This is a genomic window from Synechococcus sp. UW179B, from assembly GCF_900474245.1.
Classification (GTDB): Bacteria; Cyanobacteriota; Cyanobacteriia; order PCC-6307; family Cyanobiaceae; genus Synechococcus_C.
Genome location: NZ_UCNZ01000022.1, coordinates 1 through 54,430 on the forward strand (window position 1 = coordinate 1; position 54,430 = coordinate 54,430).

General features: G+C 55.6%; 67 protein-coding genes and 1 tRNA gene (1 of these 68 cut by a window edge). 30 read left to right on the forward strand and 38 right to left on the reverse strand.

The window, feature by feature from the left end:
* Positions 1 to 203 precede the first annotated feature (203 nt).
* The 4 genes from DXY38_RS13720 (at position 204) to DXY38_RS09350 (ending at position 1,646) form a co-directional block, all read left to right on the forward strand.
* Positions 204 to 371 (forward strand): hypothetical protein, encoded by a 168-nt coding sequence (locus DXY38_RS13720; protein WP_170952909.1) that lies wholly within the window; start codon positions 204 to 206, stop codon positions 369 to 371.
* Positions 372 to 403: 32 nt separating this feature from the next.
* The gene (locus tag DXY38_RS09340; protein WP_115071426.1) at positions 404 to 754 is read left to right on the forward strand and encodes a hypothetical protein; all 351 of its coding nucleotides are present in this window, start codon (positions 404 to 406) and stop codon (positions 752 to 754) included.
* An 89-nt stretch (positions 755 to 843) separates the two neighbouring features.
* On the forward strand, positions 844 to 1,212 hold the full coding sequence (locus DXY38_RS09345) for a hypothetical protein (protein ID WP_115071427.1): 369 nt from the start codon (positions 844 to 846) through the stop codon (positions 1,210 to 1,212).
* 65 nt (positions 1,213 to 1,277) lie between these two features.
* The gene (locus DXY38_RS09350; protein WP_115071428.1) at positions 1,278 to 1,646 is read left to right on the forward strand and encodes a hypothetical protein; all 369 of its coding nucleotides are present in this window, start codon (positions 1,278 to 1,280) and stop codon (positions 1,644 to 1,646) included.
* On the opposite strand, the gene DXY38_RS09355 is transcribed toward DXY38_RS09350, so the two are convergent.
* The gene (locus DXY38_RS09355; protein WP_115071429.1) at positions 1,635 to 2,573 is read right to left on the reverse strand and encodes an aspartoacylase; all 939 of its coding nucleotides are present in this window, start codon (positions 2,571 to 2,573) and stop codon (positions 1,635 to 1,637) included. The genes DXY38_RS09350 and DXY38_RS09355 overlap by 12 nt on opposite strands.
* Before the next feature lie 55 nt (positions 2,574 to 2,628).
* On the opposite strand from DXY38_RS09355, the gene DXY38_RS09360 reads away from it, so the two are divergent.
* The 4 genes from DXY38_RS09360 (at position 2,629) to DXY38_RS09375 (ending at position 6,561) form a co-directional block, all read left to right on the forward strand.
* The gene (locus DXY38_RS09360; protein WP_115071430.1) at positions 2,629 to 3,621 is read left to right on the forward strand and encodes a glutathione S-transferase C-terminal domain-containing protein; all 993 of its coding nucleotides are present in this window, start codon (positions 2,629 to 2,631) and stop codon (positions 3,619 to 3,621) included.
* Entirely contained in the window at positions 3,618 to 4,280 is a 663-nt protein-coding gene (locus DXY38_RS09365) for a DUF2301 domain-containing membrane protein (RefSeq protein ID WP_115071431.1), read from the forward strand. Before DXY38_RS09360 ends, DXY38_RS09365 begins: the two co-directional genes overlap by 4 nt.
* Complete coding sequence (locus DXY38_RS09370; protein WP_115071432.1) at positions 4,277 to 6,196, forward strand: ATP-binding cassette domain-containing protein; 1,920 nt, start codon at positions 4,277 to 4,279, stop codon at positions 6,194 to 6,196. The genes DXY38_RS09365 and DXY38_RS09370 overlap by 4 nt, the downstream gene beginning before the upstream one ends.
* A 146-nt stretch (positions 6,197 to 6,342) precedes the next feature.
* Complete coding sequence (locus DXY38_RS09375) at positions 6,343 to 6,561, forward strand: CP12 domain-containing protein (RefSeq protein WP_115071433.1); 219 nt, start codon at positions 6,343 to 6,345, stop codon at positions 6,559 to 6,561.
* A gap of 77 nt (positions 6,562 to 6,638) precedes the next feature.
* Here the strand turns inward: DXY38_RS09375 and cgtA are convergent, their stop codons facing one another.
* Positions 6,639 to 7,628: an Obg family GTPase CgtA gene (cgtA, locus tag DXY38_RS09380; protein ID WP_038014476.1), complete on the reverse strand. Its 990-nt coding sequence runs from the start codon at positions 7,626 to 7,628 to the stop codon at positions 6,639 to 6,641.
* 60 nt (positions 7,629 to 7,688) lie between these two features.
* On the opposite strand from cgtA, the gene DXY38_RS09385 reads away from it, so the two are divergent.
* Positions 7,689 to 8,921 carry an ABC transporter ATP-binding protein gene (locus DXY38_RS09385; protein WP_115071483.1) on the forward strand — a complete coding sequence of 411 codons (1,233 nt, stop codon included), beginning with the start codon at positions 7,689 to 7,691 and terminating at the stop codon, positions 8,919 to 8,921.
* 9 nt (positions 8,922 to 8,930) lie between these two features.
* Here DXY38_RS09385 and DXY38_RS09390 read toward each other — a convergent pair whose 3' ends face one another.
* The 4 genes from DXY38_RS09390 to DXY38_RS09405 all read right to left on the reverse strand — a co-directional run bounded on the left by DXY38_RS09390 (position 8,931) and on the right by DXY38_RS09405 (position 13,896).
* Positions 8,931 to 11,348 (reverse strand): endonuclease MutS2, encoded by a 2,418-nt coding sequence (locus DXY38_RS09390; protein WP_115071434.1) that lies wholly within the window; start codon positions 11,346 to 11,348, stop codon positions 8,931 to 8,933.
* Entirely contained in the window at positions 11,348 to 11,749 is a 402-nt protein-coding gene (locus DXY38_RS09395) for a VOC family protein (RefSeq protein WP_115071435.1), read from the reverse strand. The genes DXY38_RS09390 and DXY38_RS09395 overlap by 1 nt, the downstream gene beginning before the upstream one ends.
* A gap of 122 nt (positions 11,750 to 11,871) precedes the next feature.
* A complete protein-coding gene (hemB, locus tag DXY38_RS09400) occupies positions 11,872 to 12,873 on the reverse strand; it encodes a porphobilinogen synthase (RefSeq protein WP_115071436.1) in 1,002 nt (333 codons plus the stop codon).
* Positions 12,874 to 12,915: 42 nt separating this feature from the next.
* Entirely contained in the window at positions 12,916 to 13,896 is a 981-nt protein-coding gene (locus tag DXY38_RS09405) for a DnaJ C-terminal domain-containing protein (protein WP_115071437.1), read from the reverse strand.
* Positions 13,897 to 14,011: 115 nt separating this feature from the next.
* On the opposite strand from DXY38_RS09405, the gene DXY38_RS09410 reads away from it, so the two are divergent.
* Together DXY38_RS09410 and DXY38_RS09415 are read left to right on the forward strand one after the other, a co-directional pair.
* Entirely contained in the window at positions 14,012 to 14,380 is a 369-nt protein-coding gene (locus DXY38_RS09410; protein ID WP_115071438.1) for a hypothetical protein, read from the forward strand.
* A 3-nt stretch (positions 14,381 to 14,383) separates the two neighbouring features.
* Positions 14,384 to 16,030, forward strand: a complete 1,647-nt coding sequence (locus DXY38_RS09415) for a SulP family inorganic anion transporter (protein ID WP_115071439.1) — start codon at positions 14,384 to 14,386, stop codon at positions 16,028 to 16,030.
* 456 nt (positions 16,031 to 16,486) lie between these two features.
* On the opposite strand, the gene DXY38_RS09420 is transcribed toward DXY38_RS09415, so the two are convergent.
* From DXY38_RS09420 to DXY38_RS09440, 5 genes are all read right to left on the reverse strand, one after another.
* Positions 16,487 to 16,669: a hypothetical protein gene (locus tag DXY38_RS09420; protein ID WP_115071440.1), complete on the reverse strand. Its 183-nt coding sequence runs from the start codon at positions 16,667 to 16,669 to the stop codon at positions 16,487 to 16,489.
* A gap of 200 nt (positions 16,670 to 16,869) precedes the next feature.
* A complete protein-coding gene (locus DXY38_RS09425) occupies positions 16,870 to 17,142 on the reverse strand; it encodes a DUF1651 domain-containing protein (protein ID WP_006854405.1) in 273 nt (90 codons plus the stop codon).
* A 137-nt stretch (positions 17,143 to 17,279) separates the two neighbouring features.
* A complete protein-coding gene (locus DXY38_RS09430; RefSeq protein WP_115071441.1) occupies positions 17,280 to 17,768 on the reverse strand; it encodes a L,D-transpeptidase in 489 nt (162 codons plus the stop codon).
* 88 nt (positions 17,769 to 17,856) lie between these two features.
* Positions 17,857 to 18,081 carry a hypothetical protein gene (locus DXY38_RS09435; RefSeq protein ID WP_136988100.1) on the reverse strand — a complete coding sequence of 75 codons (225 nt, stop codon included), beginning with the start codon at positions 18,079 to 18,081 and terminating at the stop codon, positions 17,857 to 17,859.
* A gap of 579 nt (positions 18,082 to 18,660) precedes the next feature.
* Positions 18,661 to 19,071 (reverse strand): hypothetical protein, encoded by a 411-nt coding sequence (locus DXY38_RS09440; RefSeq protein ID WP_136988102.1) that lies wholly within the window; start codon positions 19,069 to 19,071, stop codon positions 18,661 to 18,663.
* A gap of 23 nt (positions 19,072 to 19,094) precedes the next feature.
* Between DXY38_RS09440 and DXY38_RS09445 the strand changes: the two genes are divergently transcribed.
* A complete protein-coding gene (locus DXY38_RS09445) occupies positions 19,095 to 19,490 on the forward strand; it encodes a hypothetical protein (protein WP_115071484.1) in 396 nt (131 codons plus the stop codon).
* Positions 19,491 to 19,528: 38 nt separating this feature from the next.
* Here DXY38_RS09445 and DXY38_RS09450 read toward each other — a convergent pair whose 3' ends face one another.
* From DXY38_RS09450 to DXY38_RS09460, 3 genes are all read right to left on the reverse strand, one after another.
* Positions 19,529 to 19,852, reverse strand: a complete 324-nt coding sequence (locus DXY38_RS09450; RefSeq protein WP_244279082.1) for a sulfiredoxin — start codon at positions 19,850 to 19,852, stop codon at positions 19,529 to 19,531.
* Positions 19,833 to 20,075, reverse strand: a complete 243-nt coding sequence (locus DXY38_RS09455; protein ID WP_115071443.1) for a hypothetical protein — start codon at positions 20,073 to 20,075, stop codon at positions 19,833 to 19,835. The genes DXY38_RS09450 and DXY38_RS09455 overlap by 20 nt, the downstream gene beginning before the upstream one ends.
* A gap of 193 nt (positions 20,076 to 20,268) precedes the next feature.
* Positions 20,269 to 20,604, reverse strand: a complete 336-nt coding sequence (locus DXY38_RS09460; protein WP_115071444.1) for a hypothetical protein — start codon at positions 20,602 to 20,604, stop codon at positions 20,269 to 20,271.
* A gap of 51 nt (positions 20,605 to 20,655) precedes the next feature.
* On the opposite strand from DXY38_RS09460, the gene DXY38_RS09465 reads away from it, so the two are divergent.
* Entirely contained in the window at positions 20,656 to 20,928 is a 273-nt protein-coding gene (locus tag DXY38_RS09465; protein WP_115071445.1) for a DUF3764 family protein, read from the forward strand.
* Between the two features lie 977 nt (positions 20,929 to 21,905).
* Here DXY38_RS09465 and DXY38_RS09480 read toward each other — a convergent pair.
* Positions 21,906 to 22,229 carry a hypothetical protein gene (locus tag DXY38_RS09480; RefSeq protein ID WP_115071447.1) on the reverse strand — a complete coding sequence of 108 codons (324 nt, stop codon included), beginning with the start codon at positions 22,227 to 22,229 and terminating at the stop codon, positions 21,906 to 21,908.
* Positions 22,230 to 22,323: 94 nt separating this feature from the next.
* Here DXY38_RS09480 and DXY38_RS09485 point away from each other — a divergent pair, with 94 nt between their 5' ends.
* Complete coding sequence (locus DXY38_RS09485) at positions 22,324 to 23,082, forward strand: MauE/DoxX family redox-associated membrane protein (RefSeq protein WP_115071448.1); 759 nt, start codon at positions 22,324 to 22,326, stop codon at positions 23,080 to 23,082.
* 496 nt (positions 23,083 to 23,578) lie between these two features.
* Entirely contained in the window at positions 23,579 to 23,803 is a 225-nt protein-coding gene (locus DXY38_RS09490) for a hypothetical protein (RefSeq protein ID WP_115071486.1), read from the forward strand.
* Between the two features lie 257 nt (positions 23,804 to 24,060).
* On the opposite strand, the gene DXY38_RS14090 is transcribed toward DXY38_RS09490, so the two are convergent.
* The 3 genes from DXY38_RS14090 to DXY38_RS09500 all read right to left on the reverse strand — a co-directional run bounded on the left by DXY38_RS14090 (position 24,061) and on the right by DXY38_RS09500 (position 24,856).
* Positions 24,061 to 24,192, reverse strand: coding sequence for a hypothetical protein (locus DXY38_RS14090; RefSeq protein WP_006854419.1), 132 nt, complete (start codon positions 24,190 to 24,192; stop codon positions 24,061 to 24,063).
* Positions 24,193 to 24,309: 117 nt separating this feature from the next.
* A complete protein-coding gene (locus tag DXY38_RS09495; protein ID WP_136988104.1) occupies positions 24,310 to 24,615 on the reverse strand; it encodes a hypothetical protein in 306 nt (101 codons plus the stop codon).
* Positions 24,587 to 24,856 (reverse strand): hypothetical protein, encoded by a 270-nt coding sequence (locus DXY38_RS09500; protein ID WP_244279083.1) that lies wholly within the window; start codon positions 24,854 to 24,856, stop codon positions 24,587 to 24,589. Before DXY38_RS09500 ends, DXY38_RS09495 begins: the two co-directional genes overlap by 29 nt.
* Before the next feature lie 204 nt (positions 24,857 to 25,060).
* Here DXY38_RS09500 and DXY38_RS09505 point away from each other — a divergent pair, with 204 nt between their 5' ends.
* The 3 genes from DXY38_RS09505 (at position 25,061) to DXY38_RS09515 (ending at position 26,580) form a co-directional block, all read left to right on the forward strand.
* Positions 25,061 to 25,615, forward strand: coding sequence for a hypothetical protein (locus DXY38_RS09505; protein ID WP_115071451.1), 555 nt, complete (start codon positions 25,061 to 25,063; stop codon positions 25,613 to 25,615).
* Between the two features lie 159 nt (positions 25,616 to 25,774).
* Complete coding sequence (locus tag DXY38_RS09510) at positions 25,775 to 26,092, forward strand: DUF3303 domain-containing protein (RefSeq protein ID WP_006854423.1); 318 nt, start codon at positions 25,775 to 25,777, stop codon at positions 26,090 to 26,092.
* Positions 26,093 to 26,190: 98 nt separating this feature from the next.
* On the forward strand, positions 26,191 to 26,580 hold the full coding sequence (locus tag DXY38_RS09515) for a putative quinol monooxygenase (RefSeq protein WP_115071452.1): 390 nt from the start codon (positions 26,191 to 26,193) through the stop codon (positions 26,578 to 26,580).
* A 154-nt stretch (positions 26,581 to 26,734) separates the two neighbouring features.
* Here DXY38_RS09515 and DXY38_RS09520 read toward each other — a convergent pair whose 3' ends face one another.
* Positions 26,735 to 27,094, reverse strand: coding sequence for a 4a-hydroxytetrahydrobiopterin dehydratase (locus DXY38_RS09520; protein ID WP_244279084.1), 360 nt, complete (start codon positions 27,092 to 27,094; stop codon positions 26,735 to 26,737).
* Positions 27,095 to 27,426: 332 nt separating this feature from the next.
* Between DXY38_RS09520 and DXY38_RS09525 the strand changes: the two genes are divergently transcribed.
* Positions 27,427 to 27,819, forward strand: a complete 393-nt coding sequence (locus tag DXY38_RS09525) for a hypothetical protein (protein WP_244279085.1) — start codon at positions 27,427 to 27,429, stop codon at positions 27,817 to 27,819.
* 1,611 nt (positions 27,820 to 29,430) lie between these two features.
* On the opposite strand, the gene DXY38_RS13725 is transcribed toward DXY38_RS09525, so the two are convergent.
* A complete protein-coding gene (locus tag DXY38_RS13725; protein WP_170952911.1) occupies positions 29,431 to 29,703 on the reverse strand; it encodes a hypothetical protein in 273 nt (90 codons plus the stop codon).
* A gap of 157 nt (positions 29,704 to 29,860) precedes the next feature.
* Here DXY38_RS13725 and DXY38_RS09540 point away from each other — a divergent pair, with 157 nt between their 5' ends.
* On the forward strand, positions 29,861 to 30,970 hold the full coding sequence (locus DXY38_RS09540) for a class I SAM-dependent RNA methyltransferase (RefSeq protein ID WP_371411005.1): 1,110 nt from the start codon (positions 29,861 to 29,863) through the stop codon (positions 30,968 to 30,970).
* 10 nt (positions 30,971 to 30,980) lie between these two features.
* On the opposite strand, the gene DXY38_RS09545 is transcribed toward DXY38_RS09540, so the two are convergent.
* A complete protein-coding gene (locus DXY38_RS09545) occupies positions 30,981 to 31,379 on the reverse strand; it encodes a phage holin family protein (RefSeq protein ID WP_115071454.1) in 399 nt (132 codons plus the stop codon).
* A complete protein-coding gene (locus DXY38_RS09550) occupies positions 31,376 to 31,804 on the reverse strand; it encodes a hypothetical protein (RefSeq protein WP_006854461.1) in 429 nt (142 codons plus the stop codon). Before DXY38_RS09550 ends, DXY38_RS09545 begins: the two co-directional genes overlap by 4 nt.
* A 45-nt stretch (positions 31,805 to 31,849) precedes the next feature.
* On the opposite strand from DXY38_RS09550, the gene DXY38_RS09555 reads away from it, so the two are divergent.
* The 3 genes from DXY38_RS09555 (at position 31,850) to DXY38_RS09565 (ending at position 37,164) form a co-directional block, all read left to right on the forward strand.
* Positions 31,850 to 32,272, forward strand: coding sequence for a hypothetical protein (locus DXY38_RS09555; protein ID WP_115071455.1), 423 nt, complete (start codon positions 31,850 to 31,852; stop codon positions 32,270 to 32,272).
* Positions 32,273 to 32,376: 104 nt separating this feature from the next.
* Positions 32,377 to 35,934 carry a chromosome segregation protein SMC gene (gene smc / locus DXY38_RS09560; RefSeq protein ID WP_244279086.1) on the forward strand — a complete coding sequence of 1,186 codons (3,558 nt, stop codon included), beginning with the start codon at positions 32,377 to 32,379 and terminating at the stop codon, positions 35,932 to 35,934.
* A gap of 60 nt (positions 35,935 to 35,994) precedes the next feature.
* The gene (locus tag DXY38_RS09565; protein WP_115071457.1) at positions 35,995 to 37,164 is read left to right on the forward strand and encodes a PRC-barrel domain-containing protein; all 1,170 of its coding nucleotides are present in this window, start codon (positions 35,995 to 35,997) and stop codon (positions 37,162 to 37,164) included.
* A 26-nt stretch (positions 37,165 to 37,190) separates the two neighbouring features.
* Here DXY38_RS09565 and msrB read toward each other — a convergent pair whose 3' ends face one another.
* The 3 genes from msrB to DXY38_RS09580 form a co-directional block, all read right to left on the reverse strand.
* Positions 37,191 to 37,616: a peptide-methionine (R)-S-oxide reductase MsrB gene (gene msrB / locus DXY38_RS09570; RefSeq protein WP_115071458.1), complete on the reverse strand. Its 426-nt coding sequence runs from the start codon at positions 37,614 to 37,616 to the stop codon at positions 37,191 to 37,193.
* Between the two features lie 27 nt (positions 37,617 to 37,643).
* Positions 37,644 to 38,930: a glycosyl transferase gene (locus DXY38_RS09575; protein ID WP_115071459.1), complete on the reverse strand. Its 1,287-nt coding sequence runs from the start codon at positions 38,928 to 38,930 to the stop codon at positions 37,644 to 37,646.
* Positions 38,931 to 38,958: 28 nt separating this feature from the next.
* Positions 38,959 to 39,040: transfer RNA gene (locus tag DXY38_RS09580), tRNA-Leu, on the reverse strand.
* A gap of 101 nt (positions 39,041 to 39,141) precedes the next feature.
* On the opposite strand from DXY38_RS09580, the gene accC reads away from it, so the two are divergent.
* A complete protein-coding gene (gene accC / locus DXY38_RS09585; protein WP_115071460.1) occupies positions 39,142 to 40,485 on the forward strand; it encodes an acetyl-CoA carboxylase biotin carboxylase subunit in 1,344 nt (447 codons plus the stop codon).
* 65 nt (positions 40,486 to 40,550) lie between these two features.
* Here accC and DXY38_RS09590 read toward each other — a convergent pair whose 3' ends face one another.
* Complete coding sequence (locus DXY38_RS09590; protein WP_115071461.1) at positions 40,551 to 40,883, reverse strand: YggT family protein; 333 nt, start codon at positions 40,881 to 40,883, stop codon at positions 40,551 to 40,553.
* A gap of 100 nt (positions 40,884 to 40,983) precedes the next feature.
* Between DXY38_RS09590 and psbX the strand changes: the two genes are divergently transcribed.
* The 4 genes from psbX (at position 40,984) to DXY38_RS09610 (ending at position 43,209) form a co-directional block, all read left to right on the forward strand.
* Positions 40,984 to 41,106, forward strand: a complete 123-nt coding sequence (gene psbX / locus DXY38_RS09595) for a photosystem II reaction center X protein (protein WP_011620364.1) — start codon at positions 40,984 to 40,986, stop codon at positions 41,104 to 41,106.
* Positions 41,107 to 41,186: 80 nt separating this feature from the next.
* Entirely contained in the window at positions 41,187 to 42,176 is a 990-nt protein-coding gene (locus DXY38_RS09600; RefSeq protein ID WP_115071462.1) for a Ycf66 family protein, read from the forward strand.
* A gap of 23 nt (positions 42,177 to 42,199) precedes the next feature.
* The gene (locus tag DXY38_RS09605) at positions 42,200 to 42,727 is read left to right on the forward strand and encodes a Tol biopolymer transporter periplasmic protein (protein WP_115071463.1); all 528 of its coding nucleotides are present in this window, start codon (positions 42,200 to 42,202) and stop codon (positions 42,725 to 42,727) included.
* Positions 42,728 to 42,801: 74 nt separating this feature from the next.
* Positions 42,802 to 43,209: a hypothetical protein gene (locus tag DXY38_RS09610; RefSeq protein ID WP_244279087.1), complete on the forward strand. Its 408-nt coding sequence runs from the start codon at positions 42,802 to 42,804 to the stop codon at positions 43,207 to 43,209.
* Here DXY38_RS09610 and DXY38_RS09615 read toward each other — a convergent pair whose 3' ends face one another.
* The 3 genes from DXY38_RS09615 to DXY38_RS09625 are packed head-to-tail and all read right to left on the reverse strand — an operon-like array spanning position 43,210 to position 45,798.
* Complete coding sequence (locus tag DXY38_RS09615; RefSeq protein ID WP_115071465.1) at positions 43,210 to 43,446, reverse strand: chlorophyll a/b-binding protein; 237 nt, start codon at positions 43,444 to 43,446, stop codon at positions 43,210 to 43,212.
* Entirely contained in the window at positions 43,443 to 45,431 is a 1,989-nt protein-coding gene (locus DXY38_RS09620; protein ID WP_050802747.1) for an ATP-binding cassette domain-containing protein, read from the reverse strand. The genes DXY38_RS09615 and DXY38_RS09620 overlap by 4 nt, the downstream gene beginning before the upstream one ends.
* A 25-nt stretch (positions 45,432 to 45,456) precedes the next feature.
* Positions 45,457 to 45,798: a histidine triad nucleotide-binding protein gene (locus DXY38_RS09625; protein ID WP_115071466.1), complete on the reverse strand. Its 342-nt coding sequence runs from the start codon at positions 45,796 to 45,798 to the stop codon at positions 45,457 to 45,459.
* Positions 45,799 to 45,867: 69 nt separating this feature from the next.
* Here DXY38_RS09625 and DXY38_RS09630 point away from each other — a divergent pair, with 69 nt between their 5' ends.
* Entirely contained in the window at positions 45,868 to 47,439 is a 1,572-nt protein-coding gene (locus DXY38_RS09630) for a YifB family Mg chelatase-like AAA ATPase (RefSeq protein WP_115071467.1), read from the forward strand.
* Between the two features lie 12 nt (positions 47,440 to 47,451).
* Here DXY38_RS09630 and DXY38_RS13730 read toward each other — a convergent pair whose 3' ends face one another.
* From DXY38_RS13730 to def, 5 genes are all read right to left on the reverse strand, one after another.
* A complete protein-coding gene (locus DXY38_RS13730) occupies positions 47,452 to 47,598 on the reverse strand; it encodes a hypothetical protein (protein WP_170952913.1) in 147 nt (48 codons plus the stop codon).
* 137 nt (positions 47,599 to 47,735) lie between these two features.
* A complete protein-coding gene (rpsU, locus tag DXY38_RS09635) occupies positions 47,736 to 47,906 on the reverse strand; it encodes a 30S ribosomal protein S21 (protein WP_006043142.1) in 171 nt (56 codons plus the stop codon).
* A gap of 53 nt (positions 47,907 to 47,959) precedes the next feature.
* Positions 47,960 to 48,538, reverse strand: coding sequence for a DUF3747 domain-containing protein (locus tag DXY38_RS09640; protein ID WP_115071468.1), 579 nt, complete (start codon positions 48,536 to 48,538; stop codon positions 47,960 to 47,962).
* A 59-nt stretch (positions 48,539 to 48,597) separates the two neighbouring features.
* On the reverse strand, positions 48,598 to 48,795 hold the full coding sequence (locus tag DXY38_RS09645) for a hypothetical protein (RefSeq protein ID WP_006854479.1): 198 nt from the start codon (positions 48,793 to 48,795) through the stop codon (positions 48,598 to 48,600).
* Between the two features lie 4 nt (positions 48,796 to 48,799).
* Positions 48,800 to 49,408 (reverse strand): peptide deformylase, encoded by a 609-nt coding sequence (gene def / locus DXY38_RS09650; protein ID WP_115071469.1) that lies wholly within the window; start codon positions 49,406 to 49,408, stop codon positions 48,800 to 48,802.
* Between the two features lie 65 nt (positions 49,409 to 49,473).
* Between def and DXY38_RS09655 the strand changes: the two genes are divergently transcribed.
* Positions 49,474 to 51,387, forward strand: a complete 1,914-nt coding sequence (locus DXY38_RS09655) for a prolyl oligopeptidase family serine peptidase (RefSeq protein ID WP_115071470.1) — start codon at positions 49,474 to 49,476, stop codon at positions 51,385 to 51,387.
* On the opposite strand, the gene DXY38_RS09660 is transcribed toward DXY38_RS09655, so the two are convergent.
* The 4 genes from DXY38_RS09660 to DXY38_RS09675 form a co-directional block, all read right to left on the reverse strand.
* Positions 51,377 to 52,051: a class II aldolase/adducin family protein gene (locus DXY38_RS09660; protein ID WP_115071471.1), complete on the reverse strand. Its 675-nt coding sequence runs from the start codon at positions 52,049 to 52,051 to the stop codon at positions 51,377 to 51,379. The genes DXY38_RS09655 and DXY38_RS09660 overlap by 11 nt on opposite strands.
* Positions 52,052 to 52,064: 13 nt before the next feature.
* Complete coding sequence (gene mtnA / locus DXY38_RS09665) at positions 52,065 to 53,177, reverse strand: S-methyl-5-thioribose-1-phosphate isomerase (RefSeq protein ID WP_006854483.1); 1,113 nt, start codon at positions 53,175 to 53,177, stop codon at positions 52,065 to 52,067.
* A 94-nt stretch (positions 53,178 to 53,271) separates the two neighbouring features.
* Complete coding sequence (locus tag DXY38_RS09670) at positions 53,272 to 53,799, reverse strand: DUF1543 domain-containing protein (RefSeq protein ID WP_115071472.1); 528 nt, start codon at positions 53,797 to 53,799, stop codon at positions 53,272 to 53,274.
* Between the two features lie 19 nt (positions 53,800 to 53,818).
* On the reverse strand, positions 53,819 to 54,430 hold the 3' portion of the coding sequence (locus DXY38_RS09675) for a SufS family cysteine desulfurase (protein WP_115071473.1). It continues 657 nt past the right edge of the window; only the last 612 of its 1,269 coding nucleotides appear in the window; the start codon falls outside the window, past its right edge; it ends in the stop codon at positions 53,819 to 53,821.

Below are 54,430 nucleotides of genomic sequence, written 5' to 3' on the forward strand. Positions count from 1 at the left end.
GCTGCCAGCCGTTAGCGCCGGAGCGCTGCTGGATGGTGGTAGTCATGAGAACGGAAAAGAAGGTCTCGCAAGGAGACGGTTACGGAAGGGCAGGACGCCCTGCCGAAGCAATTGTAAAGCAAGTTTGCGGTTTGTGATCGTCTTTTAAGTGCCCGAATCTTTTTTCGCCCCTCGAGAAGGGCAGCTTCAGGAAGGCTTAAGATTTGGATGAACCCCGTAACGAGAGGCTCATGGTTTTGATCCGATGGCTTCACGCTGGTCAACGCACGGAAGAAACGGTTCCCGTTGCCATGGCACGCCACAGGCGGAATGAGCTTGAAGCACAAGGAGCTGTTGTGTACTGGAGCGAGCGCCTAGGCAACGCCTTCTAGCCATCCACACTGGATTCGTCGCAACAGGAACCATGACAATCAGCTCAAGGGCATTCCGCTTCCGAAGTGGGGTCATCACTGTTGCGTTAGCCAGTTCAGCTGCCGTCGTTCTCAGCGCTTGCGGATCCAAATCAGTTCCTGTCAACACATCACAGGGCGAAGCGATCAATCGCTTGGAAAAGCGCCTGGAGCAGCTGGAACGCCAACTTGCAGAACAGCTTCCAGCGCCTTCAGACAACAGCAATAAGGTTCCTGCAGGCCCCGTCAGTTCCATCACCTTGAGGACAGGAACGGCTGATGACCGGTTGAGGATCTACTGGGCTGATGGCACACGCAGTGATCTTCCCTGCACCCAGGAACAGAACACCTGGGCCTGTGGGTAGAGCTGTCCCTGAGACGCCAGTCACAACCGTTTACACCTGCAGCTCGCTTGAAGCATTGAACAAGCGATTCATCGCGCCAAAATTGCGGCATGAATCAGTTCAAAACAGGCTTGGTGCTGATCAGCGGCCTTTGGCTATTGGCTTCCAATGCTGCAACAGCTCAGGCCACAAGGCCCTTACCACTGGCCCAACCGAAGGCAGCCAATCTCGCGCGCATGCGTGCTGAGTCGCTGAATGGGGGCTTAAGCCAATACAGGGCAGCAAGCTGCATGTACGAAACTGGCGCAGGGTCCTGTCTCGAATCCATCAGCGACGGAGGGTTTCTGTTCCGATTCCAAGGTGGGCTGCCTGGTTGGCAGCAGCAAACCCCTCCCAACCCAACCATCGAGACATCGGTGCTGGTCTCCAGAGACGGTGACCGCATCCTGGAGGTCACGTACAACGGAACGGTCCGGTAAGGGCACGATCCAGTTGACAGATCGGGGCACCATGATTCCGATGTAGGTGCACTATCTGGTTCTGCATGAATCTCCGTACCCTCTCGGCCATGGCCGTCATCACCGGTGCAAGCGTGATGGGCGCAACCCCCGGGCTTGCTAATGACCCCATTCCAGCGTCGCAAGTGAGAGCGATCAACTTGGCCCGCAACACCGCCGTTGCCGAAAATGGTGGTCTCACCGTTTATCGCCCTCAGCCCTGCATGTTTCAAACCAGCACAGGAGGAGGAGATTGCCTGGTCAATCAGGACGCCAACGGATACACCTTTCAATTTCTAGGAGGCGTCCCAGGCTGGCCTGAAAACGGCAGTTCGCCCACCACGGAAACGGAGATCCAGATTGCTCCAGATGGGCGCAGCGTGAACGAAGTTCTCTACAACGGATCACCCCGCTGATAGCTGCGCTTGAAAGGCCTCTGTCCATTTAAAAGACAGAGGCCAGCACTCTCTGTGGGTGAGGCTCAAGGCAATGGCCTTCTCGGCATAGGCCGCCTCATTAATAAAGAGTGGAACCAGTCCATCAGCTCCCTCATAGGGAACACAGCTGCCATCAGCCTTCTGAAAGAGCGGATCGCCGCCACGCATGGGCTGCCAGTCCGAACCTTGTCGCTGAGGGTGGAGGAAGGCGTCTGGGGAACCGGATGGGGAGCGTGGGAGATCAAGACTCCCCAGATGGCGATGCACCACCAATTGCTTGGGATAGCGGGCTCGTCCGGCCAGCGCATCAGAGCAAGCCTCAAAAACGGCCTCGAGAGCCAGGCGCGTTTGCGTCAAGATTTTGTGATGACGCACCATCTGGGGGACGGGCCCCACTTCAATCACCAGGCCACAGGGCCAGCTCTCCACCAGAAATCCCTGCTGAGCCTGGTCTGCTTCATGGAGATACACCGGTAAGCCCAACCGCCCTTGAACAAGGGCGGCCAACGCCAAATCGGCAGGTCGACGCCCATAGACCACCAGAGAGCTTCCCATCGCAGAGGTGGTGCTGTGAAGATCAATCACCAAACCACAGGCCTCGATGCCTTCGAGGCCGTAACGGCTCACCAGGTCAAAGGCACGCTGAACTTCGCGATCCACCTGGGACGGTGGATTCCTCTCTGAGCCAGCCTGCCGAAGAAGATCAGGCTGGAAGGAGCGATTGAGATCACGATCGAGGTAACGACAACCCTTTGCATAAGCATCGGGATTGCCAATCACCGGGAGCACCTCGCATCCATGGGTCTGAATGAACTGGGGCTGCTGCTGCCACTGTTCCAGCAGCCAGGGAGCATTGATTTCATTCCCATGGGTTCCAGCCACGACAAGCACACGAGGGCTTGGCATCAACTCTCAGCAGCCATCAACAATCTGATGGAAGATACGTGCAAATGGAACAAAGATGGCGATCCATCCACTGATTGTGCGCGGCGCTCGCCAAGGATGGCGATGGCAATGGCTTCGCTTGATGGGAGGACTAGGCCCTGCCGATCAAGGTGGACACTATCGGCGCCCTGACAGCACACCGATGCAAACCCTCGTCTTAGAGGAGCAGGAGCTTGAGACGAGAAACAGCAAGACAAAACCCCACCTGATCGTTGGCCGAAGTTGCCCATGGGCCCATCGTGTCTGGCTGGTTTTTCAACTGAGAGGACTCAGCGCAAGCATCAACCTGTTGAAAGCCGATGCCAATCACGACGAAGGACGTTGGCGACTGGAGCCAACCTGGCTCGGCTGCGACAGCCTTCTTGATCTTTACAAGCTGTGCGGAGCACCTCCCAGCTACCGAGCCACGGTGCCAGTCTTGGTGGATCCAGGTGCAAGCCCATCCGATCAGCCCCGATTGCTGGGGAATGACAGCACCCCCTTGAGCGCTGCACTGTGTTCGTGGCCAGCAGAGGCAACGGCACGCGATCTCGCCCCCAGCGAATTGAAACCTGCGATTGCGTCATGGCAGGAATTGATCCAACCCTCGATCAACGACGGCGTCTATCGCTGTGGATTTGCACGAAACCAAGGCGCCTTTGACCATGCCAGCCAAGCCCTGTTCTCAGCTTTGGACCAAGTGGAGAAGAGCTTGCAAACCCAAGGGCCATGGCTCTGCGGCGAGCAAATCACGCTGGCAGATGTGCGTCTTTTTCCCACGTTGATCCGTTGGGAAATGGTCTACGCGCCCCTGTTTGGTTGTAGCGCCAAGCCGCTGTGGATGTTTCCAGCACTTTGGAGTTGGCGTCAACGCTTTTTTGCACTTCCTGGGGTCAGTGAGAGTTGCGACAGCCAAGGGTGGAAGCAGGATTATTTCGGAGCACTGTTTCCCTTAAACCCCAGCGGAATTGTTCCAAATAGCCCTGAGCTGAGCAGACTGATTGGGGCGGGAGTGGCACAACCGGAATGACAACCAACAGCAAGACAAGAGCAGAACAATCGGAACCAAGCTTTGAGGGAATGTATGGCCCCTATTGCATCACCCTTCAGGATCAGCGAGAGGTTCAGCTTTACCGAATCTGCTTGCTGGTGTGTGGATTGAGCTTCAGTGCAGGCCTCGGACAATGGATCCTCGTAGGGCCGCAGCTGGCGCCCCTATGGCTGTTGCCCCTTGCCGTATCACTTGGCCTGGCCTTGCGCTGGATTCACATCTATTTGCGCCCTCTCCACCAAGCCCTTCAATTGTTTTGGGCGGCTGGATGCATCGGCTGGCTGGTCTTAGCCATCCAGGCCGGTCCATCGGACATTTTCAACGCACTCGAAAGCCAGCGTCTTTGGACCCTGGCGATTGGCCCCCTGTTTGCAGCCCTGGCCGGCATCGGCTTCAAGGAGTTCTTTTGCTTCAGACGGCCAGAAGCCATCGGACTCACCCTGCTTCTGCCCGTTGCCCTGCTCGGTCACTTGAGTGGCCTGATTGCAGGGGCAACAGCCATCAGCATGATGGCGATTTCCTCCGCTCTTCTGGTGCTTCTTGCCTTGCGCAAATTTGGAATGGAAGCCGCCGCAGATGTAGGCGATAAGAGCGTATTTGCTTATCTGGAAGATCTGCGTAGGGCCGAGAGCACGTGAGCCTGATCAGTCTGATCGATGCATCCAAAGACTTCGGCATCCGCACGCTGTTTGCTGACCTAACCCTGCACATTCGAGAGGGTGATCGCCTGGGACTGATTGGCCCCAATGGATCAGGGAAGTCGACCTTGCTGAAAGTGCTGGCCGGAGAGGAACCGCTTGGGGGAGGGGAACGACGCTGCTCGTCGCGGTTGAGAGTTGAGCTCGTGGGCCAAGAGAGCACCGTGGACCCAGGCCTCACCGTTCTGGAACAGGTGTTGGCAGGGTGCGGAGAGAAACGAGACTTGCTGCTGCGTTTCAGCGAACTCAGCGAAGCCGTTGCCGACAATCCAGACAACTCCGAGCTCCTAGCCGAGCTGGGGGGCCTGAGTCAAAGGATGGACGAATCCGAGGCGTGGAGCCTCGAACAACAGTGCCAGGAAGTGCTGCAACGGCTTGGGATCGCAGATCTACACAGCCCTGTGGAGGCTCTTTCCGGTGGTTATCGCAAACGCGTTGGACTGGCATCGGCCCTTGTGGCTTGTCCTGATGTCCTGCTTCTCGATGAGCCGACCAACCACCTCGATGCCGCAGCGGTGGAGTGGTTGCAAAGCTGGCTAGATCGCTACCCAGGAGCGGTCGTCCTCGTCACGCACGACCGCTATGTGCTGGATCGAGTGACCCGCAGGATCGTGGAGGTGGAGCTGGGGGAAGCGCGAAGTATTGACGGCAATTACAGCGCTTACTTACAGCGAAAAGCCGAGCAAAATCAGGCCGATGCCGCTGCTGCTGCGAAATTTAAAAGCGTGCTCCGACGCGAATTGGCTTGGTTACGACAGGGACCCAAGGCCCGTAGCACCAAACAAAAAGCGCGGCTGCAGCGGATCGACGAAATGCAGACGTCGCCGACGAAACAGAGCCGCGCTCAGCTGGAAATGGCCAGCGTGAGTCGTCGGATCGGAAAAGTCGCGATCGAGGCGGACCAGCTTTCCGTCTCGGCGGATGGCAGCAAAGACGGGCCGTTTTTGCTCTCAGACTTCAGTTACAGCTTCAGCCCAGAAGATCGTGTCGGAATCATTGGTCCCAACGGCAGTGGCAAATCAACCCTGCTGGACCTCATCGCAGGACGGCGTCAGCCGACCTGCGGGTCCCTTCAGATTGGAGAGACCGTTCATCTTGGCTATCTCGACCAACACACCGATGTCTTGAGCGATGGGAAAGGCTTGGAGCGCAAGGTGATCGACTTTGTTGAAGAAGCAGCCTCAACAATCGACCTTGGCCATGAACAGCTCAGTGCCTCCCAGCTCTTGGAACGGTTCCTCTTTCCACCAGCCCAACAACACAGTCCCCTCAGCAAACTCTCTGGTGGAGAACGACGGCGCTTAAGTCTTTGCCGGATGTTGATTCAGGCACCCAATGTGTTGCTGCTCGACGAGCCAACCAACGACTTGGATGTCCAGACCCTGAGCGTGCTCGAAGACCTCCTCGAAGACTTCCGTGGCTGTGTCGTCGTCGTTTCACACGATCGCTACTTTCTGGACCGCACCGTCGACCGTCTTTTCTGTTTTGAAAACGGGCGCTTGCAGCGTTTTGAAGGGAACTACAGCGAATTTCTTGATCACCGCCGTGATCTGGAGAAAGCGCAAAGCGAAGCTTTGGCAGCACAGGAAACAGCGCAACGCGCAGCAAAATCAACCTCTAAACGGGTCTCTCATCAAGACAACAAGCCGAAACGGCGCAGCTTTAAAGAATCGAAGGAGTTGGAGCGCCTGGACAGCGACCTTCCCGCCCTGGAGAACAGAAAACAGGAGCTGGAGGAGACCATTGCTAGCGGCAGGGGCGATCTCAGCTCTTTGAGCTTGGAGCTGGCCACGTTGTTGGACTCGCTTCATGCCAGTGAGGAGCGCTGGCTGGAGCTCAGTGAACTCGAGCCATAAGCGCCCGCACCAACAAGTCCTTCCTCCATTTGAGGGAGGACAAACGTGTTGTTACGGATACCATTTCGCCTACAGCACTGGTGGATTTAGAGGAAACCGGTCGTAAAATATTTGTATTGCAACTGGCTTCACGAGCAGCCGATTCCATGAAATCCATCGACGAGCACATCAAGAAAGATCAAACAGAAATTGAAGCCGCTCGTGCTTCAGGCGATGAAGCAAAGGTGCGTCACCTGACGACCGAGCTGCAATCTCTTGAGGAATACAAAGAGCACAACCCTGAGGACAAGCACGATCCCACCTCACTTGAGCTTTATTGCGATGCAAACCCAGATGCCGAGGAATGCCGCGTCTACGACGACTGAGTCGAACCTGCGTTCATTGGTCATGAACCTGCCCCCCAGGGCAGGTTTTTTTATGCCTTTCGATCCAGCCGCCAGCCCTAGATCCCCAATTCGCTCCAGACACGATCCAACAGCTGATTCAGTCCGCGACTCATCGCCGCCGAAATCAGCAGCGGTGTGCTCCCGCTGGCATCCGTGAGAGCGGAAACAATCGCATCTAGATCTTCTTCCTGAATCAGTTCCTGCTTATTAATGACCAGGATTCTGGGGCGCTCAACCAACCCATGCCCATAGGCCTCTAGCTCCTTTTCAACAACGCGTAGATCCAACAAAGGATCCTCGGCGCCGCCATCCACCAGGTGAATGAGCAGCCTGGTGCGCTCGATATGACGAAGAAAATCGTGGCCCAACCCCGCGCCCTGCGCAGCACCAGCGATCAAACCCGGAATATCCGCAAACACGGTGCCGTCGCCTGTCGGGCGGCGCACGACCCCAAGATTCGGGATCAACGTTGTGAACGGGTAGTCGGCAATTTTTGGTCGCGCGGCAGATAGAACACTGATCAAGGTGCTTTTCCCCGCATTCGGGAGCCCAATAATCCCCACCTCTGCAAGCAGCTTGAGCTCCAGCTGCAAAGGCCATTCTTCGCCGTCGCGACCCTCCGTACATTTTTCTGGAGCACGGTTGCGATTGCTGAGGTAATGGGCATTGCCCAGTCCTCCCCGCCCACCAAACGCCACGGTGAGACGTTCTCCATGGGTGGTGAGATCCCCAAGCACGATGCCCGTACTGAGATGACGAACTTCGGTGCCACAGGGCACTTTGATCACCAAGGGAGGACCTGAAGCTCCAGTGCAGCGATTGGGGCCTCCCCGTCGCCCATCGATCCCAGCGAACAATCGCTTGTATTTGAAATCCAAAAGGGTTTGCAGGTTGGAATCGGCCTCCAACACCACATCCGAGCCCTGGCCTCCATCACCACCGGAGGGGCCTCCCGCTGGAACATATTTTTCTCGACGGAAGGCCACGATGCCATCGCCACCACGGCCACCCCGCACGGAAATGCGCGCTTGGTCGATGAACTGCACAGCAAGCCTCAGTTGGGGCCAATTCCCAACCCTAGGATCGAAGAGTACGAGGACAAGAGCTTGGCCGGGGTTCGCTTTGAAGCACTCAGCAAGAACTATCCGGCCCGCGGGGGGGGCAAGCCTGTTGAGGTGATTCGCGATCTCTCCCTCAACATCGCTGACGGCGAATTTCTAGTGCTCGTTGGTCCCTCAGGTTGTGGCAAAAGCACGCTTTTGCGACTCATGGCAGGACTGGAATCCCCGAGCTCAGGCGAGATCCTGGTGGGGGACCAACCCGTGTCTGGCCTGAGGCCAGCCAAGCGCAATGTGGCGATGGTGTTCCAAAGCTATGCGCTTTACCCCCATCTGAGCGTCCGCGACAACTTGGCCTTCGGCCTGAGGAGAAGCCAACAGCGCACGAGCTGGCAACAGCTCCAGGACCAACTTCACCGCAACACACGCCGTCTCCCTTCTGCGCTACGAGTCCCTTCGCATCGAGAGCAACAGCTCGAGAAGCGCATCCAGGATGTGGCGCAATCTCTGGAATTGGATCAGCTCCTCGATCGTCGACCGAAAGAACTGTCTGGCGGACAAAAACAACGGGTGGCCCTAGGCAGGGCCATGGCCCGCAAACCAGAGGTCTTCCTGATGGATGAACCACTGAGCAATCTCGACGCCAAATTGCGCGGGAGCACGCGCGCGCGGATCGTTGACCTCCAGCGCCAACTCGGGACCACCACCATTTACGTCACCCATGACCAGGTGGAAGCGATGACGATGGGCCACCGCATCGCCGTGCTCAACCAAGGACATCTGCAGCAATTAGGCACTCCGATGGAGCTGTACCGCTGGCCTTCCAACTTGTTTGTCGCCCAGTTCATCGGCAGCCCGCCGATGAACGTGCTTCCCGTGCATGTTGGCTCTGGCGGCACACTGATGCTCGAGGACAGGCGCCTCAACGTGGAGGGACCGATCAGGACCCTGCTTCAGACCCTCGAAGGCCAACAATTGAGCGGAGGAATTCGTCCAGAACAACTCCATGTCGCACCAGCCACCAACCGAAACCTGCCAGCTGAGGTGAGTCACAGTGAGGTTTTAGGGAACGAACAACTGCTCACCTGCCGGTTGCTGGATGGCGACCACTTGGTGCAAGTCAGAGCCGATCCAAGCCTGAACGTTTCGATTGGAGGGTCCATTCACTTAGAAGCCGATCCGGATGGCTGGCGGTTATTTGATGAGGCTGGGGACGCCATCGCTCTCCCAACCCCACCACCAGCCGATACCGATGAGCCTCAACTCCCCCCGCTGAGCTGAGCTCAGCGATCAGCGCACCCAAACAACGCTGCAACCTGGACCACCATCTCCCTGATCGGCATCACCAACCCGTTCCACATACGGGAGCGAATCAAGCCACTGACGCAAACCGCGTTTGAGGCGACCAGTCCCGATCCCGTGGATCACCCAAACCGGGCCATTCGCCCCACGGAGGAGCTCTTCCACAGCAGCTTCCGCTTCATGCACTCTCTGGCCGCGAACATCCACGGTGTTCCGCGAGGTACGCACCTGAGAGCCGCCGACTCCTCGCCGCGCTTTCACCTGAACCACTGGTTTCTCAGGGGGTGCAGCTCGGCGGCCATCCAAGCTTTCCACCGCTTGAAGATCCACCATGCTGCGCATCACACCACAGCGCACACTCAGCTGCTGACCATCGTCTGACACCTCAAGCACCTCAGCCGCTTTATCGAGGGCAAGCAGGCGAATGCGCTCGCCCACAGACGGGCGCCATTCAGGATGATGGCGACGCTCTGGAACGGAGCGATGATTGGATTCAAGCTTGCGCAGCCGCTGACCGGCGCGGCGAGCGGTTTCACCATCCGCTTTCTGATCCCGCAGCCGACGAATCAGATGACGCACCTCTTTTTGACCATCGCGAATGGAGCTCTCCAAACGCTGACGTCCCAACTCCTGCTGCTGAGCTGAGTTTTTGCGTTGCTGCTCCCAACGCTGAAGGAGCTCCTCATGCAGCAATTCGGTGCGAGCCAAAAGTGCCGCCGCATCTTCAGCCGCGGCCTGTTGGCGTTGCCGCTGCTCTTCTAGGCCGCGAATCACAGCGTTGACATCACCATCGCCACTGGGCTTCAGCAATTGCCTGGCTTGTTCAATCACATCGCTGTCAAACCCGAGACGCGTCGCGATCGCTAAGGCATTGCTGCGTCCTGGAATCCCCCAAAGCAGCTGGTATGTCGGCGAAAGGGTATCGCTATCAAAGGCCACGGAGGCATTTTCAAAGCGTGAATCGCTGTATTTGAGAGCTTTGAGCTCGCCAAAGTGAGTTGTCGCGATGGTGAGCCGGGCGCAATTGGCCAAATTGCGCAGCAACGCAATCGCCAGGGCCGTGCCTTCACTCGGATCCGTGCCGGCTCCCACCTCATCCAGCAGCACCAATGCGGGAGAGGGTCCAGAGGCGATGGCTTGAAGGATGCTGCCGATTCTTTTCACATGACCGCTAAACGTGGACAAACTTTGCTGAAGCGACTGCTCGTCGCCGATGTCGGCAAGAACCTGTGCACACCAAGGCAGCGAGGGACTTCCTTTGCAGGGAATCCACATACCGGCTCTGGCCATCAAGGCCGCCAAGCCAATGCTCTTCAAGGTCACTGTTTTGCCACCGGTGTTGGGTCCCGTGATCGCCACAACACGCAACTGCTCCGACACCTCAACGCTCACGGGCACCACAGGGGCACCCCCCTCTTTGCGCTGCTGCCAAACCAGCAGTGGGTGGCGGAGCTCGAGAATTTGAAAGGGGGCATCAGGTTGAGCTTCAAGCCGGGGTGGGACGGCACCAAGCCACTGTCCATACCGCCCTCTCGCCAAGGCCAGATCGAGCTTCAACAACACGGCCATCAAACGAGCGATCGCATCGTTTTGCTCGGCAACGGCAGCACTGAGCTCCGCCAAGACCCGACGCTCCTCTTCTCTGATCCGACCATCGAGAGCGGCAAGACGATTGCCAAGACCGATCACCGTCTTCGGTTCAACGAAAACAGTGTTTCCAGACGAAGAGCTGTCGTGAACCATTCCTGGACATTGGGAGGCGGCACCAGCCTTCACCGCCAACACCGGTCGACCATGGCGTTCCGCAATGACGGTGTCTTGCAACAGGGATGTCCAGCGCCGCAGAACCGCCTGCAAACGATCACGCCGCTCCTGCCGAGCGACCTGCCATTGGAGGCGCAACTCTTCCAACGATTCACTCGCTCGATTCGCAACGCGCCCACCCTCTTCCAAGGCAAATTTCAACCGCTGCTCAAGCTCCGGAAGCGTCGCCACGTTTTCCAGCAGAGCCGAACAGTCAGGCCTTAAGTCAGGATCATCGATCTGACGGCGAAGACGTCGGGCGGCTGCAAGGGTGTGAGCCACAGATAACAACTCCTCGCCTGACGCTGTTCCGCCTTTGCAGCAGCGAAGCAAGACCATCTCGAGGTCATAAACCCCTTGAAAACTCAATCCGCCATCGAGGAGCCCGTCCAGGCTGGCGAGCTCGATACTTCTGGCTTGATAGGCCAGCGTGGTTTCCAGGTCAGCGGGAAGCTGACCCTTCAAGCAGTGTTGGCGCCCTTGTGGAGTGTTGGCAAACGTTGAAAAGTGCTGGCACAACCTGGGCCACTCCAACAACTCCAGTGTCTCTTCCAAGATCGAGACCGGAGGAGGCAGCGATGTGGTGCGGGGTTCAGATGTCATCAAGAAAGACCCGCCGATGCCTCCACCTGGTTGGAGGGGATGCCACCGGGAGGTTCGTACAGCATCTCGAGCCAGTTCCCATCTGGATCCCGGAAGTAAAACGAAGCCGTTCCATCTCTGTGGTCATGCACAGCGCCAACGCTGACCCCAGACGCTTTTAAGTGGTCGTGGACCACATCAACCTCGGCCCGATCGCGAAAGTGAAAGGCAAAATGCGGCCCTGCAGCTTTGTAGCTGGGTCCAAGGAGGGCTAACCCATCTCGACTGTCTCCCGCCTCGAGATAACACCAGTCATCCGCCTTCCAAACCAAGCGCATGCCGAGATCACTGTAAAAAGCGATCGCACGTGACAGATCCTGCACACGGATAGCAACGTGGCCGAGGCGCTTTACCGCTGGCATAGGTGCAGTGAAAGAAGACGGTCATTCTGGTCTGTCAATCGCCATCTGTGAGGGACGCCATCTGTGAGGGACTCCATCCGTGAGGGACTCCATGACCGAGACCGTCTACGGCTTCGCCATCTTCAGCGCGTCCGAAGCCACTCGGCAGCATCACAGGAGTGATAGGTGAGGATTAAATCGGCACCTGCTCGCTTGAAGCTCAGCAAGGTCTCCAGAACCACAGCACGTTCATCAATCCAGCCACGCTCGGCGGCCGCCTTCACCATCGAGTATTCGCCACTGACGTTGTAAGCCGCGATTGGAAGCTCGGACTCATCCCGAAGACGGCAGATGATGTCTAGATACGCCAAGCCTGGCTTCACCATCATGATGTCGGCACCTTCTTGTTCATCAAGCTGAGCCTCCGTGATGGCCTCGCGCGCATTGGCCGGATCCATCTGATAGGTGTCTTTGTTTTTAGGGATCACCTTTTCAGTGGTCGCGCGAGGAGCCGAATCCAGCGCCTCACGGAAGGGGCCGTAATAGGCGGACGAATACTTCGCGGTGTAGCTGATGATGCCGACGTGCTCGAAACCGGCGTCATCAAGGGCTTCACGAATGGCGCCAACGCGCCCATCCATCATGTCGCTGGGTCCAATCAGGTCGGCCCCGGCCTCCGCCTGCATGACCGCTTGTTTGCACAGCTGGTCAATGGTTTCATCGTTCAGCACGATGCCTTCTGGGCTCACAATCCCGTCGTGGCCATCACAGGAGTAAGGATCGAGGGCCACGTCGGTCATGATCGCCATATCGGGGACATCCCTCTTGAGCTGACGAATCGCCCTGGGGATCAAACCGTTGGCATTGAAACTTTCTGAACCGTCTTCACTTTTCAGGCCTTCCGCCACCTTCGGGAAGAGAACCACACAACGAATCCCCAGATCCCAGGCTCGCTGAACCTCAGCACTCAAACGATCGAGACTCCAGCGATAGGCACCTGGCATCGCACCGATCGGCTCAACTTCCGCCCCTTCATGCACAAACAGCGGATAGATAAAATCAGCTGGAAGCAACTGGTTTTCGCGCACCATGGCCCGTAGGGCCGGAGAGCGACGCAAACGGCGCGGGCGATAGGTGATCTCCATTAATAAGGTCGGACGACAGATGGGGAAATCGTAAATCCCGCCTTAAAGGCTGGCGTTCTGAATCCACTGTTGCCGGAGGTTTCCGTCTCGGCTGCTCTGAAACTGTTCCAGAAGCTGACGCTGTTCGTCTGTCCACTGCTTAGGCCACTGAAGGGAAAGGGTGAGCAACAGATCTCCACGACCAGACTTCCCTGGCCAGCCTTTTCCGCGCAAACGAAGGCTTTTTCCAGGCGCCGTGCCAGGGGGAATGGTGACGTCTGCCTCGCCATCGGGGGTCATGACCTTGACCGTTCCACCAAGGGCGAGTTCATCGAAAGCAACGGGCAATTCAGCGCGCAACTGATCGCCATCCAGCGTCCAGATCGAATGGGGTTGAACCTCAATCACCAAATAGAGATCCCCTCGACGCCCCGTGCCCGGTTGAACATTTCCCTTGCCCTTAAGCCGAAGCTTCGAACCACTTTTCACCCCAGCTGGGATCCGCACCTGAACCCGTTCATCGTTCACAGACAAGGTGCGCTCCCCCCCTCGAAACGCCTCCGAAAAAGTCACCTTGACCGTTGCTTCCGCATCAAGGTTGAGAGCGGCCCTCGATCCACCGCGGGGGAAACCGCCGCCAGGGAAACCACCCCCAGGGAAACCGCCTCCATAACCAGCCGGACCAGAGCCAGCTCCAGCCCCACCACCGAAGCGGCCCAGGAGGTCATTAATGAAGTCGTCAAAGTTGCCGTAGCGTCCAAAGTCAACGTCAACTCCGGCGGGGCCTGAGCCACCACCAGGCATGCCTGCCTGGTTCCAATATTGGCCAAATTGTTCGTAGCGACGACGCTTCTCAGGATCAGAAAGCACCTCATAGGCCTCGCTCACTTCTTTAAAGCGCGCTTCAGCGTCCTGATCATCCGGATTCACATCGGGGTGATGTTGACGAGCCAACTTGCGAAAAGCACGCTTCACCGTATCGGCGTCGGCACTGCGTTCCACACCCAGCACTTTGAAGTAATCGCGGTAGCCACTGCCGGCCATGGAATTCATCAACCCTTGGGGCTGCGCATCAGATCCAATCGCCAGTTTCGTCCGTGGATGCGGACCGGAGCAATGGCGGGATGCCCGAACGGCAGACCTTTCTTAGATTTGGACCATGGTTGAAATCAACAAGCTTTGGCCAGTGATGGCAGCACTGGCAGCGCTCGTTCTGCCAGTTCCAGTGGCAGCGGCTCCCAATCCATCAGAGCTCGCAGAGCATCTCAAAGAAAGTAAGGCGTTGTACTACGGCTCCTGGCGCTGTCCTGCCTGCATCACCCAAAACCAGATGTTCGGCGATGCAGCCGTCAAACTTCCCTATGTGGAATGCGCGAAACCCCAGGAACTTCCGATTCAGGCGGCAGCCTGTCGAACAGCAGAGATTCGTGCCTATCCCACCTGGATTCTTGAAAACGGCGAACGCCGAGAAGGCGTTCAAACCCTGGAGCAACTCAAGGTGTGGTCATCCATGCCAGCCCGTCCGTAATCCATGGCGCGTCCAAAACTGGCCTTAGTTCACGGCTTCAGTTGGAGGCACTGGAGAGGCGACTTACTGGGGGGGCTCACCGCAGCCGTCGTGGCCCTTCCCCTAGCCCTTGCATTTGGAAACGCAGCGCTCGGGCCTGGCGGGGCTATTTACGGGTTGTATGGGGCCATCATTACGGGCTTCTTGGCCGCTCTCTTTGGCGGTACCCCTGCACAAGTTTCAGGTCCAACAGGACCGATGAGCGTCACCGTTGCCGGTGTGATTGGAACACTCGCAGCCGTCGGAATCTCTCGGGAGCTTGGAAGCAATGAGCTACTCCCGCTCGTGATGGGAGCCGTCTTAATCGGCGGGCTCATTCAGATTCTGATGGGGGTTTTGCGCCTTGGTCGCTATATCACCCTGGTTCCTTATTCTGTGGTGTCTGGCTTTATGTCTGGCATTGGGGTCATCATTTTATGCCTACAAATCGGACCCTTATTAGGAATCAAAAGTCAGGGCGGAGTCATTGCATCACTCGGGACAGTCTTTGGCCAATTCACTCCTAACACGGCTGCATTCCTCGTTGGGGTGTTGACACTGGCAGTGGTTTTTTTAACCCCAAAAAGGCTCAGCACCTGGGTTCCCTCACCATTGATTGCATTGGTGGTGATCACGCCTCTGTCCATGCTGCTCTTTCAAGACGGAATCCCCAGAATCGGAACCATCCCAGAAGGTGGATTGAATTTCAGCCTGCCTAACCTAAAAGATCACTTACCCGTCTTATTACGCGCAGGACTTGTGCTGGCAGTTCTCGGTGCCATTGACTCCCTTCTGACATCACTTGTGGCCGATAACATCAGCCAAAGTCGTCACCACTCCAACCGGGAGTTGATAGGTCAAGGCATTGCCAATAGCGTTGCTGGACTGTTCAACGGTCTACCTGGTGCCGGAGCAACGATGCGAACGGTCATTAATATCAAATCAGGGGGTCGAACGCCTATCTCAGGGATGGCGCATTCGATGTTTCTACTTGTGCTTCTACTGGGTGCAGGCCCGTTAGCCGAGAGCATTCCAGAAGCATTATTGGCAGGAATCCTCATCAAAGTAGGCCTAGACATTATTGACTGGGGATTCCTATTAAGGGCCCACCGTCTCTCCATCAAAACAGCACTCGTGATGTGGGGCGTTTTGCTGATGACCGTGTTCTGGGATCTGATTGGAGCGGTCCTTGTTGGAATGTTCGTAGCCAACCTTCTAACCATTGAATCGATAACAACGCATCAACTTGAAAGCATGAATTCAGAGGACAGCTCTCAGCTCGACCAAGAAGAACAGCATCTCCTCAATCGCTGCGGTGACGCACTCATGCTGTTTCGCTTACAAGGACCACTGAGCTTTGGAGCCGCGAAAGGAATTAGCGAACGCATGACCCAAATCCGGCAGTACAAAATCCTTTTGCTGGACGTCACAGATGTTCCGCACCTTGGAATCACGGCCACCTTGGCCATTGAAAGGATGGTGGAGGAAGCGGAGCACCACGAACGCCAAGTGTTAATTGCAGGTGCCAATGCAAAGGTCAAAGCCCGCCTGAAGCAATTCCGCATTCATGAACTCACAGGAAGCAGAAGAGAAGCGCTGGCACACGCAGCTCAGGAACTAGACCCGAACTAAGGGGGCCAAGACATTCAGCAGCGGTCAGTATTTATACTCAACACAGAGACTGTGTAACCGCGAACACACAGCCAGTGGAAATTGCCTGCAGAATATTCATACTTCTTAAATTCCAATGGAAATCCTCACAGCGCTTGCCATCGCTCCATTCCTAGCCGCGCTTGTCCTAGGAGCAAGAGAGGCTGAGCTCGACGAGCAAAGCAACCAGTAAAGGCACACTAAATCATTTACGTGCAGGATTAAGCATCAACCTTTACCCAAATCAATCACAGCAAAACAACACTCATCAATTTAAAACTTTTACATTTTTAGCAGTTACAAGGCTTCGCCATAGTCGACCAAATTATGTATAGTTGATATCAATATTTTTGAAAAGCCTATCAAAAATAATTGAATGTTGAATTAAACTCTCTAGACAACCGAGGCTCTGCGATCACAAATCGGCAGCTCGGAAGATCAAAAGAAGACTTGTCCAGAAATCCAATGGCCGTAGGGTCTCGATGAAGCCTCAGCAAACGCCAAAAACATCGTGACGACAATGCCGAGAAGGGTGATCGAAATGCCACTCATGATGGCGATATCGTACAAAGCGCGTATCTCAGAAGCGCTGCGCCCAGGAAGGGAAGAACGTCGAGCCATTCACCTGAACAACAAACTACAAATTAGTTATGAAGCATCAGAGAGAAGAAAACAGCTTTCATTGATGAAGCTCATCAATTCGTTTCACGGCGCAACATGGCGTGCCCAATGTTTCTGAAAAGGAAAGAGTTAGCGCAAAGGAACCGGCTGTATTACAAACTTGCACACCTGGATTCAGCACAGGCGAATCAAAGTCTCTTTTATCGAACAGGCGGATAGCAGCGCTGCCAACCCGCCTCACGCATGGTGTCCCAGGTGTCGACGGCCTGATGACGAAGCATCCGACGACGCGATAGGGGGACTGGCGGATAGGGCGGTTTCCACTGAAATGTCCTTAACGCGATCAATTCGCCATCAGCAGAGTTGCCAGCAGACTGGAAATGCACAAGCTGCTGTTGAAGCTCGTTAGAGAGCCAACCCTCACCACCAGGGATGTCTGGCAGGCGTTTTGAGTCCGGTCGGAGACGTGGCATAAGTAAATTATGACAGCCTCAAACCAAAATTGTCAGAATTAATGATGAATAACAGATATTTGTTCTGATTCAGGTGCAAACCAACTGAACCACTAGAAGCGTTTACAAACCAAAAGGAATCGGAGTGGCAAGCCAGCTCAGCGAATCACAACGGGTGTCCCCACCTCAACCTGATTGAAAACTTCAATAACGTCACTATTCAACATTCTGATGCAGCCCAAACTTGCAGCAGCCCGAAGGTGGACCCAGCGTGGCCAAGCCGTTCCATGAACGGCGTAAACCTTTCCATCTGAAGCTGCCTTAAGATAAGGCATAAAACGAACACCCACTGGATCATTAGGCCCAGCAGGGAAAACCTTATGATGAGACTTTGAATAATAAGTAGGATCTTGTACTTTTTTCAGAATGCTATAAACACCGGGAATCGTTGGGGTTTCAGGGGCGCCGATCGCAATTGGATATCTCTTGATAACAGTTCCTGAGTCTTTGAGCCAAAGGTAACGCTCTTTAAGGCTCACCTCAATCTCAATCTCAGCTTTTGCTGCCACTGAAGAGATGCCGGTTAGGGCAATGGAGCCCAAAGAAGCAGCCAAAAATACATTTAAAAGAGACCTTGGCGAAAGCATTGGGCCACACAAAAAAGTTCAAGTATTCTACATCAATTAACAGCTCAATACGCAGCAGACAAAGCCATGAAGCATTGAATAACGAGAATTACGATTCAACCGCTTGATCGCCCTCTTCCAAACTCTTAGAATCTTCAATTTCTTTGAGAATTCTTTTATAGATGCTTGCAATCACCACTCCATCAGCATTTCGCAAAACAACAGAGTCGATACCAACAGAGCTTTTGGACAAATCCACCTCATCTTCATGCTTAATTTTCTCTTGAGATATTGCAAATTCGATTGCTGGCTTAAATGAAAATGAACTCGTCATCAAGCAGTTGCGACTGCGACCAAGCTGACAGGCCAACAGAACACTGGCAGCAAATACAGTTTTACTTAAGACAGCAAAGGGCTAGGCCGCCAAGTTAAGCAGCCAAACATCGATCAGAGAGAAGGACAGATGGCCACAGGCTTTTGGTGGATCAAGCTCTCAAGAGATGGCCGTATCAAACCGACTGATTCCAGCTGAATTCCCTGACTCACGGTTGAAGCGTCAAAAATGGGCAGTTATGCCTATCGCCTTAGGGATACTCGGCTCCCTAGAACGATTGAGTGATATTTCCAAGCAATGAAGCTCGATAGTGCAAACGCCCAACCGATGGGAAGCCTGATCCACGATGGAACTCACACACCCTTCCACGCCCTTGCCTGCCCTTTGAATCCCCGCATGGTTCGAATCGGCAAAAAAAGATAATCGGCCGAATCTTGATTGGGGCAATGACTAAAAAAGCAAGACATCAGCATTGCCACCGAACGGCTTGATCGCGCCAGACGCGCTGAGCCAATCAAATCCTCTAAAACAATAAAAAACCCCGTATTAACGGGGTGGATCACAACGATCAGGGCGACGTTAACGCGCCAGAGGAGCAAGCTTCGTAGGCGAAAGATGCGCGGAGGTGTAATCAATGCCCTCTGAATGGGCAGCAAAACAACGCTGAGCATCTTGAAGACGTTGTGCCTTCAGCTCTTTTTCTTTGATCAGGAGGAGGGTGTTCATGGGAACGACCGACAGCGCCTCAAACCCCGTTGCTTGTTTGAGATCGAACTGCGTCCCCTCATGGGGACCAACGTGCTCTGAATATAAGGGAAAAGGCAGGGATAGCAAAGCCATGAACCGAACCTTCAATGGCGTAACAACCGTTCCTTCCTCAAACCCCATAGCTGGGGAGATAAAACCCGACACAGATAGCCACGGGCCCATGCCAAACGCCCCTCCACTCCCATCACCGCTGGGTTGGATTACATCTGTATCCGTGAACACTGAGCAGGCCCCTGAGATACTTGGTGCTGAAGGCGGGAGCAGCTCAAGTGGCAGGAAAGTCTGGCTTCACACAAAGCGAATTTGAAGAAATCAAACGCCTCTACGTGGAAGAGGGAAGAACCTTTTCCCAGATCGCCAAAGTCATCGGCAAAGGTAGCGAAAATTCGGTACGAAATTCTTTGTCAAAGGCACGTGTTAATCGCGCTACAACCGGAGAGAGGAAGCTCGAAAGATTTAAATCTGGACAGAAATATGGAAACATCACTCTGCTCACAAGGCTCGTAAAGTCCAAAAAACTTAGATACCATGTAGTTTGTGATTGTGGCTATGAATTCGACATTGATCCATACTTCCTGACGCTTCCTGATGACCACAAAAACAGCATCTCACAATGTCAGAGATGCCGAGCAGGAAAGTAAAGATATCAATCCCAACAAGGTATTCCAGTGCTGCTGAATCACATCAAATGGAGACGGAACGTAGCCCGATCTACTTGACGAATATTGGCCTCAATCGTTGTCCGGCCGAGACGCTTATGCGCTGTATACCGATGGCAGCCATTAAATCCATAGAACCTACCCTCAAACTCAATGAGATCGATAGGTTCTTGAAGCCCAATCTCCTTGATGCTTCTGATCAGATCATCAACTTTACTTTCATCAATCACACTCTCATGAGGGCGGTTAATGGATTCAATCGGAACGGCTACTCGCTTTTTCATGATGAAGCAGTTGGTGAGAATGAAGCGATCGGTAGCGCTATCACCGCCGAGATCGAACAAAAGCAAACAAGTTGTTGACCTTTTTGAGCAACTGTTGAAGAAGGCCGGGCTGCTGAGATCCGCTTGGTCGTTGCAACACCATGGTCTCCAGCTCTGGACCTTCGGATTGAAACCCATCAAAAGCCATCAAGGCTTCGCCAGCCCCTTCCAGGTCATGCTCAAGAATGCGCTGATTGACCTGAGGGCTGTGGTGCGAGTGCGAGCGGTTGCGAATGGAAGACATTCTCTACTCCTGATCTGACTCCTTTCTGTCTGAAAAGCAAGAGAAAAGCAAGTGTAGCGAGATGCTTCTTTAAGTAATCTTTAATCAGCTCACAGAGGAGCTGGATATCCAAATCAGGAGTGAAACCTATCCCAATGACCGATATGAATCACATGAGAATCATCTGAAGCACATTGATTCATCGATCACCCAATCAAAACTTCCTGGGATAGGGAGTATTACCCGCAAGCTCCACGTTCACTGCCTTGCAAATGTTCATCATTGCCGCAAGCCCAAAATTCACACCCATCGGGCCATCAATGAAATCCTGAAACTGCTCAGAAGTAATGCCCTCACGGACTTCCCAAATACAGACAATGGGACCTTCAGCAGACGTTGGACAAAAGGAATGATTAAAGAATCCAGCCTCTAAGTTTTTGACAACGGCGTCATCCCATCCACCACCAGGAGCCATGGCTGCCTGCGCAGCAGCCCACCAATCCTGGGCTTTTCCATGGCGAGACTCATGCTGGACACTGTCACAACGCAAACAAACAGAGTCAGAGAGAGAGCTTAAATCAATGAACAAAGTTTTTGCTCCATGGAAACCACCATCTGGACCTTTAGCTTGAGCGTTCCCTTCGCAAAGTGGGCTGCAATTTATGACAGTGAAGATGTAAGCAAAATGCACAAGGCAGTTGGGTTAACGTCACTGTTTCGTGGAGTTAGCAAGAGCGATCCATCCAAGATCTGCGCCATTCAGCAAGCACCCGTTGGTGTTGCCCAGAAAATCTTTGATGACAACAAAGAAATGATTCGTGGCAGCGGCCACATTATTGAAAGCACGGTGATTAGCACCTATACAGAAGAATAGTTGACGAAAGGCTTGTGGACAGCGACAAACATGATTTGCGATATCAACAAGCTCATCACTGCGACAGGGCGGCAATAAAAATCCCCGCTTATCGCGGGGGTAATGAATCAAGAGCCTTGGATTAGTGATTCCTCGGCTGAACGTGAATCCTGCAGGCATCTGACTTAGCCAGTTCTGCGTCAGCAGCACAAAGCCTCCTCATGAGATCGTCCTTATCAAATTCAGAAAGCGAGCCATCAGAGGCCCACTTAAGACACGTTCTGCCAAGGCAGTTCTTGGCAGGTTTGCCTCCAGAAGATAGAGCCATAACGCAATTCGCGATGGGAAACTCGCCTAGCTCTCTCGAGCATGCATGGTTCACACCGAGAGTGCTTCAGAGGTGTGAGAGAGCAGCCCACCTGCGGCAGATGTGGGAGTGCCCTTTCATGATTCTTCGCTTCCGACACCTCTGGGAATCCAGAAACCAGAGGTCAAGCCGCATGCTTCAAACGTCAGGACGAAGTGTCGGGCTTTGATGAGCAACTGGGGCGAATGTTCCAGGTGATGGACCTTCTGGCTCCGATTGGAGTACCCCCCAGCTTGCTATAGCCGGGATGAAGGGCGTGTCCATGGATGGTGAGAAAACTCGTGGAGCAGGTGCTTAAAAGGCCAGGCAGCTTCTTATTTTTGCTGGGGGGGAGTGTTTGCCATGCTGGCACCTCCGATCTCGATGAAAGTATTCTCCACCCGATGAGCATTTTCCGCATCGGTTTAAACGCGCATTGCCTTCTGAACAGAAACAGCCGAGGATTGCAGAAGCATGCCAAGAACGCAATCAAAGTAAAGTTCAAGCAAATATCCTTTTAAGAAGCATTCGATAAAGCAACTATCACGATCTGCTTTAGAAATTTTGCTCACGCAGGTCTAACTCCAACGTGCATCAGAAAAGCCGAAGCCAAAATCCAACTCAAGTGCGATCCACGCTTGTCATGACTGGCCTACTTGCGGGTCAGGTACTTCCAGCCTGCCCAGATGATCACAGCGAGAACAATCCACCCCAAAAATGCACGCAGGAGCACGACACCAATCAAGAGCACCACTGCCGTGCCAGCGGTATTTTTAACGATGGCCTTGCTGCGATCAGACATGTACTGCCAGCGAGGAATCAGAGCCATGAAGTCACCTAACGACAAAGCCACAGTGCCAGTGGTAGGCGTTTCTGTCACGTTTGGATAGGAGCAGCGATCACCGGCATCCTCACGAGTGTCTGAAGCAGCTTCGATGCACCTGTGCTGAAAGGTGGCATCAGGTTGGATGGACATGACGAAGCGATCCGTCTAACAAAAAACTTATCGCCCCTTGCTAAAGCGGGAAGCGGAATCACCCCGATCAAGCGCAGGGTCAGGAAAGATCGCCATGGCTACCTTCAAGATGATCATCCCCACAGCCATGACTTCTTCATCCAGGCTTAGAGACGTGCACGTTTTTCGGATGTCAATGCCGGAACACGAATGCCCCTGGGGACTGAAAGCGATTGCATTAATGCAGAAGCAAGGGATCAGCTTTGAAGACCATCGATTAACAAGCCGAGAGGAAGTCAACACCTTCAAAGCTCAACATGGCGTTGCCACAACGCCACAGATTTTCAACGGCGATGAACGAATAGGGGGGTATACAGAGTTGGCCGCCATGCTCGGAGAAGAAGCTCAGGGAGCTGAGTATTCCTACATGCCAGTGGTAGCAGTCTTCGGAACTGCACTTCTGATCTCACTGGTTTTGGAAGGCAATGTGATCCAACACTTCATGGGGATTTCCATCTGCACACTGGCAATGCTCAAGCTCATTGATGTGGAGTCCTTCGCGGCCAGTTTCGTGAAATACGACCTGGCCACAAAACGATGGCGCCTATGGGGCAAGCTCTATCCGGGAGTGGAACTACTGATCGGGCTTGGTTTTTTAATGAAACCGCCGCTTCCAATGGCAGGGTGGATCGCACTGATTGTTGGTATCCAGGGAATGATTTCAGTGCTCAAAGCGGTTTACATCGACAAGCTCGCTTTGAACTGCGCCTGCGTTGGAGGGAACAGCAAAACACCCCTAGGAATCATCAGCTTCACTGAATATGCAATGCAGAGCCTGATGGGCGTCATTGTCGCCTTCCAATTAGCAGTCTAAACTTCTTCAAAGCACATCAAAACTCAAACATATCAATGAAAAAGCAATTAAAGTCTTTGGCTGCTGAAATGCGAATCCAAAATCTTGTGGCCTTTGAAAATTCTCTAAAGACAACATAATGGAAGCAAGACTTCCGGCAAGAAGAAGTTGAATCACACTTGGGTCTATTCCAAGCTAGCCGACAATAATATCCATAGACATGCTCCCGCAGCACCAGCCTGCTCAGCATCAATGCTGCGCAAATCAAGAAACTCTGAAAAGCTTTTTCAACCTGATCCTTAATTTGAATAGGGCCAAAATCTGTTACTACTCAGACAGATATTGAATCCAAAAATCTAGAGAATAACGGATGCGGTGGATCGCTCAAGGCATAGGGTTATCCCAGACATGTTGCTTCGGAATACCAGGACCGTATCCAGGCTCTACTCCGTTGATTCCCCTCTGCTGCGGTTTAAAACTCGACTAATCTTTAGAGATGCACAATGATGAGCTTTCGGTGGAAGCCACAGACTCAATACTGATGATGCGCCACATTCATGAGCACGGCTTCCAGGCTGATGGCTGCACATGGCAATTAGCCAAACAACAAGGGAATAGAGCAATCCGAGGCATGGGCTCTAAAAAGTTCGCCAAGGCTGTTCAGGAGCTTGTCTCTCTCGGCTATGGGGTGGTGAAGATCGAAAAACCTCTTACTTACCGCTCTCTGAAGGAGATGGCATAAAAAAAGGCCTGCTTCCACGCAGACCTTTTTAGTGATTGAAGACCGCTCCCTCAAGCGACGTTCGTTTGCAGATCCCGTCCGAGGAACGCTTTACATATAGTAACAGACTGGTAAAGCTTTGTAAAGCTCATTGCTCTGGGACTTGATTCAACTTGTAAATGTTGAGAGCGAAGCAGGCGGTCCCGAAGCTCACAAGAAGCACGAGAAGATCTTGGGTGTTCATGGGTTGAACCGGTAAGAAGTGTTCAGAAGGGGACTCAGTTTTGAGCTGATTTTGCTTTCTTCACGACTGGCAGATCGGAAGGCTGGGCAAGGATGTACACCACGGCAGCCGAGACAATTCCGGTGAAGGCGATCAGGCCAAAGATGGCGGTTGAATAGTCGGTCATCAAAAGCGCTCGTGAACTTATGTAACGGACCCTAGAGGTTTTTGTAACGGGTTGCAAAGTTCGCCTGCCTCAGGCTGATCGTGCAGCGGGCATCACAGCAGCGGTTGATACAGGTCATCAGCTCACTCCCATGGCAGGTGGCATCGCCATGGGACCGTCAATCCCATTAGAGGCAAAGCCTCGATGAGCGAAACAAACAATGTTGAACAACCAAGAGAGGGCTTCAGCAACGATGACCACAAAAAACAAGCTATTTGCTTCTTCTATCCCCCACCATGGATGGGATCTTGATTGCCTAGAATTCTGAAAACTATCAGGCAATTCCAGCACAAACGAGAAGCGGAAAAAACTGCCCTCTGCCATTACGAACGAAATATCAATAGAAGAATGACCGTTATTCCATCCAAAGTTTTTTGAAAGCATAGGGAGCAGATTCACGCTGCTCCATAGATGATTCACGAATGAAGGTGATGCAAGCATTTGAGCCATCAAACTGCTTGTTATTGATGACCATTTTCATCGCAGCATTTAAACTTTTCCCTTTTTTTAATCCTGCATCAAGAGTTTTTACAGCACCATCAGGATCGCACTTACCAAGCCTCAGTGGTTCTGTGTCTTTGGCATGGCTTGTTGGAATAACACCGACAGACAGGATGAAGCTCAAGAACAACAGATTGATCAACGTCATCGTCCTATCGCTCATAACAATGAGTAAAGCATTAATCTCTTGAAATTTCCGCCCTAGGATATGACAAAAGATGCATGAGGGAAGTAAAACCGTTAAGCCCTTGATCAACATCTTTAAGGCCTCTTACAAGTAGGCCGGCTGAAAGCGTACTGAAGAAAGGCAAAATGAAGAGCACGATCCTTGAACCCCAAGGCGACCGGGGTTCTGATGGCAGCGGGAGCGCGCAGCTTTCCCCCAGCACATCTATCGCACAACAACATCACCGCTATACCTGGTCAGCCACAGACCCTCGGACTGATCACCCTTTTGGGGGTAGAGCGGGAACAGCGCTGCTGTTTTGCTGAAAGGCCGAACAGCCCAGACCTCTGGTCTGATCCGATGAACAGGACCAACGAATTCCTCAGCCCCAAACAAGGCAACAAGCTCGGGAAATCAGCTCTGCTGATGCCCCCCTTACGCGATGTCCAGTTCTCCTTCGACATCAAGGACCTCACCCCTCACCAGGACGAATACTGGAAATGGTGGGTCCATAGGATGCAGCTGGCGATCAGTCGCAGCTACGAAAACGATGATGTGCCAGTCCTGATCACTGACATCGCTGAGGAGTTCAGCTATGCATGCAAGTGGGAGCTGGAGATCATCAGGACCATCTCAGACATGGCCCTAGAGCTGAGGCGAATGCGTCTCTCAATCAACGAAGAGGAAACAGACGGAATAACTCTTCAAAGCGACTAGGCGGCAAGCTTCTACCCAAGTCCCAGCGGGAATCACTCGGCAAAAAGCAAGACGCGTTCATTCATCTGGGCTAATTGTCATTTGACAGGTCACTGATCAGTTCCGTAACACAAGTGACACTTACTCATTAGAGCCACTGGTAGAGAAGGTTGAAAGTTAATGCAGCACTATTTAATCGTCTGGAATTTCCCAACAGTGGAAGGGTCTTGGGATGCCTGCACTCCATTTGCTGAATACATCAATGCTGGCGGCCCTGGAGATTGCTTCGATGGCTTTGAGCTCAAATATCGCGTCTGCGAGCCCATCGGTGGAACAGGAATGGCCATTGCTGTTGCGAGCAACATAGGCAAGGTCTGGGCCCATCTCGCCCCTTGGATCAAGGGCTTTGGCATCGAATTCGAAGTGACACCTGTTGTTTCCGATGCTGAGTTCGCGGCCATGTGGCCAGGAGTTCAAGCTGCTGCCTCCACTGACTGACCAGCTGGTTGCATCACCTCCACCCTCAGTCCGTTGACTGCTGTGACTGAACGTATTGAGGGTGACTTTGTGATAATCAATAAAATTCAAGGCTCAAAATGGCGACATTCGATCAATCCACTCCCTTCATGCTTCTGGCCCGGATCCACGTGAAGCAGGGCTGCGTGGACCAGTATCTAGAGCTTGCCCGTGTGACTGATGCAGCCGTTCAGTCTTCCGAGCCTGGAATGCTTCATCACACCTTTGATCAGGATCCGGAAGACCCACAGATGTTTGTTTGGTCAGAGGTGTACGCCAATGACAAAGCCTTTGCCCTTCACGTCTCAAATCCTCCAGTCCAGGAATATTTGCAAAAGCATGCTGAACTAGGAGATGGATTCAGCATCGAGGTTTACGGCACTGTTGGCGAGGAGTGCAGAAAGCTGATGGAATCTTTCGGTCTTCCTCTCAAGATTTACCCATCCAAACTGGGATACAGCAGATTATAATTAAAACCAGATCAATGCCAACTTGGTGACTCAAATCGTTCGCACTGATTGAGAATCGTTCCCCGCCACAGGCGGGTTTTTTGTTGAAGCAGAAAAAGCCTTATAAACAGAAGCCTCCTACTTAGCTTCAGATCATCTTCCTCAAGACGTCGATCTAAACATCAATTCCATTCAGCTTTGCTGCCAATACAGCATCGGCTTGCGTTAGGCCGTCAACCTTATGGGTGTAAATCACAGCTTCCGCGTGTGCCCAGCCTAGGGAAAACTCAGCATGGTGTCCCTCGACTTCACAGATCGCACCAGCTGCATTCACCCAATCGAGGGCCGTCTGAAAATCGATGAATCGCAACGAACGCGTGAGGTGATGGTTATCAACCACTTCCCAGCCAGGCAGTTGAGGCAGCAGATCAGCAAGTTCTGCTTCTGTGAGTTTGGGAGCCCCTTCTTGGCAGGGGATACAGGTCTGTTTGGCTAAATCCATTGAGATCACCGGCAACATTTTCAGTATGGCCACAGCATTGATAGACCTGCATTGAATCCATACAAGGGAAGCTGCTGATGGACACAAGGTCGAAACCTTCTTCAAACGACAGCCTGAGGGGGAGAAGCTGAAACAGGCCTACAAGCTTGAAGCCCATGCCAGAGCATGGGCCTCTACAGCCGAAACAGACGGTCAACAACCATGAATGCAATAAAAACCCTGAAATACATCGAGCGGTTTGGCGAGAAAGATGAACAAGAAGAGGCCAAATGCAAACGCTGCAACCAATTCAATGCCGATAAAGAACATCAAAACCGTTCGTGCTCAATGGAGACGTGCAGAGGTGATGGACTAGCAAGAAAAGCTTGGCGCAGAAGCGTTCCCTAAATGCAATGAAACAAATTTCGGCATGGCCGATAGCCACCCTTTCTGTATTAAGGACTACGCATATACTTCTAATCAGCAGTAAATTGGAAGGAACACGCAAAAGGAGAGCAGCGATGGAAATAGAGGCATTCCGCAAACAATTGATTGACGCCAACCCCAAAATGACTTCACCTGCAAAACAAGAACTGATATCCGAAGATTTAGTCATCGCTTACGAAGCGTTAGACCGCATAACAGACAATCTCGGGGAGTTAATTGATGAGACAAATGACACCGAAAAGCTCGTTTACTATGCACAAATGAGAGGAGAACTATGCTCTCATTTTAATGGCTTAGCCATGCTATTAGAAGACTACAGCCAGGATGTTTAGCAATCACCGTTCCAGGCGACTCCCAATTTTGTATTAGAAATTACCCAAAGCAAATCCAAATCACGGATATGCTTTGGGTAATAGATACAGAATCCAATGACAACGACGCCAAGAATTCACAGGCCGATCCGTCGATCAGGAGCAGGAAAGCATGACAAATCCCACCCTCCGAATCCAACGGCTACACCCCCGACTACGTATCAGGAGGCCATCTCGCGTGATTTAGTGATTGCACTTGAAGCAACGGAAAGACTCAACAAAAGCCTTAACGAACTGATTGGAGGGAATGGATGTAGCGAGTTTCTTGCCTCCCATAGGCTGCTAGGAGAGAAGATAACATCCAATCGCAATATTTTGCACATGCTGATTCGAAATACTATGGATATCAGCATCAAGACGGACAGGCCAGAGCTTAGAACCAAATACCCCGACTATTTCACAAAATAAATCGAGGCCATGAAAGCATCATCACCCGAACACAACTGAGCTCTCTGACTGTTTATCCCTAAAAGCAGTTTAGAAGTCAGCTCATCAAATTATTGTCGTAATCGCAAGGACAAACTGATCCCGCCACAAGCGGGATTGAGCTTGTCCACTAAGCCTATGAGTAACATCACAGCAACGCTTGACGCGGGTCATCAACTCAGCCATTAACTCGGGAGATGGTGTGTTGTGCGAAGAAAGTCTTTTGCTCATAATCAATCAACCTACTATTTCCAATGATTAACTCTGAAAACAATGCACGACTGCCCGGTATGAACAAAATTATCAGCGGAAATCCTCAGAGCAATCTGTGTCATTTCCTCCAGAAAGGATTGCTTGGTGCTCTTACAGCCACAGCAGTCCTACACGGTGAGGGGTTGGCACATACCTATTCAGGCCAACACATCCATACAAGATCAGCCGCCTTCCTGCGCAACTGCATGGGCCAATCACCAGCGACAGTTACCTCGATCAACAGTGGGTGCCCGAACCGTTAAAAAGGGTTAATCGGGATTGGCTCGTCGGTGATACGCCTGCAAACGGTGCAACGTCATCTTTCAGGGCAAAAAGGGCTTTGGTACCTGGCGCGAGTGATCCAAAACCAAACCTCAAACCAGGCAGCTTCAAACCATGCACCAGCAGGTTCGATTGGTTGGCTGAGAGCGAATAAGTTCTAGCCGAAACACTGATAAGCATCTGCTGGTACGAACCCACCTCAGGTCTTACGAGAACTGATGCATGAACCCACCGCTGCCGAGCGAAGTCAAATTCGCCATAAACGGCCACCTGGAGACCGAGATTGCACACTAAAAAAGCGGACCCTTGAAGATCCGCTGTCTTGGAAAGATTGAAGGGGGCATTCCACCCCCACGAGTCACTTGGGTGATAAGGCTGACTTCACCCCATCTCCCTTAAAAGGGTCAGGCAGCAACAGGGGCTGCTTGACGGGAGAAACGTACGATGTTGTTCGCAGTTACGGGATTTGCTCTTACCGAGCAGGCTTCAGTCACCCTCCTTATGCCCCGTCGAAACCATTGCAGCCCCGAAGGCAGAATGGAGCTGAGCGGAATCGAACCGCTGTCCGAAACACCGGTGTGGACCACCTAGTCCGTTCAAGAACGAACCTCATCATTCTGGCATCAAGACCGAAAGATGCCTCGCCTCTCGAAGAGCAAAAAACACCAGTGCCTTTGCGATGCCCCTACGACGCAGCAAGCAAGCAGGAAGATATTCAGAAAAACCAAATATTGATACCAACCAAAAGCCAGATTTCAGATACCCACTCCATGCAGTATTCTTGCTATTCAAGAAGGCAAAAATAATCAATAAATCATCAACAAGATCATCATCTTGACAGATACATTTAAAAACAAAACAGGAGCTTTTCTGCAAATTGGCCACCGCTTTTATTAAGGCGATCGCATGTCCCGGAGGCTCTCTGGGCTTACAACCAAGACAAGAGACTTAGGCTCAGATACCGTGTCAATCAGTAGGCATAAGTCGAGACGTAGTAGTGAACAGAAAGCAAGCAAAATCTGAGCGCATTAAAGGTGTCTCCGTGCTACCTCAAGGATTGGAAGAAGCTGGAGTCACTGAGCTTCTTGCCTTAGGAGCGAAAGCGGTGAAACCACTGCGTAGGGCCGTCTCATTCGAGGCAGATATGGCTTGCCTGTATCGGCTTCATTTGCAATGCCGTCTGCCTTTTCGATTGCTGCGTGAAGTAGCCCGATTCCCATGTGATGGACGCGAGTCGCTGTATTCAGGGGTGCAGGAAGGACTGAACTGGGAACGCTGGCTGCATCCCTCGATGAGTTTTCGGGTGGATGTCACTGGGACAGCTCCCGGCCTTAATCACAGCCACTACTCCGCACTGCAAATCAAGAACGCGATCGTTGATCGACAACGCGACATCTGGGGACAACGGTCCTCGATCGATCTCGACGAACCTGATGTTTGCCTGCACGTGCATCTCGCTCGAGAGGGTGGCGTGCTGAGTCTCGATGGATCAGGCGGCAGTCTCCACCGCCGCGGCTATCGCGCAGAAATGGGGGATGCTCCCCTCAAAGAGAATCTCGCCGCTGGCTTGATCCGCCTGAGTGGATGGACAGGAAGCACTCCGCTCGTCGATCCCCTCTGTGGCTCGGGAACGTTGCTCATCGAAGCGGCGTCACTGGCTGCAGGGCATGCCCCTGGCCTCAACCGCAGCTTTGCCCTCGAAGGTTGGGCTGATTTTGATGACGACCTCTGGAGAGAGGAGAAAGAACGCGCGCTCAAGCGCCAAGAGCAGGGCCAGTTCCAACCCCTCATCATTGGCTGCGAACAGGATCCATCGATTGCCAAACAGGCTCGTAACAACGTTGAGGCCGCTGGTCTTTCCCACTTGATCTCCATTCAAACGGGAGATTTCCGAGATCTCCAGCTCCCCGAAGGACCAGGAACGATCGTTTGCAATCCTCCTTATGGATTACGCATCGGAGCCGATCAGGATCTTGAAGCGCTGTACGGCGATCTCGGAGCCATGGTGAAAAGCCAAGCCTCAGGATGGGATTTCTGGTTGCTTAGCGGCAATGCTGGAGTAACGGGAGCCCTGCGGATGAGAGCGTCCCGACGGATCCCGATCAACAACGGAGGCATCGACTGCCGCTGGTTGCATTATCAAGTGCGTTGACCGCAATCGATCAACGCCCCATCACGGCGCGGGTGGTTTTGGACAACCCTTCCAGGGTCTGCGGCAAATAAGGGCCCTTGGCCAGCTGGCCTCCAATCCGCAAGCTCGCACCCGCAACCACCACATTCAAGAACGCAAGGGTGAGCAACGACTGCAGCAACGTCCAACTGAAAGCGGTCAACGACCAGACCACAAAGGCCGTTTCAACAGCCACGAGAGCCAAGAGCATCAAGGTTCCGCCCATGGCCAAAAACACACCCCCGCCAATCAGGCGGCGCTTCTCTCGACCAACTTCCTGCAGAGCAATACGGACATGCAGGTCCATCACCGAAGCGGCTAGCGAGGTCACTCGACCCGCCGCGCCGAGACCTCTTGGGCGGCTCTCCTGAGATCCAGGTAGTTCACTCATGAGGAACGACGACCTCCAGTGAGCAGGGCACCGACAAGAAGGCCAACCCCAGCAGCGATGGCGATGGCCAGCAGCGGCCGCTCTCGCACGGGGCGTTCAATCTTGGGTCGCAAGGTGGCATTGAGATCATCAAGCAGATGCTCGAGTTGCTCCTCCAAGGGCTCAAGCGTGTCCGCAAAACTGCGCACGCTCTCCCCGGGATGATGCATCAAATCTTCCAGCTGTAGCTGCACGGTTTGCACCGCTCGATCGCTTTGGGAAGCAATCAATTGCACAACCTCATCAAAACTGCCCCGGGTGGCATCTAAGGCTTGATGCGTCACCTCGGGCCAACGACGCTGGATTTCAGGAACGAGAGACTCAAAATGATCCCGAAACCGCTGCGCAAAATCCTTGTCTTCCTCTTGGGATGGAGCTGAGTCCATGGGTAGGGGTAACGCCTTTTTCAGACTAGGGATGGTGTCTAGAAGATGACACCCATCTCAGGGCAACTGTCTCGATACCTATTCCTAGAGCACACGAATGCTCCAGATGATCCGGCATGCAGGCATGTGGATTTACTGCTTGAAGATGGTGAAAGCTGCCGCACCTGGCGTCTGCGCAGTGTTCCCCTTCCCAATGGCCCCAGCCTCAAAGCCACCCCATTGCCAAGGCACCGACTGATCTGGCTAGAGCGAACGTCAGCGGCCGTGTCTGGAGGGCGCGGTTGGGGACGGCGCATTGTGGGTGGCACTTTCCAGGGGGTCTTACCCGACAACCCAAAGGCGCTGATCAGGGTTGAGCTCCGCGGCACTGCCGCCCTTCGCTTTCCAGACCCCTTGATCCTCGAACTAGCCGATGGCGGATGCCGGCTGCATTCATCAGCAGATCACAGACCGACGCCAAGCCCTTGAGCTTTTCAGAAGCTTCGCTAGTTTTGATTTGCTGACAGCTGTGTCACCTGTTGGTCCATATCAATCAGGTCGGACTAACTCACTTCAAGTCCTTCGGTGGGGCGATGACCATCCCCCTCGAGACCGGGTTCACTGTGGTGACCGGTCCCAATGGGTCTGGAAAGAGCAATATTCTCGATGGCGTTCTTTTTTGCCTAGGCCTGGCCAACAGCCGGGGCATGCGTGCCGATCGCTTACCCGATCTGGTTAACAGCGGCATGCTCAAGGCAGGCAAGTCGGCTGAGACCACCGTCAGCGTGCGTTTTGATCTGAGCGACTGGCAGCCAGATGCCGCGGAGGAGGGGATTGAACCCCCTGAAGACGGTCCCTGGATTCAGGCTGATGCCAATGAGTGGACGGTGACGCGCAAGCTGCGCGTGATGCCGGGGGGGTCTTACAGCAGCACCTACAGCTCAGACGGGGAACCGTGCAACCTGCAGCAGCTGCAAACCCAGCTACGCCGATTGCGCATCGATCCAGAAGGCAGCAATGTCGTGATGCAAGGCGACGTGACGCGGATTGTCTCGATGAGCAATCGGGACCGCCGCGGCCTCATCGACGAGCTGGCAGGTGTCGCGCTCTTCGACACCCGCATTGAACAGAGCCGCCGAAAGCTCGACGACGTGCAAGAGCGGCAAGATCGCTGCCGCATCGTTGAACAAGAACTCCTAACCGCCCGCCAACGCCTGGAAAAGGACTGCGCAAAAGCACGGGCCTATCAAGACCTACGCGATCAAGTGCAACGTGGCAGGCAGCAGGAGCTTGTGCTGGCCTTCGAAGCCGCTGAAGCGGAGCTGAAGCAGCTCAAAACCCGCCAACACCAACTCAGCGAGCAGGAGATCCGCGACAGCGCAGCCATCAAGGAGAAGGAAACAACCTTGTCTGAGCAGGCCACACGCCTCCAAACCCTTCAGGAGAGCGTGAAGGCCTTAGGCGAAGACCAACTGCTCAGCGTGCAGGCGGAATTGGCCGGTCTCGATCCTCAGAACCGCGCTCTCGAACGTCAAGCCACGCAACATCAGCAGGAAGGCGAACGCCTACAAGGACTGCGACAGACCCTCACCAGCCGCCGACAGCAACTTCAAGCAGACAGCGAAGGGCTCAAGCAAGCCAACAACCCGGAGGTGCTTCAGGCAGCAGAGCAAGCCTGCCGCGATGCCGAAGCTGCTGTTGAAATCTCGCGCAGGCGCCTCGGCGATGTCGCCGGGCGATCAGGAGCCTGGCTGGATGAGCAACGCCAACGGGCCGCACGCCGCTCAGACTTACAAACCACGCTCACGCCTCTTCAGGAGGAACAACAGCAACTCCAAGAGCGTTTGCGTCTGGACGAAGCGCGTCAATCCGAGCTGCAGCTGGAACGGGACGAAGCCGGTGCCGAAGACCGTGAAGTTCAAGACCAGCTGGAAGCCCTGGAACAGGAGTGGCAAGCGCTTCTGGAAAGCCTGCGCAGCGGCAAAGAACAGCTCCAAGAACGCGCTGAAGCCGTTGCGATCCAACAACGCACCCGCACAAGGCTGGAAGAGGAACAGACCCGCCTGGAACGGGAAATCGCCCGATTAGAAAGCCGCCGGGAAGCCCTGCAGGAAACAAGGGGGACGGGGGCCTTGCGCCTCTTGCTGGAAGCGGGACTGGATGGAATCCATGGAGCCGTTGCTCAACTAGGCGAAGTGGAAGATCGCCATCGCCTAGCCCTCGAGGTCGCAGCTGGAGCACGCATGGCCCAGGTGGTTGTCGACAACGACCGGATTGCAGCCCGTGCCATCGATTTGCTGAAGAGCCGGCGGGCGGGCCGTTTGACGTTTTTACCTCTCAACAAAATTCGATCCCAAGCCGCTGGCGGTAGCGGTGGCTCAGCGATGGCCCGTGGCCGCCGACCGGATGGAGACCAGGGCGCCGGCCTGATCGCGCGAGCTGTGGAATTAATCCGCTACGAGCCGATCTATAGCGACGTGTTCGGGTACGTCTTTGGCGACACACAGGTGTTCAGCGACCTAGGCAGTGCTCGGCAACAAATCGGGCGTTTCCGCGCCGTCACCCTCGAAGGCGAACTGCTCGAAAAAAGTGGCGCGATGACCGGCGGCAGCTTCAGCCAGCGCAGCGGTGGGCTGAGTTTCGGGGTGAGCAGTGACAGCGACGAAGCCGAACCGCTTCGGCAGCGGCTGCTCGAGCTTGGCGAAACCCTGGTGGCTTGCAGGCGAGAAGAAAGCCGACTGCTTCAAGCGCTCGAGCAAGAACGACCACGGCTGCGTCAGCTGGAACAAAGGCAAGCGGCCCTGGATGCGGAGAGAACTGCAGCCAAGCGAGCCCATGGACCCTTGTTGGAGCGTTGCCGCCAACGCAGTGAGCGTCTCAACAGCCTTCAAGCCAACCGTACGCAACAAGAACAGCGACTGCTCATTCTCAAAACCACCATCAGTCCTCTGCTCGACGAACTCGAGAGAATTTCCACTGAGGAGCGAAAGGTTCAAGCCGAAGCCGATGCCGGGAACTGGCAACAACTCCAAGCCGAACTTGAACAGTCGGACAACGCCTTGGAGCTGGCCCGCCGCCATCGCGATGATCGCCTCCAGCATCAGCGTGAACGCGAATTGGCACAAACCCGAATCGCTGACCAACAACAGGCGATCGAAGAAGAAGAAAGCAGTCTCCAACGCGCCGTCACAGCACTCGCTGAAGCCCATCAACGCTGGCGTGATGAACAGAAGGAGTTGCAGGAACGTCGCCAGGCTTTGGAAAGCCAGCAACAAATCCTCCAAACCAAATTTGGGGAGGAGCGTCGCGCTCGGGATGCGGCAGAAGCGTCCGTGGCCGAGCTGCGTCAGAACCTCCAGCAAGCCCGCTGGGAACTCGAACGGTTGCAGGAGGAGCGTCAAGCGATTCAAGAGCAACTGCGCAGCGGTGGAATCCGCTTAGAGGAGCTCAAGCCCACACTGCCCAACCCCCTTCCTGAAATCCCAGAAGAGATCCGCGATGCCGGCCTTGAGGCCCTGCAGGAACAGCTGCAGCAACTTCTGAGACGGATGGAAGCCCTCGAACCGGTCAACATGCTGGCCCTCGAAGAGCTCACGGCACTGGAAGAACGGCTGGGGGACCTGGGCGAACGCCTCGACGTGCTCAGCCAGGAGCGCGAAGAACTGCTGTTGAGGATCGAAACGGTGGCCACCCTCCGGCAAGAGGCGTTTATGGAAGCCTTTCAAGCCGTCGATGGGCATTTCTCAGAGATTTTTGCAAGCCTGTCCGAGGGCGATGGCAAGCTGCAGCTGGACAATCCAGACGATCCCCTCGAGGGAGGGCTCACCCTGGTCGCTCATCCGAAAGGCAAGGCCGTACGCCGCCTGGCGGCCATGTCCGGTGGGGAGAAGTCACTGACCGCACTCAGTTTTCTTTTTGCACTGCAACGCTTCCGCCCCTCACCCTTCTATGCCCTCGATGAAGTGGATAGCTTCCTCGATGGCGTGAATGTGGAACGGCTTGCGGCCTTGATTGCCCATCAAGCCGAAGAGGCCCAGTTCCTTGTCGTCAGCCACAGGCGACCGATGATTGGCGCCTCACAGCGCACCATCGGTGTGACCCAGGCCCGTGGCGCTCACACCCAGGTTGTGGGATTACCCGATGCAGCCTGAACAGCGAGCTCCCTGGTCTTGCGTCAAAATGAGTCGAATTGCTCTGGCTGAGGCCTGCATTTGAGCTCGTCCCCGTCCCCCAACGACCCACTGGCAACCGTCCCCAGCGACAGGCTTTGGCTTCGGTCGGAATTAATGGGGACCCAAGTGATCACCAGAGATTCCGGCAGACGCTTGGGCGTTGTTGGTGAAGTGGTTGTGGATATCGACCGTCGCGAAGTGGTCGCCCTCGGGTTGAGAGACAACCCGCTCACCCGGTTCTTACCGGGACTGCCCCGTTGGATGCCCCTTGACCGCATACGGCAGGTGGGCGATGTGATCCTGGTCGACTCCGCAGACTCCCTCAGTGAGGGCTTTTCCCCGGACCGATACAGCCGGGTGATCAATTGCCAGGTGATCACAGAATCGGGTCAAACGCTCGGCCGCGTGTTGGGCTTCTCCTTCGACATCGAGACGGGCGAACTCACCACGCTTGTGATGGGAGCCGTTGGCGTTCCTCTCCTTGGGGAAGGCGTGCTCAGCACCTGGGAAATCCCTGTCGATGAAATCGTTAGCAGTGGCGCCGACCGAATCATTGTGTACGAGGGCGCCGAAGACAAACTCAAACAACTGAGCAGCGGAGTGCTGGAAAAACTGGGCGTTGGAGGGCCGAGCTGGGAGGAACAGGAGCGGGAGCGTTACAGAGTGAACATCGTCCCCGTTGAAAACCAGCTCAGCTCAGGACAAGCCGTCGAAGAGGCACCCAGAATGCTGGAGGCCTCTGACTCACAACGCTTCGAAACCGAACGCGAACTCGAGTACGTCGAACTCGAAGATCGCCGCAGTGAGAACACGCGAGAGCGTCGCTATTTGGATGAAGCGCCGATGCAGGAGCGTGACAGCTCCTATCGAGAGCCCTATCGCCAATCCGAGAGCTACAACGAGACGCCGTCGTATCGCGAGCCCGAACCCTTCAACGAACCGGAGGCCTACAGCGAGGAGCGCAGATTCCGTGAGCCGGAGCCAGAGCGTTTTCGTGAACCCGAGCCCTTCCAGGACCAAGACCGCTACCAAGAGCCCCAGCGCGCCGCAGCACCGCAGCAACTGGATGCTGCCCCACGCTTTGAACAGCGGCCAAGACCGGCCTCCCGTCGCCCGATCGAACGCCCAGGCGAACCCCTCGATGTAGAACCGATCGAAGCGCGTTCTCCCCAAGAACCGGAGAGCCAACCCCTTGATGATCCCTGGTAAAGCCAGGGATCAAGCCACGCCTCAACTCAACTGCTGGCTTTCTTTTTGAAGTCGAGGGAAGCGCTGTTCGTGCAGTAGCGCTGACCGGTGGGTGCGGGTCCATCGTTGAACACATGCCCTAGATGGGCATCACAACGCGCACAGAGAATCTCTGTTCGCACCATCCCGTGGCTGCGATCTTCATGGGTGCGAATCGCCCCCTGGGTCACACCATTCCAGAAGCTTGGCCAGCCTGTACCCGATTCAAATTTTGTGCTGGAGCTAAACAGAGGCGCATCACAACAGACGCAGTGATACATGCCGTCTTCCTTGTGATCCCAATAGGCACCAGTAAACGCCGCTTCGGTGCCGCCCTGACGCGCCACTTGAAACTGGGTTGGGCTGAGTTGCTGCTTCCATTCCTCAGGAGTGCGTTCCACCCGATCTCCACCGGCTACTGCCTCACCCGTCATGACTCAAACATTTGACTGGCGGGGACGCTAGTCGGAAAGAGCCAATGGCAAGAGTCCCTGAACCTCCTCAGCAAGTGCCCTAACCGCCCCAGGTTCACCGCGAAGGCCACGCAAGTCATCGCGTTGCCCCTGCAGCCTGTCCGGTGACGCAAGCCAGGACTCAGCCTCAAGGGCAATTTGCTCAGGCGTGATCGGTCCCACCCGTTCAGGAACCACCATGCGACCAGCACTGATGTTGGGCCAAGCCATCAATCCATGGTTTCGGAGACGCCAAGCGCTGAGCAACAAGCCGATCAGACGTCGGAGGCCTGGCAGACGGGCTAATAGCCCGAGCCATCCGTCCCAAGCCTGCATCACCCCCAGATGCTGCGTAGGCACCAACACGATCATGGGCACACCAAGAGCGCCAAGTTCAGCCGTGTTCGCTCCCACGGTGGTGAGCGCCAGCTTGCACTGACTCAGAGCCCCGTGAGCTGGAGGGTTTTCCTGCAGGTAAATCTCTGTGCCATGACGCGTCAGCAACCGCCTCAAACCCTCGCCGGCGCGGGCCGGTTCAATTGCGGCGACAGCGCTGTTGTACGAGGCCGCAATCGGATTCGAGCGACTCGCATAACGTTCCAAATCTTCGATGGTGGTCGTGGGTGCCACCGGCAACAAAAAACGACAGCCAGGGCGTTGAGCCGCCAACCGGTCTGCGGTTTCCAGCAAAAAAGGAACACCCACACTGAGTTTTGCCGGTTTCGAACCAGGCAACAAAGCCACCCACTCACCCGATGGAAGAGGGGCCTCCTCTCTGGCATGGCTGGAAAGATCCGCCATCAAGTCGCCCACGACGCGGCAGCGGGAGCGGAAGCGACTGGGCAGCTGATCCCTCACCGCTGGTGCCATGGCTGCAATGCGATCGTTCCAACGCGGCCAACGCGCCACCCACTCCGCGTAAGTGATGTGGCGATAACCAAGCCGAGCTGACAACAACACACTCCAAAATTGATCCCCGCCCAAAAAGACCACCACGCCGTGATCAGGCCATACCCCAAACCGAGATGGCCTCAACAGCAGCAACCAAAATTGCCGAGCCAGAGTGATGCGATCAAACAAATGCCAACGGGAGGCCGCGGAGGCTTCCGTCCCGGTGGCATTGGGACAGGGAACCAAAACCAGCCGCAAACTCAATAACGACCCAGGAGCTCTGGGGCGCATCAGGAGGCGGCGATGCAGCTGCTCTGCAAGGGGACGAACCCAGGTTGTGAGTTCACCAGGGCCGTTGGAGACGAACACCACAGCCAGGGTTTGGTCCTTGGTGCGTGACGTCACTCAGTGCCGTTGGGACTGTGAAAAATGATGCGGATGGCGAGACTTGAACTCGCAAGGCCGAAGCCACACGCTCCTTAGACGTGCGTGTCTACCAATTCCACCACATCCGCGTGGCGACGTTTCCCAAGGGGCTCGTCGATGGATGAGTATACCGACAGGCCTGAAAAGGCCTAACCGCTGATACGATCCGCGCTGGCTCGGATGCTGCGGAATGCCCATCGGCAAGGTGCTGATCGCCAACCGCGGCGAGATTGCCCTAAGAATCCTGAGGAGTTGCCGTGAACTCGGCATCAGCACGGTTGCGGTGTACAGCACCGTGGATCGTTCTGCACTGCACGTTCAACTCGCTGATGAGGCGGTCTGCGTCGGAGAAGGTCCGAGCAACAAGAGCTACCTCAACATCCCCAACATTCTTGCGGCAGCCACCTCCCGCGGGGCGGATGCCATTCACCCCGGCTATGGGTTTTTGGCGGAAAACGACCGCTTCGCTGAGATGTGCCGTGATCACGGCATCACGTTTATCGGTCCGTCTCCCCATGCCATCCGATCGATGGGGGACAAGTCGACGGCAAAAGCCACCATGCAGGCTGTGGGCGTTCCAACGGTGCCTGGCAGCGAAGGCCTCCTACCCACCCCAGAGGCCGCCGCTGAGCTCGCTGCTGCCATGGGCTACCCCGTGATGATCAAGGCCACCGCGGGCGGCGGCGGCCGTGGCATGCGGCTCGTGCCCAGTCCTGATCAGTTGGTCAAGCTCTACAAAGCGGCGCAGGGGGAGGCCGATGCAGCGTTTGGAAATCCAGGGCTGTACATGGAGAAATTCATCGACCGGCCCCGTCACGTCGAAGTCCAAATCCTGGCGGACCGTCACGGCAACGTGGTCCATCTCGGCGAACGGGACTGCTCGATCCAACGACGTCATCAGAAACTTCTCGAAGAAGCGCCAAGCCCGGCCCTGGACCCTGAGCTGCGTCGTCGCATGGGAGATGCAGCGGTCGCGGCGGCACGCAGCATCAATTACGAGGGCGCCGGAACGGTGGAATTCCTCCTGGACCGAAGTGGTGGGTTTTATTTCATGGAGATGAACACCCGCATCCAGGTGGAGCATCCCGTGACGGAAATGGTTACGGGTATCGACCTGATTGCTGAGCAGCTACGCATCGCCGGCGGGGAGCCGATCAGCGTCCGGCAAGAAGATATCCAGATGAATGGGCATGCGATCGAATGCCGAATCAATGCCGAAGATGCCCAACACAACTTCAGGCCAGCCCCAGGACGGATCACGGGTTGGTTACCGCCTGGAGGCCCTGGAGTCCGCGTCGATAGCCACGTGTATACCGGCTACGACATTCCCCCCTTCTATGACTCCCTGATCGGCAAGCTGATCATCTGGGCGCCCAATCGCCCTGCAGCCCTCGAACGCATGAAGCGAGCTCTCAACGAGTGCGCCATCACAGGCATTCCAACAACAGTGGACTTCCACCTGCGCATGCTCGACCGCCCTGAATTCCAAAGGGGCGACGTGCACACCAAATTCGTTGAAGAGGAGATGCTCTAAGCGGGAGCCAAGGGGTTGTCAACGGCGCTCCCACCACGGATTAAGGCCGTGACTAGGGCAGTGATTCAGGCCGTGATTTGGGCGAGGGACTGGGCGCGGAGCAGCACCAAGGAGAGCAACCCTTGCTGCCCAACCAGCAGTTCGCGCAGCAAGCTGAGCAGCCCAACCCAGATCACGGGAGTGACATCCACGCCCCCGATGGGAGAGACAACTCGGCGGGTCACCCCCAAGATCGACTCTGTGGGCCAAGCCACCAGGGGCCAAAAGCCCTTGGATAGATCCACCTGCGGATACCAAGTGAGCACGATGCGCGCCAGGAATGTGAGGGTCCATACGGCCAACAGCAAACCCAGTGCCAAGTTGAGAAGAGGGAGGATGGCGACAAGCGTTGGCGTCACAAAGCCCTAAGCATTGGAGATGTCATCGTAGAAACTTGACCTTGATCCCTAAGATCGCAGCCAATCAGGCCTCGCTAAACGCATTCGGTCCTAATTCCTTATGACGCCCTCCCTCTCCAATTTTCTGACCAGCCTCGTTGCTGGTGTCGCGATCGTTGTGATCCCTGCTTCTATCGGGCTCTTTTTCCTCAGCCAAACCGATCAGGTTGATCGCAAACTTTGAAGACCCTTTCACGCTCCGTAGACTGGGCTCACTAGACCCGAGCTTCGGTTCCACGCAGGTCGTTATCAGAGAGCTTCACTGTGGTTAATGCCAGTCTGAATTGGGCCAGCATTGTTGGGATTGTGCTGGCTGTAGGTGGAGCACTGCTCTACTTCATGCGCAGTTTCAAGCCCGCTCTCGCTCGTGATTACGACGTGTTCTTCGCGGCGATCGGCCTTCTCTGCGGAGGAATTCTTTTCTTCCAGGGCTGGCGACTCGACCCAATCCTCCAGTTTGGACAGTTCCTGTTGGCGGGAACCACGGTGTTTTTTGCCTACGAGAGCGTTCGTCTTCGGGGGATTTCAGCGGAACAGGCAAGGCGCTCGGCCTATTTCGATGACGAGCCCGAAACCGCAAGCCCCGCAGGAGGTTTGCGGGGTGGTTACGACGATCCCTACGAACGATTCGACGAACCCCAGCCGATACGACGTCGGTTTGGTGGCCAAGGCCCGGATGACGACGAGAGGCCTGAACAAGATTTCTACCGCCCCCGTCGGACCTCCAGAGCTGCGATCCCAGAGCAGGCCGCGAGTCGGAGCCGTCAGCGGCCCGATCCCCCCTCCGATTGGTCAGACAGCAGCGAAAGGGAGAGGCGCATGGCCCGCTTCGGTCGTGGCGAAGACTCTGCACCGAGTGGTCCAAGCTTTGGAGAGCGCCGCAGCCAACGCCAGGATCAACGCCGAGGCTCTCGGCCAACTCCCGTCGCTTCGTCCAGGCCTGAACCCTCATCCCGAGCCTCTGCTGGGGCGGCTGGCCTCAACCCGCGCACGACAGGATCAGCTGGCCGATCAGCGACTGGATCAGCACGCAGCGGCTTAGACGGACAACCTGGCATCCCCCAAGGCACACCGCTGCGACGAGAACCCGAAGATGCCGCTTACTCCCCAAGCCCGCGGCAACCCTCTTCCAACCCCCCGGTGAGCAGACGCAATCCCGCCCCTGAGAACGGACCTGCAACGTCTAGGGACACCAATCGCACCCCTCCCCGCAGTTCCCGCCCCAGGGATAACAACTCCCGCTTCGACGACTGATCAGTCTGAGCATTCATTCCGGTATGACTCGACGCCTCCTCCTCGTGCTGCTCGCACTGGGAGTTGCTTCCTGTGAAGGTCGCTCGACCCGAGCACCATCTGGCCTGCTGGCGCCACAACAACAAGACCCTGCCCTCAGCGGTGATGGGCGGTTGTTAGCCGTGATCGAAGACCAAAACGGCAGACCGACCGTCCAATTACGCAACGTGCAAGGTGGGGGTTCGTTGCGTTTACGCCACCTCTCTCGCCATCAGCCCCATAGCTCGCCGTCCTTGAGCTGGAACGGCCGTTATTTGGCTGTCATTACCCAACGCGGCAACCACAGGCTGGTCTTGATTGAAGATCGCCTCAATGGCAAAGCCCACCCCCTGCGCTTGCCCTCCGGACGAGATCCCGTGCAGGTCAGCCTTGCTCCTGATGCACGCAAACTCGCCATTCAAACCGCAGACCAGGGACGTTGGCGTGTTGAAGTGATCGATCTGAGTGGCTTGCTGGAGCCCGACGGGCCTGGAGGCCAGCGACGCACGACGCCGAACGAGGCAAACCGATGAGACAGCGATTCCTGCCATGGGCCTTCCTTCTCTGTTTCTTCGTTTTGGGCTGCGGTCAAAGCGGGATCCGTCCCATGTCCAGGGTCGGGGCATCGCTGCGTCGAAGCGCCGAGAGCAGGCGCCTTCCCTCGATGGGACAACGTTGGCTCGCCACCCTGGCCAGTCGTAACGGAAGAGAGCGCGTGGAACTCATTGACCTGAGCAACGACACACCGGTGCCCCTGAATGGGATCAATCAGGCCGATTCCCAGACCATCAGCCTCAGCGTGAGTGGGGATGGGCAGAGGATCGCCCTTGTCCGCCAACGCGAAGAACGAACTGAACTCATGCTCTATCGACGCAATGCCAGCGCGTTGCAACGCCTACCCATTAATCCGCCGGGTGTCCCCCGTTCTGTGAGCCTGAATGGGAATGGTCGACTTCTCGCCGTTCAGGTGAGCCGCAGAGGGCGTTGGGATGTGGACTTAATTCGCCTGCCCTAGCTAGGGAATCAACCCTGCCCAATGCAAAAAGGTATCGCCACTGAGGGCTTCCGTGAGCACGACAGCTAGGAATCCGATCATGGCGAAACGGCCATTGATCCTCTCGGCATAGGCACTCCAACCAAAGGCAGGCAGATCTTTGGTGGTGGCACTGGTGGTGGAAAGGGGCTCTGGAGCAGCCGACGCAGAGGAGGGCTCCTCCGGAGTGCGATCGCTGACTTGATCAGGCTTGTTCATGGTTGATAGCTACTGGCGGGAATCAGGCTCCAATCGCCATCCCCACGCAGTTCAAGCACGTTGTCATGGAAGTGCTTGAGGGAAGGGCGATGGCCAACACTAATAAAAGAGAGATCTCGATCCACGAGCAACTCATAAAGCTGCTTCTCTGTCTTCACATCAAGAGCGCTGGTCGCCTCATCCAGAACCACAAAACTCGGAGAATTCAACAACAAGCGTCCAAAGGCCAGTCGTTGCTGTTCTCCAAGAGAAAGAATTCGGGGCCAATCCTGCTTGATATCCAAGTCGGGATAACGCGTCACTAACTTCTGCAAGCTGACTTGCTCCAACACGCTTCTCAACTGCTCATCACTAAAGCGATTCTCATCTGCTGGATAACAAAGCTGTTCTCTTAACGAGCCCAGCAACATATAAGGCTTCTGGGGAATGAACAGCAGATCCCCCATCGAGGGCCTCTCCACACTGCCCCTGCTGGGCTCCCAAAGGCCGCTAATCATCCGCAGCAGGGAAGTCTTTCCACATCCGGATGGCCCCACAACCAAAAGCTTGTCGTGGTCACCGATATCAATCGTGAGATCTTCGATGACGGGATTCTTTCCATTCGGAGGATATAAGTCTGCAGACCGAATCACGATGCCGTTGCTTCCTGGCACCTCGCGACTGTTGCTGCTGGGAGCCTGCTGGCTCACCTGCTCAATTTTGGTTTGGAATCCTTCGAGACGACTAATGCCGGCGGCAAACTGGGCAAGCTGCTCAATGCGAGCCACGATGAAGAACAACGATCCCTCCACCATATTGAAAGCAAAGTTGGCCTGGTTGAACACGCCAAAATCGATCTCTCCTGCGAAATACACAGGTGCCATTACCAAGAAAGGCAGAAAAACTCCCGCGTAAGACACCGATCGCCGCATGACATCGATAATTACCTGCCAAATAATGAGGAGATTGAAGTTTTTAACAACAGAACCAAGACGCCGGTAGGACTCTTGCTTTTCTTGCCCCTCCCCAGAGTAAAAAGCGATGGATTCAGCATTGTCCCTGATATGAACCAGTCCGTAACGGAAATCAGCTTCATAGCGGAGCTGGTCATAATTAATGCGTACGAGGTTGCGCCCTGAAACAATCAGAAGCGTGGTGGCAACCGCCGAGTAGGCAAACAGAGCGAACGTCAGCCTGGAGCTAATACTCCAGAGCACCAAGATGTTGAGCGAAAACGTTAAGAGTGCATCAAAAAGACCCAAGGCAAGGCTTAGGCTTTGTGCCGTGAAAGACTCCGTATCTTGGGTAATCCTCTGGTCAGGGTTGTCAACATCCGTTTCATCTTCACTATTGGGATTGAGAACGTAATAAGCTCTATTTTTCATATAATCGCCAATCAACGATTTAGACAGCCATTCCCTCCAAATAATTCCCAGCTTTGCAGTGATATAAACCTGAGTCACCCGAATGGGAAGGGCTATCACAAAACAGGCACCATAAATAGCCAATCGTCCATAGAAACCACCTTGATCCTTATCCACCAAGGCATTCGTGATATCTCGGTAGATAAATCCGATCCCCGTATTAATGCCGTTAACAGCAAGCAACATGAACACAATCGTTGCCAATAAGCCCCAATTGAGCCAACGCCGCTGGCGCAATTGCTGACGGAAAGCAATGAAACTGGCCAAACCAACCAGAAACAGCCCAACGAAAGCCACTCCCCACCAACTCGACCAAATCGTGGCGATCGTTCCCGAAACACCAGACAGATATTTCTCCGTTAAGTCGGGTTGAAACCGATCCAGGCTTCGAATCAAAGCGGTAAGAACCGCAAGCACCAACCCGCCAACACAAAACAGAAGGCACAACAACAGCCAAATGAACTGCCATCCGCTGGCCTGATCAAGCGGCAAGAAAAAGGGTTGGGCCAGGTGACGCAGCTTCGCGAGCTGATGACGCAGATTTTTAAACGGGCCGCTGCTGGCGAAAGGGGACGCTGTCATGACGCCATTCTCACAAGCCAGACCTTCATCCGGGAGGCCAATCCAGGGAACGCCCACCGATCACATGCACGTGCAAGTGGAACACGGTCTGCCCGGCACCCTCTCCGCTGTTAATCACCGTTCGCCAATCACTTAACCCTTCTTGTTTGGCAACCTTCGCAGCCACCAACAGCAAATGCCCAAGCAGCTGCTCATCCCCTTTCTCCGCCTCGCGCAAGCTCTCGATTGGTTTGCGCGGAATCACCAGCACATGCACAGGAGCGGCCGGAGCGACGTCGCGGAACGCCAAACAGCTGTCATCGCTGTACACCTCATCGCATGGAATGTCTCCACGCAAGATGCGGGCAAAAATCGTGTCACCAGCCATGGTCACAACCCTGGGCAAAACAGTGCATGAGACGGGTGGGGCATCAGATGCCTACCCCGCAACCATTCAATGCTGGCACGCTGCTCAAGTGCATCCCTTCAAGGGATGGAGGCGCTACCCGTCACGGTGGAAGTGGATCTGGCCCCAGGGCTTCCCGGCTTGCAGCTTGTGGGACTTCCAGATACCGCCATCCAAGAGTCGCGCGAACGCGTCCGGGCAGCGCTGCGCAACAGCGGGTTTCGCGGCCCCCTAGTTCGGGTCATTGTCAATCTGGCGCCAGCCGATCGACGCAAGGAGGGACCTGCCTTCGATCTGCCGATCGCGCTGGCCTTGCTCGTCGCCAGCGGTCAGCTTGATCCCCAAAAACTGGAAGGGCTCTGCTGCGCCGGAGAACTGGGCCTGGACGGAAGCTTGAGGTCCTGCCGCGGCATCCTGGCCATGGCGTGCCAAGCGAAAACCCAGCAAGCCAAAGCCTTTGTGGTGCCATCAGCCAACGCAGCCGAGGCGTCACTCGTGGACGGACTCCCCATCGTGAGCGCCAAAACGCTTGGCGAGCTCGTTGAGCAGTTACGGCATGGAAGCCAGAACAACCGTTGTTCTCCCCCCAAAAAGAAAGAGCCTGCAACGACCACCATCCCAACCAGCGCATCAGAACCTCCGTCCGCAGCACCCCTCACGATTCAGCATTTCGCTCGAAAAGCCCTGGCGATTGCCGCCGCCGGTGGGCATCACCTTCTGATGGTGGGACCTCCTGGCTGTGGCAAAACGATGTTGGCGCGAGAGCTCCCCAGTCTTCTTCCGCCGTTGAGCGACTCAGAGGCCCTAGAGCTCACCCGCCTTCAATCCATTGCTGGCACGCTCGGCAGCGTGACAAGCCTGGTGCGGCAACGACCATTCCGAGCACCGCATCACAGCACCACGGCAGCAGGGCTTCTCGGGGGAGGGATCAATCCCCGTCCCGGCGAATTGAGCCTGGCCCATGGAGGCGTGCTGTTTCTTGATGAGCTCACTGAATTTCCGAGAGCCATCCTCGATCAGTTGCGTCAGCCTCTGGAGGAGGGCGTTCTCTGGATCAGCCGAGCACGATTGCGCTGCTCTTTCCCCTGCAGGGTGACCCTGGTGGCGGCGACCAATCCATGCCCTTGCGGATGGCATGGTGATCCTTCCAATCGCTGCCGTTGTTCTGAACTTCAACGGCAGCGCTACTGGAATCGTTTGTCTGGGCCATTTTTAGATCGCCTCGATCTTCAATGCCGCCTCGAACCCGTGCCGACCAGCCAACTTCGCCGGTGCTTCAAGACAGCAGAAGACCCAACGGAGACTCCAAGAAAAGGCAGCTTCTCTCCCGAAGCCATCCAAGCCGCGCGCATCAAAATGTGCCAACGCAACCCGGGCAAGCAGCTCAACAGCCAACTCAGCGCGCTGGAGCTCGGGCGTTACGGCCAGATCGCAGAGCGAGCCTTTCGCTGCTGGGAGCAGGTGGTGTCGAAACGGCAGTTGAGCATGCGCAGCAGCTTGAGACTTCTGCGCGTTGCCCGAACCATTGCCGACCTAGACGCTGTGCCAACAGTGGGCGAGCAACACCTAGCGGAAGCGATCTGCTTCCGAAGCTATGACCACGCGCCCAGAGCTAACAGCTAAACGGACCGTCGCTTAACGCGATCCATGGTGAGGAACGTCGCGATAGGGCTGGACTCCAATCGGAGGTGGAACCGTCTTCTTCTCTTCACTTGGATTTCCAACAGCATGCGACAGGGTTTCTGCAAACCATTCGCGCAGCGAACTAAACATGAATGCCATGGTGGATCTCCTCCGAGATACACCCAGTCTCGTCAGGCCTTCAAGAAAAAGAAACAGTCGAAATACCGATCATTCGGCGTGCCACAGCAATGAATCCGACGTAGCACGCCGATCTAAAAGCTAAAAATGCGAACGCATCAACGACGGCGACGGCGCTGCTGAGCTTTGCGCTTGTACTTCTCGATTGGAGTTTCGTGATGGCGGAGGCGCTTGAGATCAGCAAAGATCCCGGCCTTGGAGACCTGACGCTTAAAGCGACGTAGGGCAGATTCGATGCCTTCGTTTTCTCCGACCGTGACCTGAGTCATTCAACAAGCGAGGATTTCCAGTTTGTCAATGTAGCAAGCGATAGGCAAATGGATCAAAGGGCATCTGGCAATCCAGGCATGCTGTCCCGATACACATAAAGATGTCCCAGCGTGCGCTTGCCGTATTGACGCCTCATCAGCTTCCAACCTGGTTCAAGGTTCAGCTTGAGGAAACCGTTTCCAGGACCTCCTGAACGAGCCACCACCATGGTGGGACGGGAGGGATCACGCGTCGGAACGGCCAAGAGCTCGATGTCCGCGCCAGTTTTGACGACGGAGAGTCGATAACGCGTTCCAAGGTCATCCCCTCCAATCCGCAGGGAATAGCCATTGCCATCGATGTAGCGGTTACAGATTCCTGTGAAGTCAAAAGTGGCCAACAGCGGATCCACGACAGCAGGCGACGATCCCGAAACCGCAAAACAAGGACGGGCGCTCGTGCGCTGCTCGTAAATGTTCAGCTGCGAGTTCTCACCCTTACCGATGGGAGCCGACACCATCACAAATTGGCTTTCGTCGACATCTGCAGCCGTGAAGACGGAGCCTTGCGCTTTTGCTGCTTGCGGGAGACCTGTGACCGCAGCAGCAGCAAACACAGCAAATGCAACAGCAGCGTTCCAAGGACGGCCCATCAATCAATTCCGATCGTTAAAGGGATCGTATTAGTCCCTTTGGATCTGAGCACGTGCCATCAGGCCGGTTTGTTGAGACGAATCGCGACCAAAAGTGACCCAAGCGTCGCTGGAAGACTCAAACCAAGGATCCATCGCGTTGGGTTGACTCCAAGATCAGGATCGCCGTACGCCAATTCAAAAACACAGCCAGTGGCTGCGATTCCAAGCACGCATGCCAGGGCCAGGAACAGCCCAGAAAGGGGTTTCATTGGCATCGTTTTAAGGCGTCATTGGGCGGACGTCTGTGGCGCGGAAGCCATGATCTTGTAGCTCCTTTTTAAGGCCAGTGGCATCGGTCACACGATCCACAAACAACACCCCACGGAGATGGTCCATCTCGTGCTGAATGCAACGCGCCATCAGACCGTCGGCCTTCATGGTGCGGGGTCGCCCCATCTCATCCCTGAAACTCAATTGAATGGCCGTGGGACGGACCACATCGAGGTACACCCCTGGAATGCTGAGGCACCCCTCCTCGTACGTATCCACCGATGCGCTGCAGGTGGTGATTTCTGGGTTGATCAGCACCAGAGGTGGCGTGCTGGGGGTCTCAAAGTCGAGGTCGATCACCAGCAATTGCTGATGCACGCCAACCTGAGGTGCCGCCAAGCCGATGCCACGGGCCGTGTACATGCTGCGCAACATGTCGCGGGCCAAGTCGCGCACACGCTCGTCCACCTTGCCAATCCTGCGCGCATCACCCCGTAGCGCGTCGTCGCCAAGGGTATAGATATTGAGCGGAGCACTCTCTAAGGGCTCCTTAGGCACGGCAATGGAGGAGCTGCTCTTCTCAGCCGATCGTGCCAACTGGGCGAAGCTCCTAGCCAAAACCCCTCCTACCTTGAAATTGTTCTGATCTTAGGCAGACCTGATCTCTGCTTGATCCGTTCGACATGTCTCTGCAACAGCCCCTACCCGCCACAACCGCTCTCGGACGGACTTCGCTGCTGCGTGCTCCGCAACTGCTGGGGGATTGGCTGCTCTGGCTCGAGCAGCGTCCCCACGAGAAAGGCCGCACCACAGCATGCATCCGGCGCTGGGGGGAGCCAGAAGCCACACCTCTAGAGCTCACACCAGCTCCCATCAATTTGCGCAGCAGGGTGCACGACTACGGCGGAGCGCCGCTCACGGCGGCGCTAACGGAAGGAACACTCCAGCTGGTTTGGGTCGATGACAACGACGGTTGCCTCTGGTTCCAAGCCTGGACAGGTCTTGATGGAGATACCCCCCAAGCGCTGCACGCCCTCGACAGCCCCCAACGGCTGACCGCCCCCCGCAACAGCGCGCTGGGGGGCGGCGTGATTGACCCTCTCCGCTCGCGATGGTTGGGCGTGATCGAGGAGTCCGGTTGTGATCGCTTGGTGAGCGTGGCCCTCGATCAACGGGATCAAACCCCTGATGTCGTGCATCAGCCTGCTGATTTCGCGGGCTATCTCGCCCTCAGTGCCGACGGAGCCCAACTGGCTTGGGTGGAGTGGCAACAACCCTCCATGCCCTGGGATTGCTCCCAGCTCGTCTTGGCGCGACTGACGGCCTCTGGCTCCATCGAGGCTTGCCGTGGGATCGCGGGCGCTGAACCATCCGAAGCCCAAGGGATCTCCGTGTTTCAGCCCCAATGGCTGCCGGATGGAAGCCTCGTCGTGGCAGAGGACAGCAGTGGCTGGTGGAATCTGATGCGCCATCCCAACGCCGACAGCATGAACATCCACTGGCAACGCCTTTGGCCCATGGCCAAGGAGACGGCGATGCCCCAGTGGGTGTTTGGGATGAGTACCACCGCTTGGGATGGGGAGAAGCTGTTAGCCGCCGTGTGTGATCAAGGGGAATGGCAGTTGCAACGGCTCGGTCTCGATGGCTCGGCAGAGAGGGTGGAACAACCCTTCAACGATCTCGCCGATCTGCACGCATCCCATGGCCGGGCTGTCGCCATCGCCAGCAACAGCACCACAGGCCATGGACTGCTCGAGCTCGATTTGGGCTCAGGAACCTGGCGACACACTCCAGCCGCCTCCGCCGCCATGGAGGTCAACGCGATCAGCGTGGGGCAATCGCTGTGGTTTGACGGATCCGGCGGGCAACGCACCCATGCCTGGTATTACCCCCCTGTCGGGGGAGCCGATGCCTCGTCGCCACTGCTGGTAAAGAGTCACAGCGGGCCTTCGTCCATGGCCCGCCGCGGCCTCAACCTCGCGATTCAGTTCTGGACCTCCAGGGGCTGGGGCGTGGTGGACGTGAATTACGGGGGGTCCACGGGCTTTGGCCGGACCTACCGCGACCGGCTTCAGGGGGGCTGGGGCATGGTGGATGTCAACGATTGCGCCGCAGCCGCCAAAACCTTGATTGCCACGAACCGCGCAGATCCGAGCCGCATCGCCATCGAAGGGGGCAGCGCCGGTGGCTTCACCACGCTGGCCTGCCTCTGCTTCACCGATGTGTTCCGCGCCGGTGCCTGCCGCTATGCCGTGAGCGATCCCAGTGCCTTAGCCACCGAGACGCATCGCTTTGAAGCCCGCTATCTGGATGGCCTCATCGGCCGTTGGCCCGAGGAGCGGGATCTCTATGAGCAGCGATCGCCGCTGGGCCATGCAGACCAGATCCGCTGTCCTGTGATCTTTTTCCAGGGCCTCAAAGACAAGGTCGTCCTGCCGCAGCAAACCGAACGCATGGCCGAGGCCCTACGCCGCAATGCCATCCCAGTGGAGGTGCACACCTTCCCAGAAGAAGGCCATGGCTTCCGAGATAGCGCCGTGCAGATAGCTGTTCTTGAATCGACTGAACGTTTTTTCCGCCAACACCTCAATTGTTAGAGGCTTGGCCATATCCCAACCCACGGAACTGCCGATGCACCTCTTCCATTTGTGATGCGGACAACAGCGGAGGCTCCCCTAGCTGCAGCGCTTGCAAGTACATCTGTGCCAGCGTCTCCACCTCAACGGCAATCTTCAGAGCCTGATCAAGATCCCGTCCCAAACTGACCAATCCGTGGTGAGACAGCAGGCAGGCCTGCCGGTCCTGCAGCGCCTGCACCGTATGGGCTGATAGCGCAGCGGTCCCGAAGGTGGCGTAGGGAGCACAGCGAATGTCATCACCACCAGCCACCGCTGTCATGTAGTGGAACGGCGGAATCCCCCGGTCATGGCAGGCCAGCGCCGTTGCATGAATGGGATGGCAATGAAACACCGCCATGGCATCGGGACGATCCGCCAAAACATCGGCATGCAATCGCCACTCGGACGAGGGTCTCCGCCCAGGGCCAGGGAGTCCGCTGGGCAAAGGTTGACCGTCAAAATCGATCGCCACCAGATCCTCCGGCTCCATCTGGTCGTAGGCCAAGGAGCTGGGGGTCACCAACAATCCCCCCTCAATCCGCAACGACAGGTTGCCGGATGTGCCCTGATTCAAGCCGGTGCTGTTCATGGCACGGGCCACGTCCACGAGCTCGCAGCGCAAGGCCCGTTCGTTCTCGTTCATCCTTCTCCCTGAATCAGCCACGGTTGTAAAGCTCCTTCAGGCCAACTTCAGTGGCTGGCGCCACACCACGGTCGGTGATCAGAGCCGTGACAAGCCGCGCCGGGGTGACGTCGAACGCCGGATTAAACCCAGCGCAACCATCAGGAGTGAGCTGCACGCTCACAATTTCACCGGCCGACTCCCCCGCAATCACTCGCCCCTGAATGGACGTCACCTCCTCAGCAGAACGCGCTTCAATCGGGATCTCTGCCACCCCATCCGCAAGACGCCAGTCGATCGTGGACGTCGGCAGAGCGACATAAAAAGGCACGTTGTTGTCGTGAGCCGCCAGGGCCTTGAGGTAGGTGCCAACTTTGTTGCAGACATCGCCGCAGCGCGTGGTGCGATCGGTCCCAACGATCACAGCATCCACCTGTCCATGCTGCATGAGGTGACCACCTGCGTTATCCACAATCACAGTGTGCGGAACCCCCTCCCGCGCCAACTCATAGGCCGTGAGCGAGGCCCCTTGATTGCGCGGCCGGGTTTCATCCACCCAAACATGAATGTTCAACCCAGCGCGATGGGCCTTATAAATCGGTGCCAAAGCCGTTCCCCAGTCAACGGTCGCCAGCCAGCCCGCATTGCAGTGGGTGAGCACCTGAAACGGCTCGTTCTGTCGTGCGCTAGGTCGCTGCTCTGCCAGCGCTTGGAATAGATCGAACCCATGCACCCCAATCGACTCGCACATCGCCACGTCTTCATCGGCAATCAGCGCCGCCTCCCGCCGTGCTGCTGCCGCTCGCTCCGCTTCGGGCAAGGGCTGCACCAGATCACGAACCCGTTCCAAGGCCCAACGCAGATTCACCGCTGTAGGGCGACTGGCGTTGAGCTGATCGAAGGCTTGGCCCAAGCCCGCATCGCTGGCATCGTCTTGCAGGGCAAGCATCAAGCCGTAGGCGCCGGTCACACCGATCAATGGTGCGCCCCGCACCACCATCGTGCTGATCGCCTCAGCCGCTTGATCACAACGCGTCAGCGTTCGGGTGATCAAGCGATGGGGCAACTGGGTCTGATCGATCACACCCACGGAACGCTGATCGGCTTCAAGCCAAATCGTCCGCCAAGCCTGGCCATCAATGTTCATGGTCGAATCAACGGCAAGCGCCGAGTGGCTTCTTCCATTCTCTGATGCACACGACCCAGGGATTTAGAGGCGCAGACACCCTTTGTGAAGCTGATCAAATCGGTCGATATCCAAACCAGTCAGGAACCTGGTTCTGACTTTCACCATCCTGCTGGCGATGGAGATGCACGTACACACTGTTGCTCCCCGTCAAGGACAACTGTTCAATCGCCAAGCAATCATCAACGGCACTGAGATCGTCCTTGTGCTGCTCAAGGGCATCAAGCAACCAGCGCTTCTTGGCTGCTGCTTTTGCGGCTTGCGGCGAGGAGGCCACAACGAGTCCAAAGCGATGCAATTCCGCAAGGGAGTCGGGCTGATAGGCCCCGAGGTTGACGAACCACAGACGTTGCTGCGCAGAAGAAGGCTCCATCTCAAGGGTGACGCGCCAACCATCAATGCAATGCACGGCCATGTAACTGTCGAGATGCAACCCGCGACGGCGACCAAACCACTGGCGACGAAGCTCGGGATAGGTGTCTTCGATGCAGCGGCCCGCTACGAAGCGAACATCATGCAGCTCAATCAAGCTTCGATCGGTGCGTCCACCAAGGACAACCAAAAACAAGATGGTCTGGTCCACGCACTAATGGCGAAAGGAATTAGCCATGCTCACGAAAAAAGTCGATCACACTGACCAGCTCATCAGCGAATCGATCAATCTCAGCGTGCGTCGTGCAAAAACTGAGGCTTGCCCGGGCTGATCCCGTCACGCCGTAGAGACGATGCAGCGGTTGGCAGCAATGGTGACCACTGCGAATACAAACGCCGGCCAGATCCAGCATCGCCGCGATGTCGTTGGCATGAACACCCTCCACCACAAACGTGGCAAGGGCTCCACGATCAGGCTGCTGCTCAGGCGTAGGGCCAAGAATGCGCAGACCATCAATCGATTGAAGCCGGCCAAACAGATGGGTGGTGAGCTCCGCCTCCCACGCCTGAATCGCATCGAATCCAAGCGTTTGCAGGTAGGTGATGGCAGCACCCATGCCGATCGCTTCACCAATAGCTGGCGTACCCGCCTCAAACTTATGGGGAAGGTCCGCCCAGGTGCTGTGATCCAAGAACACCTCTTGAATCATTTCGCCACCACCTAGGAAGGGCGGCATCGCCATCAACGTTTCTTCCGCAGCCCATAGAAAGCCCATTCCAGTGGGGCCACACAGCTTGTGAGAAGAGCCCACGAGGAAATCAGCGCCAAGGCTCTGCACCGA

Excerpts from the sequence above, each read along its gene's own strand:
- DXY38_RS09340 (WP_115071426.1), top strand. The coding sequence starts at position 404 with ATGACAATCAGCTCAAGGGCATTCCGCTTCCGAAGTGGGGTCATCACT.
- DXY38_RS09345 (WP_115071427.1), top strand. The coding sequence starts at position 844 with ATGAATCAGTTCAAAACAGGCTTGGTGCTGATCAGCGGCCTTTGGCTA.
- DXY38_RS09350 (WP_115071428.1), top strand. The coding sequence starts at position 1,278 with ATGAATCTCCGTACCCTCTCGGCCATGGCCGTCATCACCGGTGCAAGC.
- DXY38_RS09355 (WP_115071429.1), bottom strand. The coding sequence starts at position 2,573 with ATGCCAAGCCCTCGTGTGCTTGTCGTGGCTGGAACCCATGGGAATGAA.
- DXY38_RS09360 (WP_115071430.1), top strand. The coding sequence starts at position 2,629 with ATGGCGATCCATCCACTGATTGTGCGCGGCGCTCGCCAAGGATGGCGA.
- DXY38_RS09365 (WP_115071431.1), top strand. The coding sequence starts at position 3,618 with ATGACAACCAACAGCAAGACAAGAGCAGAACAATCGGAACCAAGCTTT.
- DXY38_RS09375 (WP_115071433.1), top strand. The coding sequence starts at position 6,343 with ATGAAATCCATCGACGAGCACATCAAGAAAGATCAAACAGAAATTGAA.
- DXY38_RS09390 (WP_115071434.1), bottom strand. The coding sequence starts at position 11,348 with ATGACATCTGAACCCCGCACCACATCGCTGCCTCCTCCGGTCTCGATC.
- DXY38_RS09395 (WP_115071435.1), bottom strand. The coding sequence starts at position 11,749 with ATGCCAGCGGTAAAGCGCCTCGGCCACGTTGCTATCCGTGTGCAGGAT.
- hemB (WP_115071436.1), bottom strand. The coding sequence starts at position 12,873 with ATGGAGATCACCTATCGCCCGCGCCGTTTGCGTCGCTCTCCGGCCCTA.
- DXY38_RS09405 (WP_115071437.1), bottom strand. The coding sequence starts at position 13,896 with ATGGCCGGCAGTGGCTACCGCGATTACTTCAAAGTGCTGGGTGTGGAA.
- DXY38_RS09410 (WP_115071438.1), top strand. The coding sequence starts at position 14,012 with ATGGTTGAAATCAACAAGCTTTGGCCAGTGATGGCAGCACTGGCAGCG.
- DXY38_RS09415 (WP_115071439.1), top strand. The coding sequence starts at position 14,384 with ATGGCGCGTCCAAAACTGGCCTTAGTTCACGGCTTCAGTTGGAGGCAC.
- DXY38_RS09420 (WP_115071440.1), bottom strand. The coding sequence starts at position 16,669 with ATGGCTCGACGTTCTTCCCTTCCTGGGCGCAGCGCTTCTGAGATACGC.
- DXY38_RS09425 (WP_006854405.1), bottom strand. The coding sequence starts at position 17,142 with ATGCCACGTCTCCGACCGGACTCAAAACGCCTGCCAGACATCCCTGGT.
- DXY38_RS09430 (WP_115071441.1), bottom strand. The coding sequence starts at position 17,768 with ATGCTTTCGCCAAGGTCTCTTTTAAATGTATTTTTGGCTGCTTCTTTG.
- DXY38_RS09435 (WP_136988100.1), bottom strand. The coding sequence starts at position 18,081 with ATGACGAGTTCATTTTCATTTAAGCCAGCAATCGAATTTGCAATATCT.
- DXY38_RS09455 (WP_115071443.1), bottom strand. The coding sequence starts at position 20,075 with ATGTCTTCCATTCGCAACCGCTCGCACTCGCACCACAGCCCTCAGGTC.
- DXY38_RS09465 (WP_115071445.1), top strand. The coding sequence starts at position 20,656 with ATGGAAACCACCATCTGGACCTTTAGCTTGAGCGTTCCCTTCGCAAAG.
- DXY38_RS09480 (WP_115071447.1), bottom strand. The coding sequence starts at position 22,229 with ATGTCCATCCAACCTGATGCCACCTTTCAGCACAGGTGCATCGAAGCT.
- DXY38_RS09485 (WP_115071448.1), top strand. The coding sequence starts at position 22,324 with ATGGCTACCTTCAAGATGATCATCCCCACAGCCATGACTTCTTCATCC.
- DXY38_RS14090 (WP_006854419.1), bottom strand. The coding sequence starts at position 24,192 with ATGACCGACTATTCAACCGCCATCTTTGGCCTGATCGCCTTCACCGGA.
- DXY38_RS09495 (WP_136988104.1), bottom strand. The coding sequence starts at position 24,615 with ATGCTTTCAAAAAACTTTGGATGGAATAACGGTCATTCTTCTATTGAT.
- DXY38_RS09510 (WP_006854423.1), top strand. The coding sequence starts at position 25,775 with ATGCAGCACTATTTAATCGTCTGGAATTTCCCAACAGTGGAAGGGTCT.
- DXY38_RS09515 (WP_115071452.1), top strand. The coding sequence starts at position 26,191 with ATGGCGACATTCGATCAATCCACTCCCTTCATGCTTCTGGCCCGGATC.
- DXY38_RS09545 (WP_115071454.1), bottom strand. The coding sequence starts at position 31,379 with ATGAGTGAACTACCTGGATCTCAGGAGAGCCGCCCAAGAGGTCTCGGC.
- DXY38_RS09550 (WP_006854461.1), bottom strand. The coding sequence starts at position 31,804 with ATGGACTCAGCTCCATCCCAAGAGGAAGACAAGGATTTTGCGCAGCGG.
- DXY38_RS09555 (WP_115071455.1), top strand. The coding sequence starts at position 31,850 with ATGACACCCATCTCAGGGCAACTGTCTCGATACCTATTCCTAGAGCAC.
- smc (WP_244279086.1), top strand. The coding sequence starts at position 32,377 with ATGACCATCCCCCTCGAGACCGGGTTCACTGTGGTGACCGGTCCCAAT.
- msrB (WP_115071458.1), bottom strand. The coding sequence starts at position 37,616 with ATGACGGGTGAGGCAGTAGCCGGTGGAGATCGGGTGGAACGCACTCCT.
- accC (WP_115071460.1), top strand. The coding sequence starts at position 39,142 with ATGCCCATCGGCAAGGTGCTGATCGCCAACCGCGGCGAGATTGCCCTA.
- psbX (WP_011620364.1), top strand. The coding sequence starts at position 40,984 with ATGACGCCCTCCCTCTCCAATTTTCTGACCAGCCTCGTTGCTGGTGTC.
- DXY38_RS09605 (WP_115071463.1), top strand. The coding sequence starts at position 42,200 with ATGACTCGACGCCTCCTCCTCGTGCTGCTCGCACTGGGAGTTGCTTCC.
- DXY38_RS09610 (WP_244279087.1), top strand. The coding sequence starts at position 42,802 with ATGTCCAGGGTCGGGGCATCGCTGCGTCGAAGCGCCGAGAGCAGGCGC.
- DXY38_RS09615 (WP_115071465.1), bottom strand. The coding sequence starts at position 43,446 with ATGAACAAGCCTGATCAAGTCAGCGATCGCACTCCGGAGGAGCCCTCC.
- DXY38_RS09620 (WP_050802747.1), bottom strand. The coding sequence starts at position 45,431 with ATGACAGCGTCCCCTTTCGCCAGCAGCGGCCCGTTTAAAAATCTGCGT.
- DXY38_RS09625 (WP_115071466.1), bottom strand. The coding sequence starts at position 45,798 with ATGGCTGGTGACACGATTTTTGCCCGCATCTTGCGTGGAGACATTCCA.
- DXY38_RS09630 (WP_115071467.1), top strand. The coding sequence starts at position 45,868 with ATGCTGGCACGCTGCTCAAGTGCATCCCTTCAAGGGATGGAGGCGCTA.
- DXY38_RS13730 (WP_170952913.1), bottom strand. The coding sequence starts at position 47,598 with ATGGCATTCATGTTTAGTTCGCTGCGCGAATGGTTTGCAGAAACCCTG.
- rpsU (WP_006043142.1), bottom strand. The coding sequence starts at position 47,906 with ATGACTCAGGTCACGGTCGGAGAAAACGAAGGCATCGAATCTGCCCTA.
- DXY38_RS09640 (WP_115071468.1), bottom strand. The coding sequence starts at position 48,538 with ATGGGCCGTCCTTGGAACGCTGCTGTTGCATTTGCTGTGTTTGCTGCT.
- DXY38_RS09645 (WP_006854479.1), bottom strand. The coding sequence starts at position 48,795 with ATGCCAATGAAACCCCTTTCTGGGCTGTTCCTGGCCCTGGCATGCGTG.
- DXY38_RS09655 (WP_115071470.1), top strand. The coding sequence starts at position 49,474 with ATGTCTCTGCAACAGCCCCTACCCGCCACAACCGCTCTCGGACGGACT.
- DXY38_RS09660 (WP_115071471.1), bottom strand. The coding sequence starts at position 52,051 with ATGAACGAGAACGAACGGGCCTTGCGCTGCGAGCTCGTGGACGTGGCC.
- mtnA (WP_006854483.1), bottom strand. The coding sequence starts at position 53,177 with ATGAACATTGATGGCCAGGCTTGGCGGACGATTTGGCTTGAAGCCGAT.